Here is a 57671-nt window from a genome sequence, read left to right on the forward strand (position 1 = left end):
TTTTGTGGCTTTGATTGAAATGCGATCTAGTAATCAATCAAAATGATGGTTCTTCAGCCAGATCTATTGCCCTATTTAAATCGATCCGTCTCATTGTACTTTGATCAAAAGCATGAAGATGCTCTTTTTTAACATGTAAATCTATTACTTGATCAACATTACCTTGCCAATATCCATCAATCTTAACAGTAATTCTTGCCTCAGATTTTTCCACAAAACCATAAATAAGCGTCTCACCACCTAAATGCTCAATCATATCAACAACAATACTTAAATCGATATCATCATTTAGCTCTTTTAATACAATATGCTCCGGTCGAATACCAATAATAATTTCACGGCCTAAGTGATTATCTTCTTTTAATAACAATGGCAATATGCCACCATCATCCAACATAATGCCTTGCTCAGTGACCTTAGCATTTAGGAAATTCATCGCTGGCGCGCCAATAAAGCCTGCGACAAATGTGCTCTGTGGCTTTTGATAAATTTCTTTTGGTGTTGCAAATTGCTCAATATAACCCTTATTTAGCACAACAATGCGATCTGCCATTGTCATTGCTTCGACTTGATCATGCGTCACATACAAACTGGTAATTCCAAGTCTCTGCTGCAAACGCTTAATCTCAAGACGCATTTCTACTCTTAGCTTGGCATCAAGATTTGATAGTGGCTCATCAAATAAAAACAATTTTGGATTACGGATAATCGCGCGCCCCATTGCCACACGTTGACGTTGACCACCTGATAACTCACCTGGTTTACGATCAAGTAAATGATCAATTTTTAGAAGCATAGCGATTTCTTGAACGCGTTTGTGGATTTCTGCTTTGGCTACCTTTCTTACTTTTAAACCATAAGCAATATTATTAAAAACACTCATATGTGGATAAAGTGCATAATTTTGGAACACCATCGCAATATCACGCTCTTTTGGCTCTTTATGTGTAATGTCATTACCACATAAGCTGATTTTTCCTGAAGATGTATTTTCAAGCCCTGCGACCATTCTTAACAATGTTGACTTACCACAACCTGATTCACCAACAATAACAATAAATTCACTGGACTCAATCGCTAAGTTAATATCGTGTAAAACTTCCGTCTTACCATACGATTTGATGACATTCTCTAAAACTAAATAACTCATAAAACTCTACTTACTCTTATTTATTTTACTTGTCTGTTTCCATTAAACCTTTGACAAACCAACGCTGCATAATTATGACAATTAATACAGGAATAACCGTTGCTAACATAACCTCTGCCATAATGAAGTTCCAATTAGGGATCTGCCCTAATGTATCAGCAACTTGCATCAGTCCCATAACAATCGTATGTAAACTTTGATCACTTGATGTAATAATAAGCGGCCATAAAAATTGATTCCAACCATAAATAAACATCACAATAAACAGTGCAACAATATTGGTTTTAGATAGTGGTAATACAACATCGATAAAAAAACGAATAGGACCGGCGCCATCGATCGCTGCGGCTTCCGCATATTGCCGTGGAATTGTCATAAAGAATTGACGAAACATAAAAGTTGCCGTTGCCGAAGCAATTAATGGCAAGGTTAATCCGGCAAATGTATTAAGCATCCCTAAATTGACGATAATGTCATAGGTCGGCACGATGCGTACTTCTACAGGTAACATTAATGTTAGAAAAATCGCCCAAAAAAATAACATCTTAAATCTAAAGTTAAAATAAACCACGGCATACGCCGATATCAACGCCAATACGATCTTACCAACAGCAATAGCTAGCGCCATTAAAAAGCTATTCCATAAAAGTAATAATGCCGGGGGGATATTATATTGACTACTACCGACTAAAGCCGTTTGATAGTTTGTTACAAAATCATGCCCTGGAAGCATTGGGATCACTTGCGTTGCTGAATTTAATGTTTCGATTGATTGCGTTGACGTAACAAATGCGACATAAATAGGCAACAACATAATCACAATACCTAGTATTAATAGTGCGTGCGTCATAAATGTCAGCACAGGACGTCTCTCTACCATCATGCGTAATGCACCTTCTTTTCTATATATTTAAATTGAATCACCGACAATATGATAATAATCAGCATCAATATCACTGATTGCGCTGATGAACTGCCTATTTGCTGCCCGATAAAGCCTGTGGCATAAACGTTATACACCAAAATATTGGTTGAATCCGCAGGTCCCCCTTGCGTCATCGTTGCAATAATGCCGAAGGTATCAAAGAATGCGTACACCAAATTGATTGTCAACAAAAAGAATGTTGTTGGCGAAATCAACGGAAAAGTAATCTGCCAAAAGCGTCTTATGGGACCTGCACCATCAATCGCTGCTGCTTCAAGCATCGATTTAGGAACTGCAGCCAATGCTGCAAGAAAGAAGATAAAGTTGTAACTAACCTGCTGCCATGATGCACCAAAAATAGTGACCATGAGCGCCTGCGTACCATTGCTGTAATAGTTCCAATTGACCCCAAAATGTGCCAACACCCAGGTAATAACACCAACCGCAGGGTTAAATAAAAAACCCCATAACACACCAGTTACCGCAGTTGCTACAGCATATGGCCATAAAATAAAGGTTTTATAAATTTTAGCGCCACGAATAACGCGCATAACAAGTACGGCACACAACAGTCCAATACCCATCGCTAGAAATGTCACTGCGACTGAGAAAATCGCCGTAGTAATAAATGATTTCAAGTAATCATCATCACTTAACAAAGTCCAATAATTTTCAAATCCAACAAAATGTGACACCGTTCCCCAAAAATTACTGCTATAAAAAGACCCAATAATACTTTGAATTGCTGGGTAGATAAAAAATAATAGCGTAATCACAAGTTGCGGCAATATCAATAGATAAGGCAACCATCCTGCCTTATAAAATCCTCGATGATGCATACATTAAACCTTGTTTTGTCTGTAAAATTGATTAATTAACTTATTCCCATCATCCACGGCATCTTCAAGTGCGTCATTGACACTTTGTTGATTAGAGAAAATACGCTCAAGCATAGAGTCATTCTCCTGACGAATCAGTGGAAAATTGCCCAACCTAATTCCTAAAGTATATGGCTTTGGTGGTGCATTATTTAAAGACTCAATAGCAACCAATGCATTGGGATCTTTTTTATAGTAACCTTCTTTTTGCATTAACTCATAAGCTGATTTGGTTGCCGGAACATACCCGGTATCCATCGCCCATTGTGCTTGAATCTTAGGTTGTGACAAAAACTGGTAAAAAGATGCCACGCCTTTGTATATATTTTTAGTATTTGGTGTATTTTTGGGTAATGCAAACGTCCACATTGCACCACCACCAATGATCGTGTTTTGTGGTTTGAGTATATCTTTTGTTTTCCAAAAGGGCATTTTTGCAACACCGACTTTAAACGTTGGGAGTTTGGAATAATCCGCCAACATGGATGAAGATTGCAAAATCATTACACATTTACCACTGGTAAATAAGGTATCAGCTGATCCTAAGCGTCCACCATATTGAAATATTCCTTTTGCTTGCCATGCATTTAATTGCGTTAGAAAATCTACCATGGTTTGATTATCAAACATAAGCTTTGGCCTCATGGAATCAAAGCCATTATTAGCGCTGGCAAATTTAAGGTTATTCCATGCACTAAACTCCTCCAAAAGAATCCATGAAGGATAAGCGGTAGTCAGAGCACATATCTGCCCTGATTCAATCAATTTCGCACCTACTTTGCTTAAGTCCTGCCAAGTAATCGGCGGATGTGTAATACCCGCTTTAGCAAAAGCCTTCTTATTATAAAAAAGTACTGGTGATGAACTATTAAAGGGAAAACCAGCAAGTTTACCATCGACACTATAGTAACCGCTTACCGCTGGCCAAAAATCACTTTGGTCAATTGTAATACCCGTCATTTTTTCAAGTTGATAAAGCGGGATAATCGCACCATTTGAATAGATCATCATTGCCGTACCGATTTCATAAGATACTAACATATTCGGTTGTGTACCTGAGCGATAGGCTGTTGCTGCCGCAGTTAATGCATTTTGATAATTAGATTTATTAATCGCTTCAACATAATAGTTACGCTGACTTTGATTATATTCATTAATAATCTCATCTAAGGCATAGTTTAGCGATCCACCAAATGAATGCCATAATACTAGATGAATTCTATCATCCTGCTGTTGTTTTCCCTCAAACACCGACTTGGCTTTTTGCCAAAAATCTCCTGCAAAAGCCTGTGACAATAGCCCACAGGATAATAACAGCGCGACGCACAAATTGCGCATATAAATTTCTCTCTTGTTATTTAACTACTCAAGGTGTTGATAGGCATGTTACAAAAATATAACAATAACAACAAATGAAAACAATAAGTAAATCTGATCGTGATCATATCCACAATTTCTATTATGAATGAATCAAGAATACTCATCTAAATGGCCCTTTGACAAGTCTCTACCATCAGTTGCTTTTCCAGCCATAGCACTTTTCTTTTTTTATGCTACAATACCGACCAATTTCATGAGCAATCCTAATCCTTGCCACTTGTTATCTGCCGTTTGATAAGCAAATAACACAACAGTGTTGATAAAAATTACTCATGTAATTGGCAAGAGTAATAGTAAGTAAAGTAGGTAAGTAAATGACATTAGTTTCTTTAGCGATAGACTATAAAAAGACTTCTTTAGATGTGCGTGGCGCATTTACCCTCGATAGTGAACGCCTGGGCCAACATTTGAAAACGCTAAAAAAGCAATGTGGCGTTGAACAATGCCTTATTTTATCAACCTGTAATCGCACTGAAATCTACACCGTAATTTCTGAATTAAAACACTTGGATCATGTCATTAATTGGTGGCAACAATCGGCAAAACGCAATGATTTGGACTTAAAAAATTACCTAATCGTGCGCCAAGATACTCATGTTGCGCATCACCTAATGCGTTTAAGTTGTGGATTAGAATCTATGGTTTTAGGTGAACCACAAATTTTAGGACAAATTAAATATGCTTATGCCGAAGCACTTGCCAATAATACGCTAGGAGGTGATCTTAACCGCTTAATGCAAAAGGTTTTCTCTGTAGCAAAACGTGTGCGATTCCATACCGATATTGGGCAATGCCCAGTCTCTGTTGCCTTTTCTGCAGTGACTTTAGCAAAACAAAGCTTAAGCCACTTTGAAGATAAAACTATTCTTATGATCGGTGCGGGAAATACGGCTATGCTGTTGGTAAAACATTTAGCTAGTCTCACTCCAAAACGCCTTATCATTGTCAATCGCACATTACAAAAAGCACAACAACTTGCAATTGAATATCAAGCTGAGGCTTTCTCATTATCTGAACTACCTAAGCTTGCTAAGCAAGCTGATATTATTGTCAGTGCAGTTAATGCCCGTAAGTTGATCTTGACATCTGACATGTTAACCAATACAAATCCTAAAATACTGATTGATTTATCGGTGCCGCGCGTGATTGATCCACTATTTGATCAAATGGATAGCATAACAATCTATTGCGTTGACGATATTCAAGGACTGATTCAAAACAACAAAGCCTTGCGAGAAAAAGCTGCATTACGCGCTGAAAAATGGATCGAAAAAGGCTTAGATGATTATATCAATCAGGAAAAAGCTATTCTTTCGGATAATACAATCAAAGCAATGCGTAGCCAAACGAAAGATATGATTGATGATGAGCTCAATCGCTGCCTTAAACGCTTAGAAAATGGCGAAGACCCCAAAATGGTTTTAGCACGCTTTGCGCATAATGTTAAAAATAAATGGTTGCATACACCAAGCGTGTCATTACGAAATGCTGCCGTTGAAGGACGCAATGACATGCTTAACTTAGCCGAAGAATTTTTTGGCTTAAATACTGGACTATAAAATAATGAAAGACTCCATCAAAAGAAAATTACAAGGTCTAATCGAACGTCATGAGGAAATTGCAGCTCTTTTAGGTGAAGCTGAGATCATCAATGATCAGAATAAATTTCGCGATTTATCCAAAGAGTATGCGCAATTAGAGCCTTTAGTCACTACATTTAAAGCCTATGAACAAGCACATGAAGATATCAAAAGTGCCAATGAAATGCTCAAAGAAAGTGATCCTGATATGAAGGAAATGGCAAAAGAAGAACTCAATTATGCCGAAGAACGAATTGAAACCTTAACTAATAAGCTTGAGATTTTATTATTGCCCAAAGATCCTAATGATGGTGCTAACGTATTTCTTGAGATTCGCGCAGGCACTGGTGGCGATGAGGCGGCTATTTTCTCAGGTGATTTATTTAAAATGTATAGTCGTTATGCTGAAACACAAGGCTGGCGGATTGAGATTGTCAGTCAAAGCGATGGTGAGCATGGTGGCTTCAAAGAAATTATCAGCAAAATATCAGGCGAGAATGTCTACTCGCAACTTAAATTTGAATCCGGCGCACATCGCGTGCAACGCGTACCAGAGACAGAGTCACAAGGTCGCGTGCACACCTCAGCTTGCACAGTCGCCATTATGCCAGAAGCCGATGAAGTCGAAGGGATTGATATTAATCCCGCTGATTTAAAAATAGATACATTTCGCGCCTCAGGTGCTGGTGGTCAGCATGTTAACAAAACAGATTCTGCCATTCGTATCACACATATCCCCACTGGCGTTGTGGTTGAATGCCAAGATCAACGTTCACAACATAAAAACCGCGCGCAAGCGATGTCAATGCTTAAAGCCAGACTCTTACAAGCTGAAATTGACAAACAACAACAAGCGCAATCCAGTCAACGTAAAAGCCTTGTCGGTAGTGGCGATCGCTCTGAACGTATTCGCACCTATAACTACCCGCAAGGGCGCGTGACTGATCATCGCATTAATCTGACACTTTACAAGCTTGAAGAGATAATGCAGGGTGATCTAGGTTCAGTTATTCAGCCACTTATTCACGAATATCAAGCCGATCTGCTCGTGCAAATGTCTGAAGAAAATGCCTAATAAAACCATTCAAGATATTCTATCAATATATAGCAAACAGCTTGAATCAACTTCTAATAGCGCACGAATTGATATTGAACGCTTACTTTGCCATGTATTAAAAGTATCAACGAGTTATTTATACACTTGGTCAGAAAATTCTTTAACTGAAAATGAGTTTCAACAATTTAGTGAGCTATTTGCAAGGCGTCTCAAAGGTGAGCCGGTTGCTTATTTAACAGGTAAGCAAGGTTTTTGGGATCTTGAATTCCTTGTTGATAAACACACACTCATTCCACGCGCGGATACTGAAGTGCTTATTGAGACGATTCTTAACAAGTTCACACAGCACAATAAACTGCAAGTGCTTGATTTGGGTACAGGCAGTGGTGCAATTGCCTTAAGTCTTGCTCATGCCCAACCTGATTGGCAAGTAACTGCTATTGACTACTGTGAGAAGGCACTTAAAGTTGCTATTTACAACAAAGATCATTACCAGTTAAACAATGTAAAACTTCTGCAAGGCAACTGGTATCAGCCACTCACTGATGAACAATTTGATATTATTGTCTCCAACCCACCTTATATTGATCAATCAGATCCGGCACTATGCGCGCATGTTCATCAATATGAACCAACTACTGCACTTATTGCTAAAAATAATGGTTTAGCTGATATAGAGCATATTATTTGTCATGGCAAAGCACATTTAAAAGAAAATGGTTTTATGATTATTGAGCATGGCTTTCAACAGGCTCAAAGTGTACATGATATCTTTAGCACTTATGATTATAAAAACATCCAACATTATCATGATTTAAATGGACATATTCGTGCAACCAGTGCAAAAAATTGATTATAAGCTTAGGCATTCACTTAAAAGTACGTGCCTTGAGTGCAAGTCGCAGAGCACCCTTTGAAACAGCATACTTAATGTACCGCTTGTGAATCATTTGCAATTGCCGTTAAATAGGAGATTGCTGTAGCAACTTATTGATATCAAAATCATTCATTATTGTGCTCCTTATACCGTATAGCTAGTGCGCCACATTGGTGAGGTTTTATCTATTAAAGCAGTCACTTGAGTCTTAGGTAAAGTATTAAAAAAGGTCAAACCAGTGCGCTGCTCTACATCCTTGATCGATACACGATATTTTGTAACATCTTTCTTATCCACTCGAGCATTTGGCATAATAAAGGCAATCGCCTTATCCTGTTTTGGCGCATAGACTACTTTGAAAAAATACTCTGGCACCCAAATTTTATTTTTACCAATTGTTTTATGCGTTTTGCTATTTTTGAAAACAGGTCCTGTATAAACATAGACTTCCTTGTACATTTGTGCCCAAAAACGCACATCAGACTCAAGCTTCGCCCAACCCTGACGGTTAAGTCCACTCTTCTGCGGCGACATATTTGATAAGTAAAATGACTGCTTAGCACTTGTTTTATTAAAATCCATCGCAGCATAAGGTGCCAAGTGCCCACGATCATAACCACTACGCTTATAGTCTGATAACTCAGCACGATACTTTTCCGGCACTTCCATGTCAGGCTTAAACTCATCATGACGTTTTAGTTTGCTTGATACTGATTTAGCTGTTAAACGATAGGCAACCCAGCTTGGTTGCTTAGTCTCATAATTATAGGCAGAAACATAACCCTCACGGCAAAGATATAAATTGACTTTACCACCGGGGTTACCATATTTTAAAAAGTCATTGCAGTAATTAGCTGCTAGCGGGATGGCTTTATTTATACCTTTATCAGCTACTGGTTTAGCTGTTGTTGCAAATAAACCATTCATTGCAGAAACTGCTAGTAAAATAGCAGCTGTGTATTTAAGGATATTTTTTAGCATGTATTATGTATGTTGTACGCGGGAGTTATAGCGTAAGGCAAAACAAAGAGAGAAGCAATGGACTAACAACAGCAAATATTACAAAGTTTGATCAAGTATGCATAAATTTAGATTATATTTAGCTGCCCCGACTTTTTGACTAAATGCTTTATTTCATCAATAATAGTCAAAAAATGTTCGTCCGCACTAATACATATGTTGCTTCAGAAAATTAACTATCTCTGGCGCCTTATTGCAACAGGGTTTTGTTTTTTATTATTTGCTATTGGTGGATTGTTATTAGGCTACTTGATTATTCCTATAACATTACTTATTGCTAAAATCATTCATTCAAAACAGCAAAAAAAACATATTGCACAATTTTGTATTTATTTAACTTTTCGTTTTTTTACCGCTACAATGTCTTGCCTGGGGCTTATTCGCTATCGCTTTATTGGTTTCGATCAATTAAAACAAGATAAAGGTACATTAATCATTGCCAATCACCCAAGTTTGATTGATTATGTTTCAATTGTTTCTAAATTACCCTTTTGTGATAATATTGTCAAAGCTGAACTTTGGCATAATAAATTTGTACATCGCGTTATATCAAGCGCAGGTTATATACCTAATATCAACCCTGAGCAAACTTTTAGTGATATTAAAGCAACTTTACATGCAGGCAATAATTTACTGATCTTTCCTGAAGGAACACGCTCTATTCCAAATACACCGATACAACTAAAAAGAGGTGCAGCACAAATTGCTATTCGCGCACAAGCACCAATTCGTATTATTCATTTAAGCTGTATTCCCAGTACACTAGCAAAAAATGATAAATGGTATAAAATACCCGCGAGAAAACCCGTTTTTACGTTAACAGTTAAGAATCTTATTGATACGCAAACACTTTTGAACGAGTGCAATCAACTTCCTTCTGTTGCCGCAAGACGGTTAACAAAAATATTACAACAACAATTACAAGGTCATATTGATTAATGAGCAACGCCCTACTTGAACTAGAATTAAAAGAATTAATTATTAATGTGCTGAATTTAGAAGACATTACCATTGAAGACATTGCCAGCGATATGCAGTTATTTGGTAATGAGCTTGGATTAGACTCCATTGATGCATTAGAGCTTGGGGTTGCGCTTAAGAAAAAATACAATATCGAACTAAGCGAAGAAACAGACGATGTTAAAAAACACTTTGAATCAGTTAAAACACTGGCACAATTTATTGCCGCACAAAATAACAAGGAATAAGGAATGAGTACCTCAAAAGAGCAAATTCATCAGGAACTTCAAGGGACTTTTGCTGAACTATTTGAGCTTGATCCGCAAGATGTTACCCTTGAAGCACGTCTATATGAAGATCTTGATCTAGATAGTATTGATGCAGTGGATCTTATTGTTTATTTGCAAGGTAAAACCGATAAACAATTTAAACCTGAAGAATTTAAATCTGTTAAAACCGTCGATGATATCGTCACTATTATTGACCAAAAAATTAATCATAAATAATGTCTCTTCATAGATTAACTACTTTTGTCATTGCTATTATTCTTCTGTTATATCCATTTCTCATTTTTTTTGGCATACAGTTTCTATCAGTTAAAGGATTAAGCTTAATCGTTCTTTGTCTCTTTGGATTACGTGCAGTTTTTAGTCATACAAACAATCATGCCATTATACCTAAATATGCATTGTTTTTACTTTCAGGAGTCGGTATTGCTATTAGTACATTAGGAATGTTGTCTCATAATATTGTGTTCATTAAACTTTATCCTGTTGCTATGAATGTCATTTTTTTTAGTATTTTTTTTGTTTCTTTATTTGCACAAGAAAACATTATTTATCAGTTCGCTAAAAAAATAGCACGTCAACCATTACCCTACTTTGTAACTGCATACACACGTAAAGTCACCATTGCTTGGTGCCTTTTTTTTATTTTAAATGCTCTGGTTTCCTGCTATACAGCTTTGTTTAGTTCATTACATATTTGGACGCTTTATAATGGATTGATTTCTTATATTTTAATTGGTGTGTTTTTTGTTTGTGAATTTATTGTGCGTCTTCTTATAAAGAGAAAGAATAACAAATGACAAACTATTTAGATTTTTTATTTCAACACTCAAAAGATGATCAAACTATTTTTTGCCATGGCAAAAAAAATAATTTACCAACACAACTTGGTGAAATCAAACAACATATATTCCTACTAGCTCACTATTTAAAAGAACAAAAAGAAACTTCTATTAGTTTATATTGCGAAGATGTCTATCATTTTTATATTGGTTTTTTTGCGACATTAATTTCACATAAATCCATTATACTTCCTCCTAATAATACTCATGGTGTTTATGATGATATTGCCAATAGCCAAGATATTGCTACGCTTTATTTTGATGAACCGCAACAATGCTTTTGTTTTAATAAAAAGCCAATTGATTTTAGTAGCAATGATATATTGGTTAAGACTAAATATTCACCCACAAGTGCTCACCGTGCCCTGAGCGTAAGTCGAAGGGTAATCACACTTCATAGAGGCTTCGACTTACGCTCAGCCAACGCTTACACAATCAAAGTGGGCAGGAATATGGTCATAGCCAATATATTTAAGGATAAAATAGATGATTGTCTATTTACCCAAGATATTATTTTTTTTACCTCAGGTTCTACAGGAAAACCTAAAAAAATCACTAAGAAATTTAAACACTTAATCAATGAAGTTAGTATCTTAAATAACTTTTTTTATCTTGATAAAGAGCAGATGGTTACTAGCAGTGTTCATCATCAGCATTTATATGGTTTTGTTTTTTATTTTCTATGGCCCTCCTTAATAGGACAGCCTATCTATAGTCAGCGAATTGAATTAAGTGAGGAGTTAGCTCAATTAAGTACTACAAATCACCAATTTATTTTTATCTCAAGCCCTGCACTTTTATCGCGTTTAACCTTTCAAAAAAACCTTTCTAATATTACTTGTTTCAGTGCAGGTAGTTTATTAAAAAGTGAAATAGCACTGAGCTTAAATAAGCATTTAAAGTTAACCATTAATGAAATATTAGGTAGCAGTGAAACCGGCATTATTGCTTGGCGCCAACAACTCAATGATCCACTTTGGCAGTGCTTTGATGATGTGCGAATCACACAAAATGGTGATCATAGCTTACGTGTTTATGCTGATTCTTTTCTCGAACCTTTTATTGATACAGGCGATCTGATCGAATTAATTGAACTTAATCGATTTATTTTACAAGGACGCAAAGGACGTATTGTAAAACTTGAAGACAAACGCCTATCACTAACTGAACTTGAATCAAAACTTAAAACACACACTTGGGTTAATGATTGTTATGCCTTAAAACTTGAAAAATCGCGCGAATATATTGGTGTTTTTATTGTGTTATCACTATCAGGTAAACAGCAAAAAGAGCACCTGACTGTCTTAGCATTCAATAATACTTTGCGTCACTTTTTAAGTCACTGGTTTGAGAAAATATTATTACCTAAATCTTTTCGCTATGGTGATGAAATCCCTTTAAATTCACAAAGTAAAATCGATCATGAGGCAATTTTGCAATTATTTATACCTTAAAACTTAAGTTTACAAGTTTAGATCAACGTATTATTATTTGCTAAAAATTAGACAATATCATTTTCTAGCATGACTAACATCAACTATCAATACCACCATATGGGTATTCCAACGACTGAAAAGCATCTCGATGAACGCTATAGCTCATCATTTAAAATGTACACTACTAAAGGACATAATCCTTTTCGTATTCAATACCATCGTTTTGAAGAAGGATGTCCTCTGCATCCGCTTATTCAGACTAAAGTTCATGTCGCTTTTAAGGTCAATGATCTAGCAGAAGCCATTAAAAATCAACAAGTTATTATGGCGCCGTATGAGCCTTTTACAGGATTTAAAGTTGCCATGATCGAAGTAGAAGGTGCACCTATTGAGTTGATTGAAACAACATTAAGCGAACAAGAAATCTGGGATGATGATCATAAAAATTCGGTTATTTATCCTGAAAACAGCAATCCATAACCATGAATGGTTATAGTTTGGGGTGTTTGTTTGATATGTTACACAAAGCTAATATCAACACTTAACCCAAGTACCGCAGCAGCACGCTGCAAGGTATTAATGGTTAAGTTTCTTTTATATACCCATCATTAATCATGCTGAAAACCTTATATTTCCAAGGTTTTTATAGTCTTAAGAAAAATTTTTAATTTTTTTTATAAAAATACTAACACTTTTAAAATCCTTGACTATACTAGAGATGTGTCAGGTGAGTCGTCATCCTCCCTCCCCTCCTTAGATAACCTTTATGTCGTCAAGCACATAGAGTGACTCACCTGCACAATGATTGCTTAACTTACTCTTTTTTCTCCTGTTCTATAATCTTTCTAAGATCGCTTTTAATAGCTGATAGAATTCACTAACCGTGTCTACTTTTACTTTCTCATCGGGTGAATGTGCAGCTTCAATCGTTGGTCCTATTGAAACCATATCCATATTAGGATATTTGTGGGCAATCGCACCACACTCTAAACCAGCATGGATAGCTTTGATATTAGCTTCTTTACCATAAAGTGAAAAATAGCTCTCTTTGGCAATTTTAAGCACCTTAGAGCTCATATCTGGCTTCCAACCAGGAGATAACTGAGATTTATCAAAAATCGCATTATTTTGAATTGCTATGCGTTTTATCGATTGCATAAAACTATTTATCGCTAAACTATTATCACTGCGTGTATACACCGTAACAACAATATCACCATCTTTTAATTTGATTGATGAAAGATTATTTGAGCTTTCCACCAGATTTGGCATTGCTGGACTCATTGCTAAAACACCGGAATGGATGCTTGTTAAAGTATTTAATAAACGACATTTTAAATCATCATTGAGTGCTTTTTTCTCAGTAGCTATCTCTTTGATCGTTAATGAAAAATTAGGTTCATTTTTTTGGTGAATATCAAACCAACTAAGATAATAATGGGTTAACGTTTCCTTTATTTTCTCTACATCTTCGGTTTTACAAGAAATAATAGCCTTAGCTTCACGTGGAATGGCATTTGGTAGATTACCTGCTTTGATTTCGTTGATATTATAAAAATCATTTTGGTCAAGTTCATCAAGCATCATACTTATAAACTTTGCAGCATTAATACGCGGCTTATCAATATCTAAACCAGAATGACCACCTTTAAGACCATTAACAATAATTTCAATACTTTTAAGTAAAGAGGATTGCTCAACTGTTTCATTTTTGAATGTCATTGTTGCTGATTGTGACCCTGCACAACCGACATAAATATCTCCCCAACCTTCCGTATCTAGATTGATCATAGTATTAGCTGTTAATAAATCCTTACTTAAATTATTCGCACCAATTAACCCTCTTTCTTCTGAAGCGGTAATTAATATTTCAAGTGCTGGGCGCTTGAGACCTTTATCTGTTGCTACTGCCATTGCTGCGGCAATGCCTATGCCATTATCAGCACCCAGTGTTGTACCCTTTGCTTTAAGCCAACCATCAACAAGCTCTAGCTGCAAACTATCATTTAGAAAATCAAATGTTATCTCTTTGTTTTTTTCACAAACCATATCTTTATGCGCTTGCAAAACAAGCGGTTTATGTGATTCATACCCCTTGGTTGCAGGTACATAAATCACAATATTATCCGCCTGATCAATCTTCGTTTTAAAGTTATTTTTTTCAGCCCAATCCAATAAATAAGCTTTGATTTTTTCTTCATGGAAAGTCGGTCTTGGAATCTCGGTTATTTCAATAAAATATTGCCATATAGGTTGATTTTTTAATGTCTCAATATTTAACTCATCTGCCATTTCTACTGCTGTTGTCATCATATTACTCTGTACTTTATCTACAAAAATTTCGCTGTATTTTAGCAGATGCCTTATACTAAAAAAAGCAACACAAACAACCTTTCTTGGTAGTCTATACTGAAGATTCGCTATATAAAAAGAAAAGAAATAATAAAAAGAGGGTTCTAAACAATGAAAAATACTAACTTATTACGGCTATCAATCTCTTGGCTTTTTGCTATTAGTTTAGCTTCTTTTATAATCAGCTGCTCTAAGAATACGAAACCAGTGACAAGCAAACCTGATTTTCAAGCAATTAGTAATGTAAATGACCGCAAACAAGCATTTATAGATTATATGTTGCCATTTATTCATCAAGTACAAAAGGATGTTTTAACACATCGTCAATCACTAGAAAGTATATTAGCAGTTCTTAAACAAAATAGAAGAATCTCTAAATCACAGCAAAGACAATTATCTATATTATGCCAACAGTACAAAGTTAACTTTGAGCAAAATGCACTTATTCAAGTTGTAAAGGAGCTATTGGTTAAAGTCAATACGGTCCCAACAAGCATGGTACTTGCACAAGCAGCGATTGAAACAGGTTGGGGCACCTCACGATTTGCAGTCGATGGCAATAATTATTTCGGTCAGCATTGCTTTACCAAAGGTTGTGGTATTGTTCCTAAACAACGTACACCTGGTGCTATCAATGAAGTACAAGTTTTTCTATCACCTAAAGATAGTGTACAGTCTTATTTTAATCTGTTAAATACAGGTACTAATTTTCAAGAATTTCGTGAATTACGTGCAAAGCTCACGCGAGAAGATAAGCCAATAACCGGTAAAGATCTTATTAAAACGCTCGTTCATTATTCAGAACTTAAAGATGGTGAATACGAAAAACGTATTATTTCAACCATGGATTACAACAACCTATATCAATATAACTGATATACCGCTTGTAAAATGGTTAATGAACGGTATATTACTGGTTTAGCTTACATCTCGGCACACACATCATCTATTACCGCTGCTTCCTTCCGGACCTGACGGGGTTCATAAACTAGTGTCGCAAGAGAACCAAACCAGCGGTTGCCATTATTCATATTTTTAAAAGTCTTTTCAATCTTTATTTTGTAATAATTCACAGATTACCTCTTTGGTGTTTTTATATTTAATAAAATATTCACAATAAATGTTTGGAAGTATTATATCTGTTTATAAAAGTTTTTATTGAGTGTTTTATTTTTTTATTCTTATCCACTTTCTTTTTACTCTTTCCATATTTATTTTTTTAAAAAGAGGATTTATTTTATATTGTTTTTTCTGTTATTGGTTTGTGGATATTTGTGGATAAGTTAGTTAAAGGCCTTTTATTATAAAGCTTGCAGTTGTGTATAGTTTTGTGGACAGCTGTGTGTATTTCCTGTTTGTACTATGTGAGTCGTTTATCCTTTTTGGATGTCTATCTTTTTTCCACAAAAAAATCCAAAAGGATATGAACATCCTTGTGCACAGGATTATTCACAATGCAATTAACAAGTAATTCACACAGATATCCACAAAGTTATCCACAGACTTTCATAGCAAGCATTGCATGCTGTGAAAGCTTTGATATAATCCGAAGTTAATTTAAAAATATAAATTTTTTCTAGCATATTTAATGGTTTAAATTCTTGTTAGAAAGCCTTGATATATATAGGATGCATTGTAAATATGAATGTTTGGTCACAATGTTTGGATTATTTAAAAGACAACTTGTCTGAACAAGAGTATAGAATATGGATAACACCATTAAAAACAAATGATCAAGGTAATTTATTCACAATTTATGCACCGAATAATTATTTTCTTGGTTGGGTTAAAACCAAATACGAATATGTTCTTGTGGATACCTTGAAAAAATACAAAAAAAATCATCATTTAATTGTTGAGTTTTCAGTAAAAAAGAGTAGTGACTGTCAAATTGTGGATATACAAAGCACAGCGACGCAAGCACAAGTGGTAAAAAGTAGTGTAGGCCCACAAACTGATCTTTTTACTAAGAATGTTCCAGCTACGCCTTTAGTTGTGGATGCCTTAGTTGAGAATGATGACTTTGCAAATGATCAAAATGAATTTGAAGTGGATGAAAATACAGGTATTTCTAGAGAGCTTTATGGTTTTGATGAAGCATTATCTGTTCCAAAAGATCAAAAGCGTGTTGATTTTGGTTCACCGTTAAAAAAAGAATATAATTTTGATAATTTTGTTGTCGGTAAAGCAAATGAAGTAGCACGTGCTGCAGCTATGCAGGTTTCTATTAATCCAGGGTTGGCCTATAATCCATTATTTATCTATGGTGGCAGTGGTTTAGGTAAAACACATTTAATGCATGCCATAGGTAACTATGTACTATACAATAATCCAACAGCAAAAGTATTATATGTGACATCTGAGCGTTTTGTTAAAGACTATGTTGATGCTGTACGTTTACATTCTGGAGATGAGTTTCAGAATTTTTATCGATCAGTCGATGTGTTATTAGTCGATGATATCCAATTTATTGCCGGTAAAGCGGGTTCTCAAGAGGAGTTTTTTCACACATTCAATACTTTGCTTGAGAATGGTAAACAGGTTGTTTTATCTTGTGATAAATACCCCAAGGAAATCCCTAAATTAGAAGAGCGCTTGGTCTCACGCTTTGGTTATGGTTTGACCGTAACCATTGATATTCCTGATCTTGAGACGCGAAGTGCTATTTTGTTACATAAGTCAAGTCAATTTGGGAGACCTATTGATCAAAATGTGGCGCTTTTTATGGCAAAGCATATTCGTTCAAATGTAAGAGAATTAGAAGGGGCATTAAGAAGAGTACTTAACTATGCCCAATTTAACAAAAAAGCTATCGATGAAAAACTTGCTTATGAATGCTTGAAAGATGTTATTTCTATCCAGGATAAAATTGTCAAAGTAGACAATATTCAGCGTGTTGTTGCAGATTATTATAATATTAAAATTACGGATTTATTATCAAAACAAAAAAGTCGTGATGTCGCGCGGCCAAGACAAATGGCAATGGCGTTAGCCAAAGAATTTACCAATCATAGTTTGCCTGAAATTGGCGGCTTTTTCGGTGGTAGAGATCACACTACGGTTTTACATGCTGTCAGAACTATAAAAAAACTGATCGTCAATAATGTTGATATACAGGATGATTATCAAAACTTATCGCGCAAATTAGCGCATTAATTTCCAGGGGATATATGATGTTACAATTTACACTTTCTCGCGATGCATTGTTAAAGCCATTACAAGGTCTAGTATTGATTGCTGAAAAAAAACATACAATACCAGTGCTTAGCTCAGTATTATTTATTATAAAGGAGGGTAAGCTACGTCTAAAAGCTTCTGACTTAGAGACGGAAATTGTTGGTTATGTTGAACTTGAACAAGCATCTCACGATGGTAGTATCGCAATTCCTGCTAAAAAGCTTCATGATATTATACGTAATTTACCAGAAGGCGCATCGGTTAAAATTACAGAAGAAGAAAATGGGCGTGTATTAATTGCTTGTAATCGTAGTAAATTTACCATGTCAGTCTTGAAGGCATCCTCCTTTCCAGTGATGAATGAAGATACTGGTAGAGCAATGTTTAAGTTATCATATGCTCAGCTTAATTCAGCGATTAAGCGTGTAAAATTTGCCATGGCAAATAATGATGTGCGCTATTTTTTAAATGGTATGCTATGGGAAGTTAACAACGATCGATTTCGCACAGTTGCCACGGATGGACATCGCATGGCAAGCTCTGAAATCTTGATAGAAGATACTTTCTTAGATAGTCTACAAATTATTGTACCAAGTAAGGCTATTAAAGAGCTAGAGCGTACTTTATCAGCATCTGAAGATGCCGAAATTGAAGTGCAAATTGGCAAAAACTATTTCAGAATCATCTTGCCCGATTTTCAGTTTACATCAAAACTTATTGAAGGGCGTTTTCCTGATTACACAAGAGTGGTTCCACCGAATAATACTAAGTTGTTAGTAGCTAATCGAATTGAATTAAAGCAAGCATTATTGCGCACAGCTATCCTCTCAAATGAAACTTATCGTGGTGTGCGCTTAGAACTTAAGGATAATACTTTGTTATTATCAGCAAATAATCCCGAGCATGAAGAAGCACAAGATCAAATGGAAGTGAAATATAGTGATCAACCAATGGAGATTGGGTTTAATGTTAATTATCTTCTAAATATTGTTGATGTCTTAGATTCTGAAGATATTGATTTTTATTTTGATAATCCACAAATGAGCCTGCTTATTAAAGATAGTGATAGTCGTAGTACCTATGTAGTGAGTCCAATTAAGTTATAAATTTTTGATTACCTATTTTCACCTACCGTTTCATATTTTTCGTTCAATTTCTAATGCCGCTTTATGTTATATTCTCAATTGCTGGGATAAACAAAAAAGGAGTTAATATATGGAAAAGAAAGTTGTAGAAATACCATTAGAAGAAAGAATAGCTGAACAAAATGTCTATTGGTAATTATGTAAGCATTGTTTCACTAAAAATATTAACAAGGAGTTAATTATGGAAAAGAAAGTTGTGGAAATACCATTGGAAGAAAGAATAGCTGAACAAAATGTCTATTGGTAATTTATGTAAGTATTGTTTCACTAAAAATATCAACAAGGAGTTAATTATGGAAAAGGAAGTTGTAGAAATACCATTGGAAGAAAGAATAGCTGAACAAAATGTCTATTGGTAATTATGTAAGTATTTTTTCACTAAAAAAATATCAATAATGTAATTTATTTCTATGCGGTCGTAGACAGAGTACCACGGGGTGAGCCCGTGGGTATCTATTCATTTTTTATATTAAGGGTTTATATGGATTACCATGTTTATTTTGATAAGCTTTCAAAACGTCAATTAATTACTTTATGTGATGGAAAAAACTCTAGAAAAATTTTAGAGGAATTTGGATTTAAAGATATAAGGTCTTTTGATAAGTATAATCACCAGAAAGATGGTGTTTGTTTTGCTCTTCTAGAACATTATGAATCACTTGATAAAATGAAAGAGTGGTGGGGAGTATCAAAATCATTGATTTCTCATATTGCTCTCGCTAAATTTAATACTGATCTAAAAACAATAAAGTACAGTTTAAATAATCTTTTTAATGGCCGTGCATTAGAATCATTAGAAAGAAGAAAAAAATTTTATGCGTTTATTGAAAATTCAAATAAGATAACCATTAACTCACAGAAAAGTCAGCTTAATATTTTTGTATCTGATGAAATTGAAGTAGCTAATAAAGATGAAATTTTAAACCAAGGGTGGGTTTACTCTATTGCTGAATGGTTTGAATCTTCTATTGTTAATATTAAAAGCTCAAAATCTTCATTTTCTCTTTCTGGTTCCATGCCATTTTCAGGATTTATATACCTATGTAACAATCAAGCTTTAAAATCACAAAAACATGTAATAGATAAGCTTAATGAATTATTAAAAGAAGCATCCTTAAGTAAGAATAACTACTTAGTAATTGAAGATGGGGAAATATCAAATATTATTATAAATGGTAATTCACATATTAATTTTTTCAAAGAAACATACAATAAGGAACGTTTCCTATACCCAACTGAATTTGCATTTGGTTGCTTAACTCAAGAAGGAAAAAACTCCGTTGATTGGAGTCAAAACTCATTAATTAATGAAAGCACATATGGTTTTCATGTTGGAATAGGAATGGGCAAAGAAACTCCTCATCTTGACTTTATTTGCCCATTTTCGAAAGAAATTTTAGTTAAGAGCAATAATTCGGAGCTTTACGAACTAAATTTCAGGTAAGAGGATATCCTTGATATTAAGTAAACTCAATGTTTTTGGGCTATGCTAAAATTGGGAATAGTCATGTAAAATCTGCAAAAATAGACTAAATTATAGGCGACCAAGCATTATGGTTACTAATCAATTCGGTTATATAACTAGTGGTGCATTTTCACCAATCTATAAAACGGATGTTGTTTATGCCTGTTTGTTTACTGAATATAGCGCGCTATCTGAATTTTATGCTTTTTCAGAGGAGCGAAGTATAGTCTTTAAAAAAAGATGCATGATCGAAGTCTCCGTGTGATAATCTGGCTAAACTTATTTGCTATTTTTGATTATTAAACTTATATTAGCTCTTGTCGCAAATATACAGAAAAAGCACATCGATTTGTCTATGGCAGATGGCGTGTTTTGGCATAATATTTTAAAAAAATATGCACTATACATTTAGTTTACATTGGTATAATACTGCAAAATGTTTTATGGGCGGTATACAACAATGTGGGACAGGAGGAATAAAATGATTAAAATAATTTCAGTTGAAAAATTGGCTGAGCTTATACATAAACATGGGTTAAGACAATATTTAGTTGACTTAATGACAACCTTAAAAGGCGACTTCTTGCGCTGGCAGGAGTTTGATAAAATCCCTCGACCAGCATTTCATGTGCCAGATGGTGTTATTGAGTTAATGCCGACAGCGGATAAAGAGTTATTTGCCTATAAGTATGTTAATGGACACCCAAAAAATCCATTACAGAATAAGCAAACGATTGTGGCAACGGGACAGTTATCTAAGGTCGCTGATGGTCATCCATTATTGATATCCGAAATGACCGTTTTAACAGGGTTGCGTACAGCAGCAACTTCAGCGTTAGCGACAGACTATTTAGCACGTAAAGACGCAAAAACCTTAGCCTTAATTGGAACGGGTGCACAAAGTGACTTTCAAGCATTAGCAACAGCCATTGTGCGTGATATTAAGACCATTCGTTATCATGATATCGACCCACAGGCGATGCGTCGTTTTGAGAAAAATATGCAAGCTTATGATTTTGAATTAATCCCTTGTTCAAGCAATGAAGAAGCTGTTAAGAATGCTGATATTATTACGGTTTGTACCGCTTGCAAAGCGCATGCTGTTGTTATTGAGAATGCTTGGGTCAAAGAAGGTGTGCATATCAATGGTTTAGGTGGTGATTGCCCTGGTAAAACAGAGTTGGATCAAGCGATACTACCACGCGCTAAAGTAGTGGTTGAGTTCTTTGAACAATCTTTTATTGAAGGTGAGATTCAACACTTTACGGAAGATGAAGCAAAGAAAATTGTTTATGCCGAATTATGGCAGCTTATCTCAGGTGAAAAACAAGGGCGTATCAATCAGAATGAGATTACTGTATTTGACTCAGTCGGTTTTGCTTTGGAAGATTTTTCGGCATTGAAGCTTACACATCAATTGGCTGAGAAATACAATATCGGTGTGCCGATGAATATGATTCCTGCACTAAAAGACCCCAAGGATTTGTTCTCTGTATTAAATAACAACACAGATAATAGTGCACTACAAATCAAAGAGGTGCATGCTAATGTCTAGCTATCGTTTTATAGGCGCAAGTGTTGGCAACTGTGCCGGTATCGTTGGTTGTGAGCAGGCACCAGATCGTGTGAAAACTAAGTTGCAATTAGAGCAGCTGTGGCAAAAGACGGTTTATTTTGAAGGGTCACAAAGACGTCTTTTAGCGCTTAATGCATTAAATACATTTTCAACTGAGCTTGCCCAGGTAACAAAAAATGTTATTGAGCAAGGGGATAAGTTTATTACCATTGGTGGTGATCACAGTTGTGCGGTAGGTACTTGGTCAGGTGTTCATGCTGCCACTGGAGAGTTTGGACTTATTTGGATAGATGCACATATGGATGCACATACCACTGAAAGCTCGCATAGTGGTAATTTGCATGGTATGCCAGTAGCTGCATTAATGGGCTATGGCGATGATAAAATGACAAAAATATTATCAGATAATCCTAAACTTAAACCTGAAAATGTTGTCTTAATCGGTATTCGTTCATTTGAAGAGCCTGAGCAAGCAATTTTGAAAAGTTTGGGTGTTCAAGTCTTTATGATGGAAGATGTGCATGCACTTGGTTTTAAACATTGTTTTGACTCCGCGATGAAGCATTTTAAATCAAAAGAAATTCCTTTTGGTATTAGCTTTGACTTAGATGGCTTGGATCCACAGTATCTTGATGCATTAGGCACACCGGTTGAAGATGGGGTTTCGCTTCCTGATGTTTTAGCAAGTTTTAAAGACATGCCAAAAGAGCAGCTGATTGGTCTTGAAATTACTGAATATAATCCAACCTTAGATCATAACGATAAAGGTGTTGAAGTAATGGCAAATATCATTGCTGCAATCACGGAGAATGACAGTTTTTTGTCAGAAAATAACGGTGAGTTTGCATCGTTATTTATATAAGAAATTGTGACTGATAAAACACTGTTCAGTTATCTATGAAAATGCTTCAATAGTCTCCTAATATCTAAAATAACAAAGGATAGCGTAGATGCTAGCAGAGCAAAAAATAGATCGATATTACGTGATAGGTAATCCCGTTAAACATAGTTTATCACCAAAGATTCACACAGATTTTGCTTCTCAAACAGGACAAATTATGCGTTATGAGGCATTAGAGATTTGTCCTGATAATTTAGAGCAAACCTTGAATGTGCTGCGCCTTGATCCTATGGTGAAAGGCTTGAGCGTTACCTTGCCGTTTAAAGAAGCATTATACCACTATTGCGATAAATTGGATGATTTAGCACAAGAAGCCGAAGCAGTTAGCAATGTCGTTATCAATAGCAATCGTGCGTTTATTGGTTTAAATCTTGATGGCTTGGGCTTGGTAAATGATATTAAAAATAATTTAAATATTAGCTTACAAAACAAGCGAATTCTAATCCTGGGCGCTGGAGGTGCGGCTAAAGGTATTCTAGGAGCTATTGTGCGTGAAAACCCTAAAAGTATTACAATTACTAATCGTACCAAAGAAAAAGCATACAGCCTAGTAGCACGCTCTACAAATAGTGCTATCAAACTTCACGCCTGTGCATTGGATGAGATTGAAGGTGAGTTTGATATCATCATCAATGCAACTTCTGCTAGCGTTGCTAAGGAAAATTTACCGTTACAACTTAATAATTTCGCTAGTAATGCTTTGGCATACGATTTAATGTATGCGCCAAATGGCACGGTTTTTACCACATGGTGTCAGTCAAACAATATTAAGGCAATAGATGGTAAGGGCATGTTGTTGGAGCTAAGTAAAATAGCCTTTCAACATTGGCGTGGAGTGGAGGTTCAGTAATTCAACTTGATGCGTAAAATCATTTGTTGCATGTAACGTATGATTAAACCACAATTGTTACATTACTAGGGAAGATTTGGCTTGTAAATTTGATTAGGTGGTTAATAAATCGTTTGATGTTGAGGCGTCAGTCGTTGCCTTGGCTAATCTAATGCTTTGACATCACTAAATTCAATCAGCATTTGATTGCCTTGCGATTCATTGACAAATATGCGTGAAGCATATTGTGTGCCGGTCATTTCAATACTTTGAATGGCTTTATTAAGAGGTGCACCTAGTGGTTTAAGGGCAATATGCCAAGTGTCACCTTTTTGCATAAAGTAGATTTTAAAATACTGTTTTAAAGCATCTGCATTACCTTTGAATATCGATAAGAACACGGTGGTAAAGGAGAAAACGATGGGTTGTTCTTTTTTGGTGATAACAACAGCTATCTTACCTTCTATAGATTGCTTAATACTATTTTCAGTAACGATCAGAGTTGACTGAAAGGGCTTCTTTTGCAGCCATTTTAGGCCATTTGCTTTTGATAACTCAAAGCGACCACTGGATTTAAGTGGTTTAGATAGCAGCTTCATAAAGCGAGTTTGTGTGAAGTTCCCTGTTACATAACTGATCTGTGCTTGCTGTTTTTGAACTTTAGCAAATGCTTGTTCATTCTGTGCTGAGAGCGGATGATCAAAGATATTACCTATTGTGGCATAAGCAAAACTAAATAACATAGGTAACACGACAAAAGTTGTACATACGCGTTTTAAAAAACAGTTAATCATGATAAAACCCTTCAATTTTTTGAATCAGAATCTTAAAGCGCACAACGTGTGATCTTCAAGTATTTGAAAATGGCCGTATCAATGAATTTTTAAGCTATCAATATCGAAAAGTGATATCACTATATCGGTGATATGCATGATGGATTTATTCATCATTATGCAGCCAAAAATCAAAAAAATTAAACCACTGTGTTGAGTATTTTAAGCAATACTCGCCAAGGAAGTCACTATATTGTTGCACATAATCCGTTAATCTCTCATCGCGTATGTTGCGTGGTAATTTAATAAGCTTGGCAAAAGGCTTAAAAATAACGTCAAATTGTTTGCCGTTTTTAAGGCACAACATCGTATAAACGGGTACCTTAAGCAGATGTGCTAATAAAAATCCACCTTGTGGAAAGTAGGCGTCTTTTCCTAAAAATTTGGCTTTTATCGTACGCCGATTATTGGTGATATGCGTGGCAGGTGTGCGATCACAAGCGATAATAAGAATTTCACCTTGATCCATTTTTTGTTGCAACTGCATTGCTAGCGTCATATCAAAATGACTAATGGAAATTAAGCTTAATTGTGAACTTGGATTAATTTGCGATAATGCGTCATTAAACTTTTGCGCATGTTGGTTAAACACAAGGGCATTGATCCTACTATTGGGATATGAGTTGGAAATCGCACGCATCACCTCAATTGTACCTAGGTGGGCGGTAAATATAATTGTTCCTTTTTTTTGATCAATGCGCTCGATTAGCTCATGACGGTTAGCAAAGTTTAAATTTTTACGTGTAATCTGCCCATTCCAAACAGCTATTTTATCAACCAAACTCTTACCAAAGTTGATAAAAATAGGCAGTGGCTTGACAGATATATCCATATGCTGTGCCTTTGCATAAGCTTGCACGTTTTGACAATACCTATTGATTGCTTGTCGCGACTTACGGCTAGACAGATAGAAATACCATACTACAGGGTAGGTCAAAATATATGCGAAGCGTCGACCAAAAAACTTCACTGTCCATAATGTCAGCTTAAGCCCGATAATGCTGCCTTTCTCATGACGCTTTGACCAGTGAGTATTTTGAGGTTCTACTTTTTCTGAACTATGCATGGTTTTTTGTTTTGCATTTGAAATAACGTCGTGGCATATGGTAAAACATACCAAAAAAAAGTCGAGTATGCAGCCAGGAAATATGTAGATTATCGCGCCATAAACGAAAGTGTGAACATCCATCAACGGGGTAAACGACTTTGGTAGGAACATAGTTTACATTAATGCCTTGCCAATACGCTTTAATCAGAATCTCAATGTCAAAATCCATGCGCATACCACGAATTTTGGGCAGTACAGGCGTTAGTGCTTTTAAGGGATAAACTCTAAAGCCACACATGCTTTCAGTGAGTTTTTTATTCCAGGTTTCGATTACAACCCAAAAATTGGTGATCTTGCGGCCGTATAAGCGTGATTTAGGGATGCTTTGATCATAAATTGGCGCGCCTGAAATCAGAGAATCAGGGATATCATAAGCCATTTGCAGAAACTTGGGGATATCTTCCAAGTCGTGCTGGTTATCTGCATCAACTTGTAAAGCATGTGTATAGTTATTTTTTGATAACCAGGAAAACCCAGCTAAGATTGCAGCCCCCTTACCACTATTTTGTGGCAATGAGATGCTCTGTGCCCCATCAAATTTTGTAACAATAGCGTCAATAGAAGACTTTGTCTTATCATCACTACCATCATCTACAATAAGGCAAGTTAAATCATAAGGCTGCAATGCTGAAACAATCTGCTCTAAGGTATCACCATGGTTATAAACTGGAATTAGGACAGCAAGTTTCATAGTTTGATCTTACCACTTGAGTAAGTTAAATTATCTTTATCAATGTAGCGAAATAACAAAAGATTCGATTTTTTACTAATGCATAATTTTAATTTGGTGTTTGGTAAAATTACTCGACTAAACTTAAGTTGTGGAATGTTAGTGATGGCTTTTTTATCTATACCTAAAAAATAATCAGAGAATGCGATGACAAAGTCAGTCTGAGCAATCCCAGGCAATATGGGGGCATTCTCAAAATGCCCTTTAAAAAAAACCAAATCATGGTGAAATAAGATATCCAGTTCAACTTGTGTTTCATCTTTAATTTGTGTAATGCGCTGATGAATGACTTGTGGCAGACGGGAGTGATCATTAATCATTGATATCACTTGTTATATTTATACTACGAACAGCATTACAAAATGCTTTGACTTTTTGGCGGCATTTTATCCCCTTTTGTGATTCGACGCCACCACTGACATCAACCGCATAGGGTTTAATCATTTCAATTGCTAAGTGCACGTTATCAGCAGTAAGTCCACCGGCAAGAATGATTTTCTGGCGCATGTCATTTGGAATGGTCGACCAGTCGAAGGTTTTACCTGAGCCGCCATAAAGCGTAGGACTATAACTATCAATCAATAAGCCACGTGCATTAGGGTATGCATTTTGCACATGAATTAGTGTGTCTGAATCCTTAGCTCGAATGGCGCGAATATAAGGGAAGTCAAACTGATCACATTCTGTAGCAGTTTCATCTCCATGAAATTGAATAAGGCTAATATTGGCATCAATGCCTGCTTGAATATCCTGCTGCTTTGCATTAACAAAAAGCCCGCAACAGCTGACAAAAGGGGGGAGTTGGCTAATAATTTGTTTGGCTTTAGGGATATCAATAAACCGAGGAGATTTACTATAAAATACAAACCCCAGTGCATCAACACCACAATCAATAGCATACAAAGCATCATCAAGATTGGTAATACCACAAACTTTAATTCGGGCTGTGTGCATATTGTGTTATGCCATAAAGTTAATTAATGCTGCGGCAACCATTGATGCTGTTGCAACAGTAACACCTGTTGTTGCAAGAAGTCCATCCACTTTAGTTAGATGGAACCTCTTACGATTCTCAACTTGGGGATCTTCTTCACTTTGTGCCTCTTCGGTAAGTATTGAAATGTATTGCGGGAATAAAGGCTCTTCCCCAAACTCGCCAGCTTCAAAGCCTTCAGCCCAGTAGTTGTGCTCAACGGTTTTTTCCGGGAAGGGATTTAGTTCATCCGATTGATTTTGTTTGCCATGGGCGTATCCTGACATCCATACTTTTTCCAATTCATCGAGTTTATCAACTTGAGCGGAAAGAATAAGTTTTAATCTAGAATCAATTTCATTGGTTTGCATAACAGCTCCATGTTGCTTGTCATTTACCATAAGCGTGCCTAAAAGTTTAGATATAATCAAGTGTAAAGTATTTTAAATTCTAATTGTAACATTTCCGTGCGTAAATACTGCTGTTGAATGTTTATTCTACTATCATATAGATTGACATTCAGTTATAGTGTTTAGCGTTTTTTAATTAGTAGTTATTGATGATAGAATTAAAGATGTATAAAGATGATCTTGAAAAGATGGTTTTGTTATTAAAAGCGCACAAAGTTTTGGCTTTGCCAACCGAATCTGTGTATGGCTTAAGTACGATACTCGAAGCGGATGCAGTGGCAAAAATTGTGACACTTAAAAAACGTAGTGCCAATAAAGGGTTTATTGTACTTTCGAGTAATATCGAACATTTGCTGCGTGTTATTGATGTGACAGACTTAACAGATGAGCATCTTGCTAAACTGCAAAAAACATATGACAGAGCAACTACTTGGGTGGTGCCTGTTAAGCCAGAGTTTCGCTGGTTGACAGGGCCTTTTGAGAGCATTGCTGTGCGCTTAAGTATGCATCCTTTATTAAGTGAATTAACAAACATGCTTGATCAAGCAATTGTTTCAACCAGTGCCAATGTATCTAATATGCCTGCGGCAACGTCAGCAGGTGAAGTATACAACTATTTTGATGATAAAGTTGATTATATCTATCCACAAGATGATTTTGTTGCGACTAAACCATCGAAACTGATTGATTTAATAACGGGAGAAATATTGCGAGAATAATCAAATATCATACAGTGACCATGAGCTATTGCCTCTCCTTTTGAAGGAGGGAGAGGTCGTGCAGCTTAGGCTTTGTGGGATGATTGAAACTCCACTTATTTTTCATTCATTACGTATAGAACTCCCGATTTATATGATCAATAAAAAATCCTTAATATCAAGTGGGATTATCTTCTGCTAGATTAGATGTATTAACAACGCATCTGGGTTGGTTAGAATGAAAAAGCATATCAAAAAACATAAAGCTTTTTATGTTGCAGCAACCATTGTCATTGCATATTTTGTTATTCATTACTTGATTGTATTTATATTGATGGAACACACCATTGCACATAATGTTAATGTGAAAGCTAAATGGCTACAAAAATATGCTGAAATTAAACTTCAGCAATAAAAGCTTTGTCGCCATCAAGGGCATAGGATAAACTAATTATCATGCATGATGAGTAGTTTTTTATTCAAAGAAAAGTAATATATGCCAGTGAAACTAACATGGAGGCAACGCTTAAGTTGCTTAATAAAAGGTAAGCTTGAAAATCTTGAAGTTAAGCCAAAGCTTGCAAATCAGCAGGAGATAGAAAAGCCTGATGAAGTTGGAGATAGTGCTGATTCTGCTAAGCAGTTATTATCTATTTTGCAAAAAAAAGGACGGCTATTAGATTTCCTCGCGCAAAACCTTGATCACTATGATAATGAACAGGTGGCAAATGTTGCGCGCGTTGTTCATGACCAGTGCAAAAAAGCGCTTGAATCATATTGCACACTAACACCAATTTATCATGATCAGGAAAACCATGAGATTACACTTGAGGGGAATTATGACAAATATAGTGTTGAGCTAACAGGGAATGTTGCACATAGTACTCGTTTTAAGGGCAAGTTAATTCATCAAGGCTGGAAAGTGGAAAAAATGCACTTGCCAAAAGTAGCTAAAGAAGCAAATCTAGATATATTACAGCCAGCCGAAGTGGAGGTGTTATAAATGTCTCATCATGCAAAATATTTGATTGGAATCGATTTAGGTACAACAAATTGTGCGGTCACTTACAAGAAAATAGCTGATGACAGTGTGATTAGCTCGTTAGCTATCCCACAGTTTATGGCAAAGAATCAGTATGAGTCAAAAACCTTAATGCCATCGTTTTTGTATCTGCCTAGTGCATTGGAGCTGAGTCTAGATGATATCGCTTTACCATGGCAAAGTGAAACCACTATCTTGGTGGGTGAATATGCTAAAACAAAAGCACAAACGACACCAAATAGAGTGATTGCAAGCGTTAAGAGTTGGTTGTGTCAGGCAACCATCGATAAGCGTAAAGCATTGTTACCCTATCAAGCAGCTGAAGGTGTCGAGCGCATATCGCCACTAGAAGCATATACCCATTATTTTGAGCATATTAAAAAAACTTGGAATAGTACCTTTCCAGAGGCTCCACTGTTCCAACAAAAAATCATTATTACCATTCCTGCATCGTTTGAGCCTGCAGCCCGTGATCTTACTGCTGAAGCAGCGCGGCTTTGTGATTTTGAAGAGGTAACTTTACTAGAAGAGCCGCAAGCTTCATTATATGGCTGGATTCATGATCATGAAAAATGGCGTGATCAACTAAATGCTGACGATGTGATTCTCGTGATTGATGTCGGTGGTGGCACGACAGATTTTTCTTTAATTCGAGTCGAAGATGAAGAAGGTAATTTAGCTTTACGACGCATTGCAGTGGGTGACCATATCTTGATTGGTGGAGACAATATTGATCTGATGTTAGCGCATACCGTGCAGCAGCAATTACTAGATAGTGGTCAGCGTTTAGAACCATGGCAAATGCAGGCTTTAGTGCATAGTTGTAGAAATGCCAAAGAGAAATTATTAAGTGACCATAATTTAAATGAAATTGCTGTGTCCATTCCTGGACGTTCATCGAATATTTTTGCCAATGCCGTATCCGAAACATTGATGAAAAAAGATGTTGAAAAAATCATGTTGCAAGGCTTTTTCCCTGAAGTCACTATTGAGGATCATCCACATAATGCACCACGTACCGGTTTAAGTCGTTTTGCTTTAAGTTATACTCAGGAGGCGGCAATTACCAAGCATCTGGCCTTATTTTTAAGCAAACAAGCAAAGGCAGATGAAAAATTTATTGCACCCACTGCAGTATTATTTAATGGTGGTGTATTTAAGCCACATGTTTTACGTCGTCAATTAATGCAAATTATTAATAAATGGCTTGCTAAAGAAGGACATCCTTCGGCATATGAACTTGAGCATACCGCGTATGACACTTCAGTTGCTATTGGTGCTAGTGTGTTTGCTGATGCTTTACAAGGCAATGGTATTCGCATCAAAGGGGGTGCATCGCATTCATTCTATATTGGTATTGAGTCACCAATGCCTGCAATACCAGGGTTTCAACCGCAGATTGAGGCGCTTTGTATCGCAGTACAGGGTATGGAGGCGGAAGAGGAGCTGGTGTACGAGGCAGAAACTTTCTCACTGATTGTTGGCGAACCTGTTGAGTTTAGGTTCTTTGCTGCTAACCACCGTGCGGATGATCGTTTAGGCGATATCTTTACCGATTGGGAGCAGGCTGGGTTGATAGAGTTATCTCCGCTGCGTTTGACCTTGTCTGCAGATAACTATGCCAATGGCACTTCAGTTCCCGTCCATATCAGTGCGATGCACACTGAAATTGGTACATTGGAGCTAACTGCCAAAGCCTTAGAGAATAATGATCAATGGAAGATCGCATTTGAAACGATTCGATAATTCTACAGTTATTAAAAGTTTAGGCTGATATCACGCCTGCACTTACTATTTTTGCAAAGGATTTACTACCTTTGGCTTTGTTTCTTTTGTCTTTGTAAATGCAGTTGTTAATTTGGGGTTAACATTGATTCAGATGTGTTTACAAATGCTAAGAAATACTGCCATATGTTAAGGTGCTTAGATATAATAGTTATCGTAAATATCATAAGGATAGATTTATGCAAATATATGATGTCGTTATTGTGGGTGCGGGTGTTGCAGGGCTTGCTGCTGCTAATAATCTTATGCTAAACGGTTTTGATGTATTGGTGCTTGAGGCACGTGATCGTGTGGGTGGGCGAGTGCATAGTCAGTGCTTTGCTGACGCGGTGGTTGATCTTGGTGCATCATGGATCCATGGTGTGCAGGAAAACCCAATTACACGCTTAGCCAAAAAGCATAATATTAGCACATGGCGTTCGCAAATGTGTGGTCCATCTCCTGATAATATTGTGCATCGTGAGATGTATGATCAGGAATTTAAGTTATTAAGTCACGAACAAAAACTTAAAATCGCCAACTGGATGGCTGACTTTCTTGATTATCTTGAAGCAGTACAAATCGATGAGGAAAGTCACCTAAGATCTATCGCTGATATTAAACAAAAATTTATTATTGACAATCAGATTGCTAAAGAAGATGTGCTGTATATTGACTATATTGCCGATACATTGTTTTTATACGAATATGCGATTGAAGCCAAAGAACTCTCTGCTGAAAGCCATCATGCAGATATTGATTTTGCAGGAAGTGATCGATTATTTCCAGAAGGTTATGCGCAAATTGCTGATCTATTGGCAAAAAATTTGGAAATTCATTTAAATGAACCAGTGCAAAATATTGATTATAGTGGCGATCTGGTACAGATATCAACGGAGACAAAACAGTATCAGGCAACGTATGTTTTGGTCAGTGTGTCTTTGGGGGTGCTAAAGCATGCCGATATTGGCTTTAATCCCTATTTACCACAAGCCAAGCGCAAATCTATTCAGCAGCTTGAAATGGGTGTGTTAAATAAAATTTATCTGGAGTTTGATGAGGTGTTTTGGGATAAAGAAGCACAAAGTATTGCTTGTTTATCGCCTGAGCATCGTATTGCGCGCGAGATGATGAACTTCTACCCATTGACCAAAAAGCCAATCCTGATGGCATTTACCGCAGGTGTTGTTGGTAAGCAACTTGAGCAATTAAGTGATCGCGAGTTGTTGGCGCTTATTATAGATTCACTAAAACATATGTATGGTGAAAACTTACCAAAGCTCAAAAGTCATTGCATTACCCGCTGGGCAAGTGATGAATATAGTTATGGCTCTTATTCTTATTTACCGGTTGGTGTTAAGGCAAAACGCCGGCAAAGACTAGGTAAACCGGTTGATAATAAGCTGTTTTTTGCTGGTGAGGCAACGTCATTTTATTTTCCATCGACCGTGCATGGTGCATTTTTAAGCGGTGTACGCTCGGCATATCATATTCTACAAATTGATCTATTGACTGAGGATGTGCGCAAACGCACAGCCATTGTTGAGGATCCATATTTATAGTAATGATGCGCATTTCGCTGAAGTTTGTCAAAATGCAATAATGGCTTCGACTTATGCTCAGCCAACGTCCATTTTAAGTTACTGGAGTTGCGCATTTTAGAAAAAATCTGTAAGTCCAGTAAGTTATATTTACAACACATATAGTGAGTAAAAAATGAGAGAGATTAGAACATTAGCAAATGACTTAGTGCGCTTGGAGCGGTTATCTCTTTCACATTTAGAAGGTTTAGAACAGGCGACTCAAGATGGCAATTTATGGGAGCTGTGGTTTACGATCGTGCCTATGCCTGAAGATATGAAGAAAGATATTGAGCGCAGACTAAAGCTGTATCAACAAGGCAGTATGCTGCCCTATACGGTCATTTGTCAGAAAAGTGGCAAAATTTTGGGCATGACGAGTTATATGAACATCGATCATGAGCAAAATCGTCTGGAAATTGGTAGCACATGGTATGCCAAATCCGTGCAGGGTACGGCTGTTAATGTCGCATGTAAGCTGCTTCTTTTGGAGCATGCGTTTGAGGTTTTTAAGTGTGTTGCTGTTGAATTTAGAACGCATCATCTAAATTTTGCATCACAACGTGCTATAGAGTCCATCGGTGCTAAATTAGATGGCATTTTGCGCAATCATCGCAAGATGAACAACGGTACATTACGTGATACTTGTGTTTATAGCATTATCAATTCTGAATGGAAAACCATTAAAGCGCATTTGAGCTATAAGTTAATGACAAAACAGCAAAAACAATGATTATTGAGTTTTATTATGACTAAAAGTGTATTATTTTTAGATAAATATTATAAAAATTAAAAAAATACTTGACCTGTATTGCAGTGCTTGGGCTAATGTATTATGCGTTGATTGGTATGCATCAAAGCTTTATAAATGAATCATCCGTTGCTGCAATATCGCTAGATCCAAGCCATCTGCCTTATTACAATTGCGTACCGTTATGCGCTTACTCATTGGGATGGTATGGTCGTTTGCTTTTGCCTTGATCGTTGGTTATGTATGTGCTAAGAACAAGCATATTGCACGTATTTTGTTGCCGAATTTCACCAAAACGCACCAAAATGTTGCAACCTATCATTCAGGTTATGGCAGCAATTCCACAACCGATCTTCTTCCCAATTGTGGTAATTTTACTCATGTTTGGTGGTGGTAGTTTAAGCATTTGGGCGATTCCATTGATTATGACGGGCACCTCCTAGTATGTATTGTTTAATGTGATTGCTGGCGCGTCAACTTTAAATTACATAAACATGAAATTGTTGCCATCTTAGGTAAATCAGGTGCTGGTAAATCAAGCTTCTTACGCATTGCTGCAGGACTTTTACATCCAAACTATGGTTCTGTGCTTTACAAAGATAAGCCTGTGATTAAGCCACTTGATACTATGAGTATGGTGTTTCAAAACTTTGCATTACTGCCATGGTTGAACGTGGTTGACAATATTCTATTTGGCAGTGATGCATTGGGTATATCGCGTAAAATAAGTGAGCCAAAAGCGCATGAGCTTATTCAAAAAATCTCACTACAAGGTTTTGAAAAAGCTTACGTAAACGAGCTCTCTGGAGGCATGAAACAACGTGTTGGCTTTGCGCGAGCGTTAATGGTCGAGCCTGAGATTTTATTTTTAGATGAGCCGTTTTCGTCGCTTGATATTAGCACGGCAAATACCTTGCGTAGCAATATATTAAACCTATGGCTTAATAAGCAAATTCCAACGAAGTCAATGGTACTGGTAACCCATAGTGTCGAAGAAGCTGTGATGATGGCTGATCGCGTTATTATCTTTGATAATCATCCGGGTAAAATCGCCTATGAGCATGCGTTAAATATCCCGCGCTTACGAGGTAAGCGCGTGCCAGAGGTGTTAAAGCATATCAATTTTTTAGAGCAAAAGCTGCATAGTGTAAATGTGGGCAAAAAAGAAGATACGGTTTTAACGATTCAGGTGTAAGATAGTGATAGTTTGTAGTGAATATATATCTTATACCTGTAAACAAACAACGCCATTGCGCCCTGCAGCTTTCACCTGATAAAGTGCTTCATCTGCTTTATTTAAGGTGGTTTCAAAGTTATTTGATTCCAGAGAGTAGTATAAGTTACTAGCAATGCCAATGCTAATTGTAACTTGAATTGAACCAACTTGAGGGATGTCTTGGCGTACTTTAGCATTAAGTCTTTGGCCGATTTCTTGTGCTTGTGGTAGTGTGGTGTTTGGCAAAAGAATCACGTATTCGTCACCACCAAAGCGCGATACGATATCACCCTTTCGTGTATGCTGCTTTAAAATATTTGCTACATCCTGGATGACTTTGTCACCCATTGCATGTCCATGTTTATCGTTGATTTTTTTGAACTTATCAATATCGATAAACATCACACTATAAGGTGCTCCATCATGCGTAAATTGTTTGAAATCTTTGATGCTATCATGGAAAGCACTGCGATTGAGTAAATTGGTTAACTTGTCGGTAGTCGCCAGGATTTCTAGTTGTTTCTCGCTATACTCTAGGTCGGATAAAATAACTGATATGGTTGTGGCGATGACAATTGTGATGGTCATTAGAATAAATACATTTGTTGTTTTTTGATCTCTCAGTGGCAGCTCAATCAAATAGTTATAGTTTGGATATGTCACGCAAAAAATCATTAAAGCGACGGAGGTTAGGGATAAAAACCATTTGGTTTTGTGTTGATTGACCTCAAAAATCATGTTGCTAAAGGGAGGTACTGCCATAAAAAAAAGATAATTTAATAGCTCTGGTTGATACAAAAAATAAGTAAAAATAAAGGTATTGATAATAAATAAAACACCAAGCGTGAATTTTGCCAGATAGTAATGGCGGTACTTCAATAAAATAAGCGGTATGCAATATGATAAGACTGCACAATAACTATAAACTCCACCATAAATTTCTTTTTCGGTAACAAAATGCAAAACACCAAACACTGAGTTGCCAATAATAACTAATGCCAGACTAATGAGTGTGACATGGATACGATGCCAGTAGGATGATCTGGAGTTTTTGATGTTAAATTTATTGTTTAACCATATTTTTGCTTGTCTCATCACCAACATCCATTTGATAATTGTTTATAGTTTTATACCCATCGCAAACTGTGTAACAACTCAAACATCATAAAATGATTTGCAATCGGTATGCTGTGGCTTAAAGTAGCTCTAATTATAGATGAAATTTGATAAAAGAGTATGAAGTCAGTATCTAATAATCGATGTTTGAATACTATAAAATAGTTTGTGATTGGTGAAGTTACTCAAGAACCTGTTGTTGCTGACGATTATTATTGGATCTTTTGTCATGAGTGTTGCATCAGCAAATGATACAAAATAACGTATTGATGGCTATGATATGACTGTTTAGAATTAATAACTTAAGCTAAACTAAAGTCCTTATGTCCGACTAGGAACCTGACAATGAAAACACTTAATCAATGGCTTGATGAATATGCTCAAAGCCATCAAAACAAAATCAATAAAACGATTCACTATATTTTTGTGCCACTGATTATGTTTAGCCTTATCGGTATTTTGTTGAGCATTTCTGTTTGGCTTATGTGGGTTGTTGTGATTATTAGCTTGATTTTTTATGCGAAATTATCATTAAAACTTAGTCTGTATATGCTTGTTATTACACTTATCATGATTGTTATTCTTTATCAACTGCCACACCTTTTCTGGGTGAGTTTTGCCATATTTATTATTGGCTGGATTTTTCAATTTATTGGACACAAACTTGAGGGTAAAAAACCATCTTTTTTCAAAGATTTGCAGTTTTTGCTTATTTCACCTTTATGGGTTTTGAATCACATTCTTAGCAAATGTAATCATAATAAATAGTGAAGTACTCTCTATGGCGTTTACGGCGGTATGAGGTGGTTGTCTGGTGGTTGCTATTTGTTTGTTTTTGACACTCTTTTGAAAGCTAGAGCCAAATATGTTAGGGTAAAAAAGGATTAATATAGAGGAGATTGAAAATTAATATAGGAGGAGTTTATGAATAGGCAAAAAGGCGCCTATGCACCGGTATTTTATCCATCGATTATTTTGATTGTACTATTTGCATTAATTGGCGTCTTGTGGCCAGAGCATGCTAAGTTATTTTTTGCAAGTATCCAAAGTTGGTTAACATTAGAAACTGGATGGCTCTATATTCTAGGTATGGCTATCTTTGTCTGTTTATGTATTTTCCTGATGGTCAGCCGATTGGGGGATATCAAGTTAGGTCCAGATCATAGTCTACCTGAGCATACTAGTATTTCTTGGTTTGCGATGCTTTTTGCTGCTGGCATGGGGATTGGTTTGATGTTTTTTAGCGTTGCCGAACCACTACAGCATTTTTTGTCACCGCCAGATGTTAGTGCAAGTAATAGTATTCTTGCTGCAAAAGATGCGATGAATGTGACCTTCTTTCATTGGGGCTTACAGGCATGGTCAGTTTATGCAATAGTAGGTTTGGCTTTGGCATATTTTTCATATCGCCATAAATTGCCATTACTACCACGATCGGTGCTTTATCCACTTATTGGCAAGAGAATTCACGGTGTTATAGGGCATATCGTTGATGTATTTGCAATCCTAGGTACGATGTTTGGTATTGCGACTTCTCTGGGGCTGGGGGCGACACAGGTCAATGCAGGTTTACATTTTTTATTTAATGTCCCAGTCAATGTACCTGCGCAAACTATATTGATTATTATCATTACGTTAATTGCAACAACGTCAGTCGCGTTAGGACTAGAAAAGGGTATTAAGCTATTAAGTAACTTTAATATTATCATTGCCGTGCTGTTATTATTGTTTGTATTGTTTTTGGGTGGTTTTACCTCTTTATTGCAAGCCTTTGTGCAAAACACAGGAAGTTACTTAAGTAGCATTGTCAATAAAACCTTCAATCTCTATGCCTATGAGAATAAGCAAGGGTGGTTAAGTGGCTATACCTTATTCTACTGGGGGTGGTGGATTGCATGGTCACCGTTTGTTGGGATGTTTATTGCTAAGGTGTCAAAAGGGCGCACCATTCGTGAGTTTTTGGTTGGTGTATTATTTATTCCGACAGGTTTTACCTTTCTTTGGTTAAGTGTCTTTGGCAACTCAGCGATTAATCTGGTGTTACATGACCAGTCAATAGCATTGGTGCAAGCTGTGCAGCATAATATTCCGGTAGCATTATTTGAGTTTTTGCAGCATTTCCCATTGTCTTCAATTACTTCAATACTCGCCTTGATTTTACTGGTAACATTTTTTGTAACTTCAGCAGATTCAGGCTCATTGGTAATTGATATTATTGCTACGGCAAATGCCAAAAAGTCCATTGTATGGCAACGCATCTTTTGGTCATTACTGGAAGGTTTTTTGGCAATATCTTTGCTTTACTCAGGTGGTTTGGTAGCATTACAAACAGCAACAATTGCCAGTGCTTTTCCATTTTTAATTGTACTGTTTCTCATGTGTATCGCTTTGGTTAAAGCATTACGTGAGGATTACTTGCGATTATCAAGTATTCAAACCCACTCAACTGCAGTGCAGTACACATCAGCAAACTCAAGTTGGCAGCAACGCTTAGATGGTCTTTTGATGTTACCCAATCGTGTGCAAGCACTAGACTTTTTGAAACAGGTGGTAAAGCCTGCGATTGAAAAAGTGGGGACACGTATTAAAAAAGAATTAGAAGTTCAAATTACAATGAATGAGGACAAAGTGCGCCTACTCATTCCAAAGTCAGATGATATTGATTTTGTCTATAGCGTGCATATTCGCGCTTTTGCTTTGCCAAGCTATGCTAATGACGATGGCAAAGAAAACACAGATGAGCAAGAGAAGCACTATTATCGTGCTGAAGTATTTTTAGAGCATGGTGGACAACAATATGACATTATGGGCTATACCGAAGAGCAGGTGATTGCCGACATTTTAACACAATATGAAAAGCACCTTTATTATATTCATGTGTCAAATGCTGATAAGGCGCTTATATAACTGGGTTAGTCACACTTTGAATTTAAACGTTTTTTGAAGCGTTGCTGTAGTTTGTTTAGAATACTGCTTGCAGTCTTCTCAAATAAGAAAGGTAAGATAGCATGTATCGTGCAGAAAACACCGGCAGCAATCATTAAAATACCACAATAAAGAGCCTCTTTAGCGTGCTGAAAATATCCTTCATTGATATCGTTTAAATGTTTCGTCAAGTAATTCATTTTAATCTCCTTTTAAATCTCCCGATAGGTATGCTAAACAAGGAGCGCTATGATTGTCAAAATGTTACGGTGCTAATTCAACAAAGTGATATTTTTTGACAGGATTCAAACCAATAGTTGGTGTAAGCCGTGGGTTACCAAATCAGCCATCTTATCAGTGTGCTTAATAAGCATAAACATCAAATCGACTACTTTTACCAATTACTTGACTTGTTGGCTTATTATTGTCGATAAAATTTCCTAAACGTGGGCGCTTAACGATAATTTTCTTAGGCTTTAATGCTTTGGCTTGTTTCAAGAGTAGTTGATTGTTGTTATCATCAATACCTACAAGCTCGTGTAACAGCTGCATGTTTTTTTTGACCTTGGCACTTTTGGTGCGTTCAGGGAACATCGGATCGAGATAGATAACATCATATTTTTGTGTGTGTTGCTTATGATTGAAGGTAATTGAGTTGGCAAAATACAGCCTAATACTATTGGCAATTGTTGTTAAATTTGGATCTTCTTTGGCACGTTGTAAGCCATCTTGAAGTAGCAAAAAAACATAAATGTTTTGCTCGATTGCGTCGATAATATGCCCGCGCGCAGCTAATGAAAAACTGTCTTGCCCCAAACCGGCGGTCATATCTAGAACACTTAGTATGGCTTTGTTTTTGCCTTCAACTGCTTTAATTAAGTCAAGTTTTGCTGTATTTGGTTTGATGCGATTCTGAATTTCATGGCTATTAAAGTCGACACAAAGAGTTAATATTGAACTACTATGTTTTAGGACTAATAGATTCTCTTCATGCTTGAGATAAAAACAGTGCTCAGGTAAGGTATTTAGTATCTTAAGATTTATAGATTCGGGGATGCTTAAATCAAGTAGTTGATTGCTGTTATTGGATTTCAAATAGTATACAGTTTGCATAAATGATATGTCTTATTTCTTTCGTTTGGCGCGTGGATGGGTTTGATCGTAAACATTTGCCAGTTGTTGGAAATCAATGTGTGTGTAGATTTGTGTTGTTGAAATATCACTATGTCCTAATAGATTTTGCACTGCAACGAGATCTCTTGAGGACTCAAGCAAATGACTAGCAAAAGCATGTCTTAGCATATGCGGATGAATATGCTTAGGTGCGTGTTCAAGCGCAAATTTCTCAAAGCGTTTTTGAATGCTGCGTGCTTGAATGGGGTCTCCCTTTAAACTCGTAAAAAGATAGTCATGGGAACAATTTAGGTGTTGGCGAATGCTCAACCATTTATTGATTGCTGTGATAGCTTTGTCGCCAATAGGTACCATGCGTTCTTTACTTCCTTTTCCCAACACACGAATCGTCTTTTGTGAGAAGTTGATTTGCTCAAAACGCAATTGAGCTAACTCACTAAGACGCAGTCCACTGGCATAGATAGTCTCAAGCATGGCAAGATCACGAATTTCTAAAGCATTATTGCTTTGGTAGTCGAGCACCTGTTGTATTTGATCAACGTCGAGTGTTTTAGGGAGTTTTTTCGCTGCTTTTGGTGCTTTAATTGCATAAGAGGGATCCTCAGTCATGATTTCATTGTTTAACAAATAGCGAAAAAAAGATTTAATGGCACTTAATTTGCGTTGGATAGACTTAGGGCTGATGCCTTGGCTATGCAATGTTTTAAGCCAGAGCTTGATATCTTGTGGGGTGCTTGTTACAAGTTTTTTATCTTTGTTGTGTAAAAAGGCGTAAAATCGATTTAAATCACGCTGATAGGCATCAATGGTAAGATCTGAGTAATTACGCTCAAATTTCAGGTGATGTAAAAAGTCACTTAATTCTTGTGTCATAGTATTGTTCTTACAACTAAGGTAAGCAAGCTTCGTCAAAGTTACACATTGCTTTTGTGCTAATAATATTTAGATCATGCATGCTTTTAGCTGAATGATATAAGACTTTGATTAATGTTTTGTTGTTCATAGTGTCCCTCTATTAAAGTTTGCTCTTGAAGCAATCTTTTTATGTTATCATTCGACAGTTTTATCAGTATCTATTTTGAGTATAGCTTTAAAGTGTTTTGCTCTTTTGGTGTAAGATTGCTTTTTGCGTTTTTAGCATAACCATAAATATATATTAAAATATCAAAATGGTAAAAACTTTATAACAAACACACTACAGCATGTACTACAATGCGTTCTAATAGCACTTGATTTTGTTAAGAGGAAACGTTGGCAAAAAAGGCAATTTTATTAATTAATGGTGAGATAGATATTGAGTTTTGTAAGACATATATATGTGAGCATCTAGATAATTTACCGATTTATTGTGCCGATGGGGCATTTAATCAAATTCAAAATGCTAAAAATCTTGTTAACAAAGTGCAGATGATTATTGGTGATGGTGATTCAATCGATCATGCCAAACGGTTAAAGATCTCATATCAGCTAGATGAAGATCAATACTCTACCGATTTTGAGAAGGCTTTAAGTTGGCTTCAACAAAATGGTTACTATAAGTTGTTCTTATTTGGCTTTGGTGGCAAGGAGATGGATCATTATCTAGGAAATATATCAACGCTGCTTAAACATCAACATCAACTACAATGTAAAGCAATCGATCGCTATGGCATTTCGCAGCTAATGCATAAAGAGATGGATATAATCAAGGCAAAGGGAAAAATGGTGTCAATTGTGCCACTGTTTGAACTTGTGGACTTAACGTTGCGAGGTTTTGCCTTTGATTTGGATAAATACACCTTGCGCTTTGGTCAGGAGCTTGGCATTCGCAATTATGCACTTAAGGATAAACTCTTTATTGATTATGTACATGGCAATGGCTTGCTATTTTTATCACACAATTCTTATCATCGATTTTTGGTAGAGAGAAAATAGTTAGCATTGTGCAGAAAATGATTTGTTTTTTACATAGTCTTGCTATACTGGGTGCGACTTTTTGGTATTTGAGTGATTTTTGTTCTTATATGTAAGTGACTTTGTCATGCTACATATATCCACTAAGCGCATAAGAGTACATGGAGTCAGTAAAGTTTAATTTAAAATATAGTAAGAGAGTATAGGATATGTCGCAACAAACAGGTGCCGTAAAATTTTTTAATGAGACAAAAGGCTTTGGCTTTATCAAACCAGATAATGGTGGTTCAGATCTTTTCGTTCATGTCACTGCATTAAATGGTTTACAAACATTAGCAAATGATCAACGCGTTTCATTTGATATCGAAGACGGACGCCGTGGTCCACAAGCAGTTAACGTTCAAGTTGCTGGATAATTTATTTCATCATTAGCACTTTAAACTTTAAGTAGTGCATTCACTATCTAGAATGATTTTCATCATATGAGCAAGCTCGGGGCGTAGCGCAGCCTGGTAGCGCGTTAGCATGGGGTGCTAAAGGTCGTGGGTTCAAATCCCGCCGTCCCGACCATTTATATCGTTCCTAAACCATAAGCAGAACTTTCATGCCATTTTTTAGGTACTTGCCAGTGGTATGGTAAAACCTAGGAATGATTTTGTTAGCGACATCGCTTCACATATTGATACGGATTTTTGCAATTGATTGATGGGTGTTTTCGTCAAATTTGATTAGTTCACCGTAGTGGTGTGCTGGTGCCTTTTCTAAATTTCTAATATTCGCATAGTACATTTTTGCTTTATTCAATAATATCAATTTGTTCTTTGTCATTAGCGATCAGTAAGATATCCGCGGGATTGACGGCAAATAAGCCATTGCATACTACGCCGGTTATTTGGTTGATTTGCTGCTCAAGCTTTAGTGGGTTATCAATCATCAAGTTATGAATATCAATAATAATATTGCCATTATCAGTAATAACGCCTTCGCGATAGATGGGTTGACCGCCTAGTTTCATTAACTCTTTGGCAACATAACTACGTGCCATAGGAATGACCTCAACAGGCAAAGGAAAGCGTCCTAATTGTGGTACCATCTTGGTTTGATCAATAATACAGATGAATTGCTCACTAGCAACACGGCAAATTTTCTCACGTGTTAGTGCAGCACCTCCCCCTTTGATCAGCTCGCGATGCTTATTTGCTTCATCAGCCCCGTCGATGTAAATATCCACTTTATTTGGATAGTTTAAATCAACGACTTCAAAGCCATGTTCTTTAAGGCGTTTTGTGCTTTCTTCTGAGCTGGAAACTGTCAGTTCAACTTTGGATTTAATTTTTACAAGTTCATCAATAAAAAAGTTAATCGTTGAGCCTGTACCAACACCAACGGTCATTCCTGGTTTGATATATTCAATTGCCGCACTTGCAGCAAGTTTTTTTAAGTCATTTTGATCCGTTTTTTTATTGAAAAACATGCGTTATGATATCCAAATAATAATAGATGGCTCATTTTGGCATATTTATGGGAGATTACAAAGGCAGTTAGCAGTGAAAAATAAGGCAGGATTATAGATTGGGCTGATATGTGTTAGATTAGGAGTAGGAGAGATAGTAAAAAACTCTACAAATCCATATAATCATGTGAGTGGAAACAAGTCTTTATAAATTATATTGATCAAAATATAAGCTAAATTTATATAAATGGCAAATGTCGCACAAAGATTTAGTTAAAATCCTACATATTTTGATAATTATTTTGTCCATAATGTCACACATGCAATGGATGGCGACCTTAATGGATGAAGGTAGAAATGGATAGCCCCCCCAGCATGGATGAGTTTTAATAGGATATGGATATCCTGAAACCCACCTAAAATTTTGCCATCTGTTGCTCAATTCCCCAATTAATATGATCTAAGAGTAAGACATTGTTTGTATGCGTTTGTTTAGCTGTTTCAAGGAGCGCGATGATTTCCGTTGAAAAGGGCGCATTACCAAGGGCAACGTAGATATTTCTAAGCCAAGCATGATAGCCAATGCGACGAATAGCAGAGCCTTCGGTTTTTTTAAGAAACTCTTGTTCTGACCATTGTGCTAAGTTAATAAGACTTTGATTACTTAAGTGCGAGCGAGCAAGAAAATCCGGCTCAGTTGTTATAGGTGCTTCTTTATTAATTGGGCATACGAGTTGGCAGTCATCACAGCCGTAGATGCGATTGCCAATGGCCTGGCGATATTGCAGTGGAATCATTCCTTTGTTTTCAATGGTCAGATAAGAGATACACTTATTGGCATCAATCACTTTATTATTAACAATGGCATTGGTAGGGCATGCTTTAATACACGCTTGGCATTTGCCACATTGATCAGCTATTAGAGGCTGTGCAAATGCACTAAAATCAAGATTAGAGTAAATGCAACCAATAAAGAAAAAAGAGCCATCGATTGGATGTAGTAGATTACTGTTTTTGCCTATCCAGCCAAGGCCTGCTTTTTCAGCTAATGGCTTTTCTAGCACTGGTGCGCTATCAGTAAAAACACGTGCACTATGTTCTGGGAAAATACTTTGAATAAAATTGCTTAGCTTACTTAACTTTTGACGCAATACCTTATGGTAATCGCGACCGTGTGCATAAACAGAAATCGCGGCATCAACGCTTGGAGTTGCTAGTTTTTGGCGAATGCCTTTAAAACAATAAGCCTGAGGTAAATAGTTTAAACGTATAACAATAATACTTTTCGTGCCAGTAACAAGCTCATGAGGTGTGTATCGTTTGCTGCCATGTTTGACCATATACTCAAGATCAGCATGATAGCCTTGTTCAATCCAGCTTTGATACTTAGGTATATACTGATTAAGTTGGCAGTCAGTGACTGAAATATCAGAAATGCTTAGCGTGTTAAGTGCAAATTGTTTAATACTACTCCACTGTTCTAAGTTTACGCTGTTTGAGTTCAATGTTTTTAGGCTATCAGAGACAGATTTGGTAGCTTTAATTGTACTGCAATATGATGATAAATAATACAGCTATATACTACAAGTCTCTGTATGCGAAGAAAAATTTGTAACTTTTACAATAAATATTTGTTTTACTTTTCTTTTTATCTTATTGTGAAAATTCAAAAAATATAAAAGGATTTGTTCCATGGTAAAAGAAATTCATATTACTGATTATGTTACAGGTATGCCTAAAACTGAAAGCTTTAAAACTGTTGAAATAACAGTACCTGAATTAAAGGAGGGTGAAGTCCTAGTTAAAAACAACTGGATGTCTGTTGATCCATATATGCGTGGTAGAATGATCAATCGAAAATCATACATCCCACCGTTTAAATTGAATGAAGCACTTGAAGGTTCGGCAGTAGGAACTGTCCAAGCATCTAAGCATAAAGATTTTATGCCAGGTGATATTGTTATCAGTATGAAAGGATGGCGTGAGCAATTTATTGCTAAAGATCGTGAATTAGTTAAATTGCCAGATACATCATCACCTGAGCATTATCTTGGTTTACTTGGTATGCCAGGGTTAACGGCATATTCAGGCCTTTTAAAAATCGGTCAACCAAAATGGGGAGAAACTGTTTTTGTATCTGCTGCTTCTGGTGCTGTTGGCTCTCTTGTATGCCAGATAGCAAAAATAAAAGGTTGCAAAGTAATTGCCAGTGCGGGTAGTGATGAAAAGGTTAAGTGGCTAAAAGAAGAAATAAAGGTAGATGCAGCATTTAATTATAAAAAGTACAATGATTTGAATGTTGCTTTGAAAGAAGTTACACCTAATGGTATTGATATTTATTTTGATAATGTTGGTGGCGATCATCTTGAGGCAGCGATTAATCAGATGAATACACATGGTCGGATTGTTGTGTGTGGTATGATTTCTCAGTATAACCTAGATAAACCAGTGCCTGGGCCAGATAACCTTATCCAAATTATCAGTAAAAGGTTGCTCATGCAGGGTTTTATTGTTTCTGATTATGACAAAGTAAAACCTGAGTTCTATAAAGACATGCAGCAATGGATTAACAATGGTGATATTAAATATGAAACACATATTTATTATGGAATTGAAAATGCATCAAAAGCATTTATTAATCTTTTTAGGGGTGAGAATCTTGGCAAGATGCTTGTGAAGCTTTAAGCCAAAAGAGAAGCCTAATGGTAGATAAAATAGAAGTTGAATATAAAGTGCCAGAAATCTAGAAACATATAGTGCTAAAAAATTTATGCATGTTGGCAGTTCTTCATATCTTCTAAGATGGTTAAATGAAGAATATTAGCGTGAATCTATTCATAAAGGATACCAGGCTGTGGTAAAGAAACTGGTTAACCTAGTTTGATTATTAACCTTGCAATTAAAACTATAATTCTCTGGCATGTTGCTTATTCAAATAATCCTTTTTGGTGCTTTGCATCAAATAGTAGATCATCTACTTTGACACCAAGGTAGTTTGCAATTGGTCCTAATATTAGAATGCTGGGATTGCATTTTCCATTACAAATCTTGCTTATGGTCCCAGTTGACATGCATAAGGCACGAGATATTTCCACACTGTTGATACCTTTCTTATGCATAAGGCACCTTATGTTCTTTCCAATGATATACAGTTTGCGTATTTCATCATCATCGCGACCTATAGATAATTCCATTATTTTGCGAGTGCTCAAGTGATTATGCTTTAGGGAATGCTATAAAAAACACAAAATTTATTCAACAAAAATATTGTAACACATAAAAAATGTTGATATCATTAATGCCGAGTTGTTGACGACGTAGTCCGCCCCGACACGTTCGTAGCTGTTACCTCCACCTTCCCCAGAAAATGGATTTTGCTCTCAGCAAGGACAACAACTCAAAAAGTTGTTGATCTTCCAATCGGAAGTACCTTGAATGATAAAACCTTATTTTGAATTTATCAAGCTTTTATTTTAAAAAAATCATTTTTTTTACTTTCTCAGATGAGATCACAATTCGCCAAAAATAATCTTAACAATCAACCCTGTAGAGTTGTCGTTGTTGTTGATGAAAAGAGTTGCTTTGTTATGTGTAACAATTTCTTTGACGATAGCTAAACCCAAACCTGAGCCTGAGAGGTCGTGACCCCTGGCACAATCTACACGGTAAAATGGATCGCAAAGTTTGGCAAGATGCTCTTTAGGAACGCCTGGCCCTCTATCAATAAACAGTAAGCAAAGCTTATTGTTTTCTTGTTGGACTTTAACCATCACGTCACCTGCATACTTTAGCGCATTGTCGATCAAGTTTTGCATGACACGTTTGAGTGCTTTATGCTGTGTTTGGATAATGGCAGATTTTAATTCTGTCGAAAAAAATACATTAAAGCCATTGGATTGATATTCGTGACATACAGATTCGCTGAAATCAACTAAATCAATTTTTTGTTGTTTTTCATCTAGGTAATACTTTTTCGTGTAAGTACTAATTTGACCAAGCAGATACTCCATATCGTCATAATATTTAGTAAGTTCTTTATGATGTTCTTCGGGGATTTGATTATACATATAGAGCTTGGCTTTTGTTAGTGGCGTTTTTAGATCATGTGCAATCGCTTTAATAGTATATATTTTCTCGTCCATAAGTGCTTTAAGCTTCTGACAGGTCTGCTCCATTAACTGTGCTAGATTTTTTAGGTTAAATGGTTTTATGGCAGATGCAGCATGGTTAATATTAAGCTTATCGGCAACTTTTTGCATTTGCAAAAATGGTTGAATTAACTTTTGCTTATAGAGGAAATGCAAAGGAGTAACGAGAATCATAAATATGGCAAAGAGTAGGAGCAGAAAATATAAATAATAACGATTTGGTAACTCAATAGTGAAATTTGCACATTGCTTAAGATCTGCATAACAAATAGAAACTTGTTTTGAGGAAAAAAATGGCAGTGCACCAAGCTCATTTTTGATCTGTTTTCTTATGTCAGTATACAATAGGTGACTATTTTTTCTATGTTGTGTTGGCATATCCAATTCAATTACTGGCAAAAAAATAGGTGCTTTAGTAAATGAGTAATTAATATAGTTTGGTGTAGTATATGTTGTTGATTGGTGAGATTTTTGCAAGGTATCATGCTGGTGTGAATACACTTGAAATATTGTATTTGTTAATGAATAGAGTGTCTTATGATATTGATGATCCCGGTAATGCTGGTATGAAAGGACAATAAAAAACAAATTTAAAATGACAAAAATAATAAACAAAACTGGGAAAAACCAAAATCTAAGATACTGCTTAACATTGTCGTAAAAGTTTGTCATAAGCTTCAGTTGGTAGTTTATTGTATAAAATCATCCATGATTATTGAGGCATAAGCTGTACCGATTATATACCCATCAAAAACTTCTTCAAGATTAAACATCGCAAAATGATTTACGACGATGAGTATATCCCATTGTAACAAGTCAGCAATTTTTTTATTTTATGCGATATGCTTGTTTAGCTGTATTGCCGTTTGATTTAAAATTGCCCAATAAGCCTGTTCAGGTTGTATGGCAAAATGCTGAGCAAGGGCTTGAGCAAATGAGACCATCATTTTTGCAAACACATTGCTATCACTTGCTTTAACAATCGCATTATAATCAGATATTATTGATATATCAGTCTTCATCATAAACATCAACGCTTGATAGCTATCAGTGAGTCCTGCTTGCTTTTCTGATTTATGCGCATAGTCAATAACACTTTGCGGTAGTTTTAAAGTAAAGATTGTGACACCAAAAACTTTAACTGGTGTATTGATATGTAACGCCGATTCTAAAGCATTATTAACATCAATAATTGCTTGAGTGACACCTGAAATTGTTGCATTTTGGCGCAATAATTGAATGTTTGACTTAAGTGTTTCAGGGGTTATATTGTAAAGATTGTCAATCGTTTCTTGTTTGGTTTTTGCGTAGACGTCTTGGGCATCAATTTGCAATTGATAGGCCATTGCATTAATTAAGACGTAAGTGTCTTTAGCACGATCTAGACCTTGTTTTTGAATATTTGATAAACCATAGATTGTCATGTAGTTGATAAAATGATTAAAGTCTTGTGCTTTCTCATTGCTATCGTTATTTTGCCAGAAATCAACACGTGCTTCCCATGCTTTGTCAAAAGCGCTCTTGTAGTTAAGTAAATGTTGATCCATCACAGGAATATTGCTAACATTTTGCAGTGCATTATATATTTCAGTGGCGGCAATTTTGGTTTGTTTGCTTGCTAAAGAAACATTGTGGTCACTCTTATAAATTGGGTATTCCTTGATTAATAGATCTGCAAATGAAACGCCAGTTGTTATGGTTTTGATATAGGAGTGACTTTTAGCTGCATTATAAAATGCCTTTAACTGTTGGATACTCTCAGGGTTACCAGATAGGCTGTCTGTTGAGAAGTTTTGTAGCGATTGACTGATAATATCTTTATTAATTTTGTCATCATTTTGATCAGTATGATTTGCAAACGATAGATTTGCTCCTGTTATTGCTAATGATATTGTCGTCAAGGCAGTTGGTAATTTCTTAAAGTCCATTATATCTCCTTTGTCTTTAAATGGGTTGATTTTGCAGAGATATACCGCCTGCAAAATTATTTACAAGCGGTATAAAATGAATCATTTTGTGCTCTGCAACACTATTTTTGATGCGAAATAAGAAAAATACTGCATGAGTCAAAGTAAAACGGACAGATTGTCTTAAGTTTTAAAGTTGAGCTACTTTATATTGAAGGTGAAGAGCTGGGATTAGCATAATTTAATGGGGGATTAAATAGTGTATGTGAATAGTTATCACTAATCTTTGTGTAATTTGTATGTTCATTATTATCTGTGTTTAAAAGCTTATTTTTTTGATATAGGTTATAGACACTGCTAAAGATAACGATCGCCGAGCAGAACAAAGCAGCAGCAAATCCAAAGGTTGCGATATTAGCACCTATAGCCAATAAAACAATGCTAAGGATTGCTAAAGCAACCGTAGTTAGGGCGAAAAACTTAAGCGGTTTTTCTAAGCGATAAAGAAACTCACGTTTTTTAATTTGATTTGTACATAAGGCTAATGCCAACAAGGCTTCATGGGTATTTTTGGTATTGTCTTCGTTGGCTTTAAGGTTCTTTTCAAGTTGCTGTAGAGATTTGATAAAGGCTTTGTAGCTTTCTTCACTATTATTAGCATTTTGAATATCATGTTGCCATTTTTGGTAAGATGCTTGAGGTTGATGTACATTTTCTAAATCAACGAATGTGGATAATGCCTCAATCGACAATGACTCACACATTAGATAATCAATACGTGCATCACATAGTTTGGCTGCTCGTTCACTCAAAACCCAAGAAATAACTAAAGCGCTTGCGCCACCTATAGAGCTCGCTAGCGTGCTGATTATACTTAATAAGCTACAAGCAGAGGCGATTAATGCACTTAATGCAATTCCACTACAAAGAGCAAGTTGTGCTGTACTACATAGGTAATGATTTCTTTCCCATTTGTCCTTTTTTTGATCGGAATTTATTGCCATTACACCAAGCATCACCGTATCAAATAATTGCCAGGCTAAACCGATAAAAGGCAGTTGCAAAGCTAATGGTTTAATGCTTAATGCTAGAATTTCATATACGTTACGAAACAAACTAAGCCAATCGACATAAAAACTATAAGTATGGACAATTTTTCTGGTTGTGCTCAACGAAGCTTGCTTGAATAACGCTTCCAATTTTGTGAGTGTTTTGAGATCAGTCTGTGTGTTGTTGCTAAGTTTTGCGCGCAAAAATGCCTTAAGTTCAGGAGATAGCGTATGCAGATTTTCCATTTCTAATAAAGCGCGTTCCCAATGCAGATTGATCGAACCTTTATATGAAAAAGGCCAGAAATCAAGCGTAGGCTTACGACGATATTTTTCCAATTGATCGCTAAAGATTGGCATTGGCATCATCCTTTTATCCTTTTAAAAGTAAAAATAAAAATTATTTAAAAAATATCTGGGTGGTACACATAAAGCAATTACAGATGCTGGATATGGACAAAGTGATTATGTTTTTATCTGTACCACTGCCAATGGTGCTTAATCACAACCTGCTTATGGTTAAAAGCCAACTCAAGTGCCAGAATGCGTCTCATGTGTGGTTGTGCTTTCAATTCGGCAATATAGTTTTTTAACGCACTTGATTTAACGCTTTACTGGCTAATTTGCTGATGTTTTGACTGTTGTCCTCTTTGGCATGTTTAAACTCCATCACAATGCCATGATCGTTGCCATTATTTTGTATGGTGATCAAAGAGGTAGGGACAATTCATGAATTTCCCCTACTAATCAATCTGTCCGATAATTGCGTCAAATATTGTCACTTAAAATTTAGTTATGTAACTTTGTCGCAAGGCATCAGTATGGTGCTTTGTAAAACAATTAAAACGTAAAGATTAAAAATTAATTTAAGGAGAAATGTATGGCGATTACAATTTTATCAAAAAATAGTAATGACAAGTTTTTTACTATTGAAGACAGTTCAATATTTTCTAGTAAAAGTAGTAAAGCGGTGAATCAGAACGCGATGTTTGCTAATGCAAAAAGAAACCATATGGAAGGGTTTGCTGCAAAACACGTACAAGCAGCACTGCAAAATATTGCTCGTGACAGTAATGACTTGGTATCAGGGAATAAAAAAGATGAATTTGTCTTAAATGAGACAATCTATGCTAAACTTCGGGAGTTTTATAGTTTGGATAATCAATCTTCGGACTTTAAATCGTCAATGGAAGAGTTACAAAAATTAGAAGTTCTTGTCAATTCAGCTAAAGATCATGCTACAAATAGCACAAAGACGTTGGATATATTTAGATCAAGTGCTATGCAAGCATTATTAACAAGTGAAGACGTAAAAAGAGATCTTCATATTGCATCTGAAACGCTAAAAAAAGATTTGGAATACAATCATCCTAACTTATGGTATCGAGCTGCAAGCTTGTTTGTTGAAATTGTCCAAAACTTTTGTAAATTCTTTTATAATATAGCGGTAGATATTGGCAATGCATTAAGAATTGTCATAACCACAGATTTAGAAAAAAGACAAGCCGCGTTGGAAATTGATTATTGTGCATCTAATAACGTGAAAACAATCGATGAGCTTGGTTCAGAGCAATCAACTCAGTTAAGGTTACTTCAGGGGGTGATTGCAGAATTTGATGCCAATAGAGTTAATCAAGATACTCTTGTAAGCAAAAAAGAGGTTGATGACTATATAACAAATTTAATCAAAGGAAACGAGGATCTGGAAAAAGCGCTTGGTAATAAGGATAATGCAGTAAATTTAATTGTAGATGCTTATACGGCGAGAGACCTTAATCAAGAGAGTGCAAGAAATGATTTGGCGCGGAAGAATCATAAACCTGGGTATATGAAGTATACTGACTATACACAAGAACGCTATGATGAACATAAAAAGTTATTTGAAGAGGATTACAATAAAATTTATCCAACGAAAAATGAAGCACTAAGTACAACTGAAATGGATCCTAAGGTAGAGGCTAGACCTAGACGTTTAACATCGTTATTAAAAGAGTATCAAGAAGCTGTTGGACTCAAAAACAATACGCAAGAGCTAGCAATCAGTACAAAAGGATCCATGACTTGTGATGAGCTTAATATCAAAAAGTCTAACTCTGTAACTGGTGGTAAGTCGCCAGAGTTTGAAGAAAGTGTTGTATCTTTTGAAGGAAAAGCTAAGTCTGTAATAAATGGTCATACCTCACAAAATATTAATACGGATATTGATAAATTAGCTAATAAATTAAAAGGGCAAGCCACAACACATGGCACCAAAAATGAAGACAAAAACAATAAAACTCCAAATACACTAGTTATTAGCACAGGAGACAATCTTGGGTTTCAAGTCCAACCATTATCGACTGATAAAAAATTATCTAATTTGCTGAAGTTTATAACTGATAATACAAACCAAGTAGAGGAATATAAGTATGGATACATATACCATAAAGAGGCCGATCTAAATGGTCACGGTCTTGTTAGATTACCAAGATGCATTTTGGATGCTTACAAGAGCCATGGGGGCAACTGGGATGTTGTCCAGACAGTTACTCAGCTTGAAAATGACATAGCAAAACCTGAGAATATTGTTAGTAAGTTATCTGCTTTGATGACAGATGCTAACAAGGAGTATAACGGTGCTAAATCATTCTTTAGTTATGGTGGATATAATACGCAGAGTTTGCAATCTGATTTAAAGAGTGCTCTATCGGATGTTAATAAACTTAATAACGTCCTTAATTATGGCAGCATAGAAACTCAAGTGCAGAAACATGATACTTCAAACTTAGCTTTTAAGCTAGCCAGTGAAAATCAGGTGACAATCGAAAGCGATAAAAGCGCATAAGTAAGCTGATTTGTGGAGTAATTACATAACCTTTCTAAAACAAAGAGTAGCAAATAATCAGGATTAGGGCTAACCGTGTGAACTATGAATGTTGAATTATAAATTTTTAATTCAACATTCAGCATTCAGCATTTAACATTTAACAGGTGTATCATGATTAAATATCAACTAAAAGACAATCGTGGCAATAATAACAATGATTGCTTATTGATTGCTATGGGTCGGCTGGATAATCCAGCCTTAAATGAACAACAGGCTGTTGACGCCGGTTGGCAGGCTGTTTTTAACGGTGTCAACACGATGGCATTTGATGATTTACAGATGCTGCATACCGAACTAAAAGATGCTTATTCAGAAGATATTAAGAATATTGGCAACTATTTTTCCTTGGATTTTAATGATGATAATACAATAGCGTTATTCAAGTCTAGGTTGAAAGAAACCTTTGGAGTTGACAGTTTATCACAAGATATTATTGAGACTCAGTTGCAGGACAAAGTAAAGCAAGAAGTTAATGAATTTTTGAGCCATTTAAAGCAACAAACAAATCTTCAAAAATATATTGAACTGCTTAAAACCATTCCTGAGGATAAAAAACAACATTTGATGCTGGTGTCTGGCAATGATTTAGAGTCTCGTCCAGGCCAGGTTTATGCGCAATTTAGAGATCTAATATTAGCAGGTAAAGTCCCGCAATTTGTTGCCCACAATGGTGGGCATTACAGTAATATTGTGCCTATTAAAGTTGACTATGAGGCGTATGACCAATCCACTAATCCAGAGCCATTAATCAAACAAGCATTTGTTAACCTTATGAATGGCACGTTGCTCGATGCTACTGGGTTTACTCATCCTGAAATGCTTAAGCAAATAGAGAATAATTTGAGTGTGCAATACACGCTAGAAATGCTAGATAATGATCTTAATATGCGACAAGCTAAGAGTGAGTCAGGAAAGTTGTATCAAGAAAAAAGATTAAATAATTCCGGTGAAGAGGGCATATCAAGTAGTATGCTTCAATCTGGAAGTGTTGATTACCCCACGCTAGAAGAGCTAGAAGCATACTCTCATGAACAAAAGGTTGCGACAAAATTAGAATCGCTTCTAGCGTTTGTTGATAAGAATATTGACAAGGATTATATCAATAATTCGCGTTATACCTATCAATTAACGTATGAGGGTCAGAAATACAACGTACCATGGAGTTTGATGCAGGCCTATGATTCAAGAACATTTGGCAGTTATGATAGTGCTAAGATTATATCAGGGTTAAAAGCAGATTTGGCACAGGAGAGTTCAGCGGATATTATTGCTCAAAAATTAAAAGCACCAATGTACGGTAGGCTATATAACAATACATATGGTGTCAGCAAGGAATATCTAGAGTGCCTTAAGAATTCTAAGCAGTTTAATGATGAAGTAATAATGACAGCGGACGAGAAAAAGGATGCTTGGTCTGTAGAAAAAAATAATAATAATGAATTCAGCTTATTTAATCCTGAAAATCAAATTGGTTTAAAAGATTTCAGTAGTTCCCGCTGAAAAACTCTCTGAAAGCCTATGGTTGAGAGGTTTATTAGAAAAAAGATTACGAAAATAATTTTCTGGAAGCCTTGATTTATCTAGCCTGGCGAGGTTAATGGAAATTGCTGAACAATACTTATTAACGAAAGAATCTGGTTTCGTGCAAACATTAGTCGATAAAGGTGTTCAAAAGGATGATGCATTTGTCGCGTGGTTTGGACTATCGCCAATGGCAGCGCAGAAAGATACATTTAAGGGCTTTAAACAACTGATAGATACTTTAGAGTCTAACCCAAGGGAGTTTTCAACAACAATGCAGCAACTAAGGGATAATTATTTGGTTGAAAGTGGCTCAGGTAATCTTAAGGTTTTTTTGGCTGAAAATCGCTATAAAAATGAAGCGTTTAATACAGCTTTTGAAAATGCGTTGGCAGAAACAAAGAGTGATAAGGCGGATAATGGAAATCATATGCTTTTTAAGCAAAATAAAGAGATGTTTGAACAAAGAGCCGTAGCAGGAAAGTCTGTATAGTTTTCACTTAAGATAGGGATTGGAGAAAAATAAAGTAAAAGGCTTTTAAAGCAAATATTTAGTTTGTTTTGTAACAATTCATTACATTGGGGGAGTGTGTTATGGAAATAGCATTTGCACATGCGACTGAAAGGGTCACAGCGAATAAAGTAGACCCAGCACAAAAAATAGATGGCAAAAATGCAAGGGATGGTAATCCTTATAATGGTTTTTATAGATTAAGTAAAAAAGATCAATCACTTGAACACAGTGATGAATACTTTATAAAAGTACCAAAAAAAACAACAGAGTTTTTTTTTGAGGCGTTGGCTGCAAGAGTTATTGCTAAGCTTAAGGAAAAAAACGTGATTCCTTTAGAGTATCAGCATTTGTTTGTTACTGCGGAGCCGGTGACAATTTATGATGGAGATAAAGAAACAAAAGCCTTGGCATCCAAAAAAGCGAAAGTTACAGAGCTTTTTAAACTTTTCTTCCCATGGGAGGAGTCTAAACTTAGAAATAACAAATTAGAGAAATTTGATAATAAATATTTATACCAACTGATTACTAGTTTTAAATCTGCAAATAGTGGATTATCGATGGTGATATTTATGTCGCTTTTGCTAGGTGACTATAGTGTTCACTCAGGTAATGTTTTTGGTATAAGTGGGGATGATGGTAAGTTGAGTTTTGGAAAATTAGACTTTGGTGCTGCTTTCCGCGACTTTACAAAAAATAAGAGCTTGATTAAGCCGCATGAGTATGAAGCGAGCTTGTATAAGAAGCTGTATAAAAATTATCTTGAGTATTATTTGCGGATTCCAGGATTTAAAACATCTCTTGAAGATATAAGAACAAAGTTTTCACGTGATGATATAGATGGCATCAAGCAGTGTTTTAATGAAGGATTTTCTGAATGTTATACATTTTTCGAGCTTAATAATAATCAAGCAGCACGAGAGACTTTATCCAAATACAGTGGTATTGATTTTACAAATCAACAAGAGCGAGAGAAGCAGTTTCAACACGTTATTTCTAAGCGAATAACAGAACCTCTTATCTGTACTGAGGTGGGTAATAATGCAAAAGTATATAAAAAATACAATACGACTACCAATCAAGTGCATGAGCTTGATTCTTTTCATGAAGAGAGTAAAAAAAATTTATGGGAGATACTAAGTAGCAATTATTTACAGAAAAGCAAAGATACTGAGACTGAAATGAAAGCAGTATTTACTAGTTTAATGAAGCTTTATGCACATATGCTTGGTAAAAATGCTGCAAAAGAAATCGTGCATGACAAGGATTTAAGGGCTGAGAAATATCGTATTTTAAGTCAATTGATTAATAGTATTAGCGATATTTTGATAACTGATGACAGCAAGGAGATAAAAGACTCAAAGTACAAACGTGTGATCCAACAGTTTGATGAAATTGAGAAAAATGGTGGTTTAAGTGTTTTAGATATGCATTCTTCCAAAGGAATGGCACTTTTACGTAACATTGTTATTGTTTTATGTCTGATGTTTCCTTTTATTCCACTTATATTTCCAAGCTTTATAGGATTACCAGCACCAAAAAGTGCTGCACTTTTTAATCAAGCAAAAAGCACGCTCACACAAACATCCGAAACTCAGTTTAATGCCCAGTTTCAAGATCAGTTGGCAATAGGGCAGCAAATAGAGTCACATCCAACAAAATGACTGATATCTACCCTAAAGATAGCTTTTATAATCTACCTTAGGCAATAATAAATCACTTAAGTTAGCTATAGCAATATTATCGCACACTTTTACTGCGCAAGCGCTGGCTGAGTGTTAATCGAAGCCCTGAATTCATTTTATCATTAAATATATAAATTAGGAGAAGTATATGCCCAATCAATCAGCAGTTCAATCAATGAAAAATATTACACAGAATCATAGAAATTACCTTGAGAAAGTAATGAAGACAAATATAACCAGAGAGTTTAGCAATGATAAGGTAACTGATGAGAAAACCAAGTTATTGATGACGCGGTTTGAACAATCTTCATCAAAGTTCTCAGCATCAATAGATACCTTGCTTGAGGGCGTGTCAATGTCAAATCAGATTAAAGCCGGGGTTTTATCGGGAGCAGCAGGCGTGGTAAGTGGCCTTATTGCTCGGTCTGCACTTCATGATGTGCTTCCTATTCCTGATTTTACACCAGGTAAAAATCTTGTGATTAATACCATTAGTGTGGCACTTGGTGGTGTTGTTGCTA

The 57671-nt window shown here is 36.0% G+C and carries 57 protein-coding genes, 1 tRNA gene and 1 other RNA gene (1 of these 59 running past the window's edge); 35 read left to right on the top strand and 24 right to left on the bottom strand.

Features of this window, described 5'->3' with window-relative positions; genetic code table 11:
- Positions 1–37 precede the first annotated feature (37 nt).
- From DNK85_RS04705 to DNK85_RS04720, 4 genes are read right to left on the bottom strand one after another with little or no spacing between them, the layout of a single operon-like run.
- The gene (locus DNK85_RS04705) at positions 38–1150 is read right to left on the bottom strand and encodes an ABC transporter ATP-binding protein (RefSeq protein ID WP_119328420.1); all 1113 of its coding nucleotides are present in this window, start codon (positions 1148–1150) and stop codon (positions 38–40) included.
- A 25-nt stretch (positions 1151–1175) separates the two neighbouring features.
- Complete coding sequence (ugpE, locus tag DNK85_RS04710) at positions 1176–2033, bottom strand: sn-glycerol-3-phosphate ABC transporter permease UgpE (RefSeq protein WP_119328421.1); 858 nt, start codon at positions 2031–2033, stop codon at positions 1176–1178.
- A complete protein-coding gene (gene ugpA, locus DNK85_RS04715; protein ID WP_119328422.1) occupies positions 2030–2914 on the bottom strand; it encodes a sn-glycerol-3-phosphate ABC transporter permease UgpA in 885 nt (294 codons plus the stop codon). Before ugpA ends, ugpE begins: the two co-directional genes overlap by 4 nt.
- Positions 2915–2917: 3 nt before the next feature.
- On the bottom strand, positions 2918–4291 hold the full coding sequence (locus DNK85_RS04720) for an extracellular solute-binding protein (RefSeq protein WP_119328423.1): 1374 nt from the start codon (positions 4289–4291) through the stop codon (positions 2918–2920).
- 356 nt (positions 4292–4647) lie between these two features.
- Between DNK85_RS04720 and hemA the strand changes: the two genes are divergently transcribed.
- Genes hemA through prmC form a run of 3 tightly spaced genes read left to right on the top strand, consistent with a single transcriptional unit; the run spans position 4648 to position 7823 of the window.
- Positions 4648–5892: a glutamyl-tRNA reductase gene (gene hemA / locus DNK85_RS04725; protein WP_119328424.1), complete on the top strand. Its 1245-nt coding sequence runs from the start codon at positions 4648–4650 to the stop codon at positions 5890–5892.
- A 4-nt stretch (positions 5893–5896) separates the two neighbouring features.
- Entirely contained in the window at positions 5897–6988 is a 1092-nt protein-coding gene (gene prfA / locus DNK85_RS04730) for a peptide chain release factor 1 (protein ID WP_119328425.1), read from the top strand.
- Entirely contained in the window at positions 6981–7823 is an 843-nt protein-coding gene (prmC, locus tag DNK85_RS04735; protein WP_119328426.1) for a peptide chain release factor N(5)-glutamine methyltransferase, read from the top strand. Before prfA ends, prmC begins: the two co-directional genes overlap by 8 nt.
- Before the next feature lie 168 nt (positions 7824–7991).
- Here the strand turns inward: prmC and DNK85_RS04740 are convergent, their stop codons facing one another.
- On the bottom strand, positions 7992–8774 hold the full coding sequence (locus DNK85_RS04740; protein WP_407919661.1) for a DNA/RNA non-specific endonuclease: 783 nt from the start codon (positions 8772–8774) through the stop codon (positions 7992–7994).
- A gap of 249 nt (positions 8775–9023) precedes the next feature.
- Between DNK85_RS04740 and DNK85_RS04745 the strand changes: the two genes are divergently transcribed.
- From DNK85_RS04745 to DNK85_RS04770, 6 genes are all read left to right on the top strand, one after another.
- Positions 9024–9806 carry a lysophospholipid acyltransferase family protein gene (locus DNK85_RS04745; RefSeq protein ID WP_235842373.1) on the top strand — a complete coding sequence of 261 codons (783 nt, stop codon included), beginning with the start codon at positions 9024–9026 and terminating at the stop codon, positions 9804–9806.
- Positions 9806–10075, top strand: coding sequence for a phosphopantetheine-binding protein (locus tag DNK85_RS04750; RefSeq protein WP_119328428.1), 270 nt, complete (start codon positions 9806–9808; stop codon positions 10073–10075). Before DNK85_RS04745 ends, DNK85_RS04750 begins: the two co-directional genes overlap by 1 nt.
- Positions 10076–10078: 3 nt before the next feature.
- Positions 10079–10333, top strand: coding sequence for an acyl carrier protein (locus DNK85_RS04755; protein ID WP_119328429.1), 255 nt, complete (start codon positions 10079–10081; stop codon positions 10331–10333).
- Entirely contained in the window at positions 10333–10914 is a 582-nt protein-coding gene (locus DNK85_RS04760; protein ID WP_119328430.1) for a COG4648 family protein, read from the top strand. The genes DNK85_RS04755 and DNK85_RS04760 overlap by 1 nt, the downstream gene beginning before the upstream one ends.
- On the top strand, positions 10911–12410 hold the full coding sequence (locus DNK85_RS04765; protein ID WP_119328431.1) for an AMP-binding protein: 1500 nt from the start codon (positions 10911–10913) through the stop codon (positions 12408–12410). The genes DNK85_RS04760 and DNK85_RS04765 overlap by 4 nt, the downstream gene beginning before the upstream one ends.
- A 69-nt stretch (positions 12411–12479) precedes the next feature.
- A complete protein-coding gene (locus DNK85_RS04770) occupies positions 12480–12872 on the top strand; it encodes a hypothetical protein (protein WP_235842374.1) in 393 nt (130 codons plus the stop codon).
- Between the two features lie 354 nt (positions 12873–13226).
- Here the strand turns inward: DNK85_RS04770 and pepD are convergent, their stop codons facing one another.
- Positions 13227–14705 (bottom strand): beta-Ala-His dipeptidase, encoded by a 1479-nt coding sequence (gene pepD, locus DNK85_RS04775; protein WP_119328432.1) that lies wholly within the window; start codon positions 14703–14705, stop codon positions 13227–13229.
- Between the two features lie 150 nt (positions 14706–14855).
- Here pepD and DNK85_RS04780 point away from each other — a divergent pair, with 150 nt between their 5' ends.
- The gene (locus DNK85_RS04780) at positions 14856–15620 is read left to right on the top strand and encodes a glucosaminidase domain-containing protein (protein WP_119328433.1); all 765 of its coding nucleotides are present in this window, start codon (positions 14856–14858) and stop codon (positions 15618–15620) included.
- 37 nt (positions 15621–15657) lie between these two features.
- Here DNK85_RS04780 and ffs read toward each other — a convergent pair.
- Positions 15658–15755: signal recognition particle sRNA small type (ffs, locus tag DNK85_RS04785), an RNA gene on the bottom strand.
- A 630-nt stretch (positions 15756–16385) separates the two neighbouring features.
- Between ffs and dnaA the strand changes: the two genes are divergently transcribed.
- From dnaA to aroE, 6 genes are all read left to right on the top strand, one after another.
- Positions 16386–17900, top strand: coding sequence for a chromosomal replication initiator protein DnaA (gene dnaA / locus DNK85_RS04790; RefSeq protein WP_119328434.1), 1515 nt, complete (start codon positions 16386–16388; stop codon positions 17898–17900).
- Between the two features lie 14 nt (positions 17901–17914).
- Positions 17915–19027, top strand: a complete 1113-nt coding sequence (gene dnaN / locus DNK85_RS04795; protein ID WP_119328435.1) for a DNA polymerase III subunit beta — start codon at positions 17915–17917, stop codon at positions 19025–19027.
- A gap of 520 nt (positions 19028–19547) precedes the next feature.
- Positions 19548–20510 carry a hypothetical protein gene (locus DNK85_RS04800; protein ID WP_119328436.1) on the top strand — a complete coding sequence of 321 codons (963 nt, stop codon included), beginning with the start codon at positions 19548–19550 and terminating at the stop codon, positions 20508–20510.
- A gap of 502 nt (positions 20511–21012) precedes the next feature.
- On the top strand, positions 21013–22086 hold the full coding sequence (locus DNK85_RS04805; protein ID WP_119328437.1) for an ornithine cyclodeaminase: 1074 nt from the start codon (positions 21013–21015) through the stop codon (positions 22084–22086).
- Positions 22079–22969 (top strand): arginase, encoded by an 891-nt coding sequence (locus DNK85_RS04810; RefSeq protein ID WP_162896528.1) that lies wholly within the window; start codon positions 22079–22081, stop codon positions 22967–22969. The genes DNK85_RS04805 and DNK85_RS04810 overlap by 8 nt, the downstream gene beginning before the upstream one ends.
- A gap of 88 nt (positions 22970–23057) precedes the next feature.
- Positions 23058–23858 carry a shikimate dehydrogenase gene (gene aroE / locus DNK85_RS04815; protein WP_119328439.1) on the top strand — a complete coding sequence of 267 codons (801 nt, stop codon included), beginning with the start codon at positions 23058–23060 and terminating at the stop codon, positions 23856–23858.
- Between the two features lie 143 nt (positions 23859–24001).
- Here aroE and DNK85_RS04820 read toward each other — a convergent pair whose 3' ends face one another.
- The 6 genes from DNK85_RS04820 to DNK85_RS04845 form a co-directional block, all read right to left on the bottom strand.
- On the bottom strand, positions 24002–24631 hold the full coding sequence (locus DNK85_RS04820) for an outer membrane lipoprotein carrier protein LolA (protein ID WP_119328440.1): 630 nt from the start codon (positions 24629–24631) through the stop codon (positions 24002–24004).
- A 145-nt stretch (positions 24632–24776) separates the two neighbouring features.
- On the bottom strand, positions 24777–25736 hold the full coding sequence (locus DNK85_RS04825) for an LpxL/LpxP family acyltransferase (RefSeq protein ID WP_162896529.1): 960 nt from the start codon (positions 25734–25736) through the stop codon (positions 24777–24779).
- A complete protein-coding gene (locus tag DNK85_RS04830; protein WP_119328442.1) occupies positions 25729–26469 on the bottom strand; it encodes a glycosyltransferase family 2 protein in 741 nt (246 codons plus the stop codon). Before DNK85_RS04830 ends, DNK85_RS04825 begins: the two co-directional genes overlap by 8 nt.
- Positions 26466–26828: an ApeI family dehydratase gene (locus DNK85_RS04835; protein WP_119328443.1), complete on the bottom strand. Its 363-nt coding sequence runs from the start codon at positions 26826–26828 to the stop codon at positions 26466–26468. Before DNK85_RS04835 ends, DNK85_RS04830 begins: the two co-directional genes overlap by 4 nt.
- Positions 26821–27462, bottom strand: coding sequence for a phosphoribosylanthranilate isomerase (locus DNK85_RS04840; protein WP_119328444.1), 642 nt, complete (start codon positions 27460–27462; stop codon positions 26821–26823). Before DNK85_RS04840 ends, DNK85_RS04835 begins: the two co-directional genes overlap by 8 nt.
- 6 nt (positions 27463–27468) lie before the next feature.
- Positions 27469–27852, bottom strand: coding sequence for a hypothetical protein (locus DNK85_RS04845; RefSeq protein WP_162896530.1), 384 nt, complete (start codon positions 27850–27852; stop codon positions 27469–27471).
- A 188-nt stretch (positions 27853–28040) separates the two neighbouring features.
- Between DNK85_RS04845 and DNK85_RS04850 the strand changes: the two genes are divergently transcribed.
- The 8 genes from DNK85_RS04850 to DNK85_RS04880 all read left to right on the top strand — a co-directional run bounded on the left by DNK85_RS04850 (position 28041) and on the right by DNK85_RS04880 (position 34921).
- The gene (locus DNK85_RS04850; RefSeq protein ID WP_119328446.1) at positions 28041–28610 is read left to right on the top strand and encodes an L-threonylcarbamoyladenylate synthase; all 570 of its coding nucleotides are present in this window, start codon (positions 28041–28043) and stop codon (positions 28608–28610) included.
- Positions 28611–28827: 217 nt separating this feature from the next.
- On the top strand, positions 28828–29004 hold the full coding sequence (locus DNK85_RS11515) for a hypothetical protein (protein WP_162896531.1): 177 nt from the start codon (positions 28828–28830) through the stop codon (positions 29002–29004).
- Positions 29005–29085: 81 nt separating this feature from the next.
- Positions 29086–29592, top strand: a complete 507-nt coding sequence (locus tag DNK85_RS04855) for a DUF2760 domain-containing protein (protein WP_119328447.1) — start codon at positions 29086–29088, stop codon at positions 29590–29592.
- Positions 29593–31377, top strand: a complete 1785-nt coding sequence (locus tag DNK85_RS04860) for an Hsp70 family protein (RefSeq protein ID WP_119328448.1) — start codon at positions 29593–29595, stop codon at positions 31375–31377.
- 218 nt (positions 31378–31595) lie between these two features.
- Positions 31596–32957: a flavin monoamine oxidase family protein gene (locus DNK85_RS04865; RefSeq protein WP_119328449.1), complete on the top strand. Its 1362-nt coding sequence runs from the start codon at positions 31596–31598 to the stop codon at positions 32955–32957.
- Between the two features lie 154 nt (positions 32958–33111).
- Positions 33112–33708 carry a GNAT family N-acetyltransferase gene (locus DNK85_RS04870; protein ID WP_119328450.1) on the top strand — a complete coding sequence of 199 codons (597 nt, stop codon included), beginning with the start codon at positions 33112–33114 and terminating at the stop codon, positions 33706–33708.
- Between the two features lie 323 nt (positions 33709–34031).
- A complete protein-coding gene (locus tag DNK85_RS04875; RefSeq protein WP_208123135.1) occupies positions 34032–34169 on the top strand; it encodes a hypothetical protein in 138 nt (45 codons plus the stop codon).
- A 65-nt stretch (positions 34170–34234) separates the two neighbouring features.
- Positions 34235–34921, top strand: a complete 687-nt coding sequence (locus DNK85_RS04880; protein ID WP_235842376.1) for an ABC transporter ATP-binding protein — start codon at positions 34235–34237, stop codon at positions 34919–34921.
- 30 nt (positions 34922–34951) lie between these two features.
- On the opposite strand, the gene DNK85_RS04885 is transcribed toward DNK85_RS04880, so the two are convergent.
- Positions 34952–36037, bottom strand: a complete 1086-nt coding sequence (locus DNK85_RS04885) for a GGDEF domain-containing protein (protein WP_162896532.1) — start codon at positions 36035–36037, stop codon at positions 34952–34954.
- Positions 36038–36403: 366 nt separating this feature from the next.
- Between DNK85_RS04885 and DNK85_RS04890 the strand changes: the two genes are divergently transcribed.
- Entirely contained in the window at positions 36404–36826 is a 423-nt protein-coding gene (locus DNK85_RS04890) for an Mpo1 family 2-hydroxy fatty acid dioxygenase (protein WP_119328453.1), read from the top strand.
- A gap of 156 nt (positions 36827–36982) precedes the next feature.
- Positions 36983–38965 carry a BCCT family transporter gene (locus tag DNK85_RS04895; RefSeq protein ID WP_119328454.1) on the top strand — a complete coding sequence of 661 codons (1983 nt, stop codon included), beginning with the start codon at positions 36983–36985 and terminating at the stop codon, positions 38963–38965.
- 5 nt (positions 38966–38970) lie between these two features.
- On the opposite strand, the gene DNK85_RS04900 is transcribed toward DNK85_RS04895, so the two are convergent.
- From DNK85_RS04900 to xerC, 3 genes are all read right to left on the bottom strand, one after another.
- Positions 38971–39183 carry a DUF6356 family protein gene (locus tag DNK85_RS04900; protein ID WP_119328455.1) on the bottom strand — a complete coding sequence of 71 codons (213 nt, stop codon included), beginning with the start codon at positions 39181–39183 and terminating at the stop codon, positions 38971–38973.
- A 163-nt stretch (positions 39184–39346) separates the two neighbouring features.
- On the bottom strand, positions 39347–40096 hold the full coding sequence (locus tag DNK85_RS04905) for a class I SAM-dependent methyltransferase (protein WP_119328456.1): 750 nt from the start codon (positions 40094–40096) through the stop codon (positions 39347–39349).
- Positions 40097–40108: 12 nt separating this feature from the next.
- The gene (gene xerC / locus DNK85_RS04910; RefSeq protein WP_119328457.1) at positions 40109–40990 is read right to left on the bottom strand and encodes a tyrosine recombinase XerC; all 882 of its coding nucleotides are present in this window, start codon (positions 40988–40990) and stop codon (positions 40109–40111) included.
- Between the two features lie 378 nt (positions 40991–41368).
- Here xerC and DNK85_RS04920 point away from each other — a divergent pair, with 378 nt between their 5' ends.
- The 3 genes from DNK85_RS04920 to DNK85_RS04930 all read left to right on the top strand — a co-directional run bounded on the left by DNK85_RS04920 (position 41369) and on the right by DNK85_RS04930 (position 42580).
- Positions 41369–42031 carry a thiamine diphosphokinase gene (locus DNK85_RS04920; protein ID WP_119328458.1) on the top strand — a complete coding sequence of 221 codons (663 nt, stop codon included), beginning with the start codon at positions 41369–41371 and terminating at the stop codon, positions 42029–42031.
- Between the two features lie 188 nt (positions 42032–42219).
- Positions 42220–42426, top strand: a complete 207-nt coding sequence (locus DNK85_RS04925) for a cold-shock protein (protein ID WP_119328459.1) — start codon at positions 42220–42222, stop codon at positions 42424–42426.
- 77 nt (positions 42427–42503) lie between these two features.
- Positions 42504–42580, top strand: a tRNA-Pro gene (locus DNK85_RS04930).
- A gap of 226 nt (positions 42581–42806) precedes the next feature.
- Here the strand turns inward: DNK85_RS04930 and rpiA are convergent.
- Positions 42807–43484 carry a ribose-5-phosphate isomerase RpiA gene (rpiA, locus tag DNK85_RS04935; protein ID WP_119328460.1) on the bottom strand — a complete coding sequence of 226 codons (678 nt, stop codon included), beginning with the start codon at positions 43482–43484 and terminating at the stop codon, positions 42807–42809.
- Positions 43485–43879: 395 nt separating this feature from the next.
- Positions 43880–44968 carry a tRNA epoxyqueuosine(34) reductase QueG gene (gene queG / locus DNK85_RS04940; RefSeq protein ID WP_119328461.1) on the bottom strand — a complete coding sequence of 363 codons (1089 nt, stop codon included), beginning with the start codon at positions 44966–44968 and terminating at the stop codon, positions 43880–43882.
- A 187-nt stretch (positions 44969–45155) separates the two neighbouring features.
- On the opposite strand from queG, the gene DNK85_RS04945 reads away from it, so the two are divergent.
- Positions 45156–46148, top strand: a complete 993-nt coding sequence (locus DNK85_RS04945; RefSeq protein WP_119328462.1) for an NADP-dependent oxidoreductase — start codon at positions 45156–45158, stop codon at positions 46146–46148.
- A gap of 242 nt (positions 46149–46390) precedes the next feature.
- Here the strand turns inward: DNK85_RS04945 and DNK85_RS12395 are convergent, their stop codons facing one another.
- From DNK85_RS12395 to DNK85_RS11905, 5 genes are all read right to left on the bottom strand, one after another.
- On the bottom strand, positions 46391–46657 hold the full coding sequence (locus tag DNK85_RS12395) for a helix-turn-helix domain-containing protein (RefSeq protein WP_119328463.1): 267 nt from the start codon (positions 46655–46657) through the stop codon (positions 46391–46393).
- Between the two features lie 315 nt (positions 46658–46972).
- Positions 46973–48283, bottom strand: a complete 1311-nt coding sequence (locus DNK85_RS04955; protein WP_119328464.1) for a sensor histidine kinase — start codon at positions 48281–48283, stop codon at positions 46973–46975.
- A 161-nt stretch (positions 48284–48444) separates the two neighbouring features.
- Entirely contained in the window at positions 48445–49539 is a 1095-nt protein-coding gene (locus DNK85_RS04960; protein ID WP_119328465.1) for a hypothetical protein, read from the bottom strand.
- Between the two features lie 185 nt (positions 49540–49724).
- Complete coding sequence (locus DNK85_RS04965; RefSeq protein WP_162896535.1) at positions 49725–50927, bottom strand: hypothetical protein; 1203 nt, start codon at positions 50925–50927, stop codon at positions 49725–49727.
- Between the two features lie 229 nt (positions 50928–51156).
- A complete protein-coding gene (locus DNK85_RS11905) occupies positions 51157–51279 on the bottom strand; it encodes a hypothetical protein (RefSeq protein WP_268876831.1) in 123 nt (40 codons plus the stop codon).
- Between the two features lie 168 nt (positions 51280–51447).
- Here DNK85_RS11905 and DNK85_RS04970 point away from each other — a divergent pair, with 168 nt between their 5' ends.
- From DNK85_RS04970 to DNK85_RS04990, 5 genes are all read left to right on the top strand, one after another.
- The gene (locus DNK85_RS04970) at positions 51448–53391 is read left to right on the top strand and encodes a hypothetical protein (RefSeq protein ID WP_119328467.1); all 1944 of its coding nucleotides are present in this window, start codon (positions 51448–51450) and stop codon (positions 53389–53391) included.
- A gap of 153 nt (positions 53392–53544) precedes the next feature.
- Positions 53545–54933 (top strand): hypothetical protein, encoded by a 1389-nt coding sequence (locus tag DNK85_RS04975; protein WP_119328468.1) that lies wholly within the window; start codon positions 53545–53547, stop codon positions 54931–54933.
- A 97-nt stretch (positions 54934–55030) separates the two neighbouring features.
- On the top strand, positions 55031–55447 hold the full coding sequence (locus DNK85_RS04980) for a hypothetical protein (protein ID WP_119328469.1): 417 nt from the start codon (positions 55031–55033) through the stop codon (positions 55445–55447).
- Between the two features lie 101 nt (positions 55448–55548).
- Positions 55549–57129, top strand: a complete 1581-nt coding sequence (locus tag DNK85_RS04985) for a hypothetical protein (protein WP_119328470.1) — start codon at positions 55549–55551, stop codon at positions 57127–57129.
- Positions 57130–57298: 169 nt separating this feature from the next.
- Positions 57299–57671, top strand: the 5' portion of a protein-coding gene (locus DNK85_RS04990; RefSeq protein WP_119328471.1) for a hypothetical protein. The gene runs 2642 nt beyond the window's last position; the window shows 373 of its 3015 coding nt (coding positions 1–373); its start codon is at positions 57299–57301; the stop codon falls past the right edge of the window.

Origin of the sequence: Cysteiniphilum halobium (assembly GCF_003574425.1) — a bacterium.
Classification (GTDB): Bacteria; Pseudomonadota; Gammaproteobacteria; order Francisellales; family Francisellaceae; genus Caedibacter; species Caedibacter halobius.

Bases quoted from the DNA above. Each gene is read 5' to 3' on its own strand.
- DNK85_RS04960 (WP_119328465.1), bottom strand. From the start codon at position 49,539: ATGGACTTTAAGAAATTACCAACTGCCTTGACGACAATATCATTAGCA.
- DNK85_RS04810 (WP_162896528.1), top strand. From the start codon at position 22,079: ATGTCTAGCTATCGTTTTATAGGCGCAAGTGTTGGCAACTGTGCCGGT.
- DNK85_RS04800 (WP_119328436.1), top strand. From the start codon at position 19,548: ATGGATTACCATGTTTATTTTGATAAGCTTTCAAAACGTCAATTAATT.
- dnaA (WP_119328434.1), top strand. From the start codon at position 16,386: ATGAATGTTTGGTCACAATGTTTGGATTATTTAAAAGACAACTTGTCT.
- DNK85_RS04985 (WP_119328470.1), top strand. From the start codon at position 55,549: ATGGAAATAGCATTTGCACATGCGACTGAAAGGGTCACAGCGAATAAA.
- DNK85_RS04840 (WP_119328444.1), bottom strand. From the start codon at position 27,462: ATGCACACAGCCCGAATTAAAGTTTGTGGTATTACCAATCTTGATGAT.
- DNK85_RS04850 (WP_119328446.1), top strand. From the start codon at position 28,041: ATGATAGAATTAAAGATGTATAAAGATGATCTTGAAAAGATGGTTTTG.
- DNK85_RS04820 (WP_119328440.1), bottom strand. From the start codon at position 24,631: ATGATTAACTGTTTTTTAAAACGCGTATGTACAACTTTTGTCGTGTTA.
- DNK85_RS04865 (WP_119328449.1), top strand. From the start codon at position 31,596: ATGCAAATATATGATGTCGTTATTGTGGGTGCGGGTGTTGCAGGGCTT.
- DNK85_RS04765 (WP_119328431.1), top strand. From the start codon at position 10,911: ATGACAAACTATTTAGATTTTTTATTTCAACACTCAAAAGATGATCAA.
- DNK85_RS04925 (WP_119328459.1), top strand. From the start codon at position 42,220: ATGTCGCAACAAACAGGTGCCGTAAAATTTTTTAATGAGACAAAAGGC.
- DNK85_RS04705 (WP_119328420.1), bottom strand. From the start codon at position 1,150: ATGAGTTATTTAGTTTTAGAGAATGTCATCAAATCGTATGGTAAGACG.
- prfA (WP_119328425.1), top strand. From the start codon at position 5,897: ATGAAAGACTCCATCAAAAGAAAATTACAAGGTCTAATCGAACGTCAT.
- DNK85_RS04900 (WP_119328455.1), bottom strand. From the start codon at position 39,183: ATGAATTACTTGACGAAACATTTAAACGATATCAATGAAGGATATTTT.
- DNK85_RS04780 (WP_119328433.1), top strand. From the start codon at position 14,856: ATGAAAAATACTAACTTATTACGGCTATCAATCTCTTGGCTTTTTGCT.
- DNK85_RS04745 (WP_235842373.1), top strand. From the start codon at position 9,024: ATGTTGCTTCAGAAAATTAACTATCTCTGGCGCCTTATTGCAACAGGG.
- prmC (WP_119328426.1), top strand. From the start codon at position 6,981: ATGCCTAATAAAACCATTCAAGATATTCTATCAATATATAGCAAACAG.
- ugpA (WP_119328422.1), bottom strand. From the start codon at position 2,914: ATGCATCATCGAGGATTTTATAAGGCAGGATGGTTGCCTTATCTATTG.
- DNK85_RS04945 (WP_119328462.1), top strand. From the start codon at position 45,156: ATGGTAAAAGAAATTCATATTACTGATTATGTTACAGGTATGCCTAAA.
- DNK85_RS04975 (WP_119328468.1), top strand. From the start codon at position 53,545: ATGATTAAATATCAACTAAAAGACAATCGTGGCAATAATAACAATGAT.
- DNK85_RS04895 (WP_119328454.1), top strand. From the start codon at position 36,983: ATGAATAGGCAAAAAGGCGCCTATGCACCGGTATTTTATCCATCGATT.
- DNK85_RS04855 (WP_119328447.1), top strand. From the start codon at position 29,086: ATGCCAGTGAAACTAACATGGAGGCAACGCTTAAGTTGCTTAATAAAA.
- dnaN (WP_119328435.1), top strand. From the start codon at position 17,915: ATGATGTTACAATTTACACTTTCTCGCGATGCATTGTTAAAGCCATTA.
- DNK85_RS04885 (WP_162896532.1), bottom strand. From the start codon at position 36,037: ATGAGACAAGCAAAAATATGGTTAAACAATAAATTTAACATCAAAAAC.
- DNK85_RS04965 (WP_162896535.1), bottom strand. From the start codon at position 50,927: ATGCCAATCTTTAGCGATCAATTGGAAAAATATCGTCGTAAGCCTACG.
- rpiA (WP_119328460.1), bottom strand. From the start codon at position 43,484: ATGTTTTTCAATAAAAAAACGGATCAAAATGACTTAAAAAAACTTGCT.
- hemA (WP_119328424.1), top strand. From the start codon at position 4,648: ATGACATTAGTTTCTTTAGCGATAGACTATAAAAAGACTTCTTTAGAT.
- DNK85_RS04890 (WP_119328453.1), top strand. From the start codon at position 36,404: ATGAAAACACTTAATCAATGGCTTGATGAATATGCTCAAAGCCATCAA.
- DNK85_RS04755 (WP_119328429.1), top strand. From the start codon at position 10,079: ATGAGTACCTCAAAAGAGCAAATTCATCAGGAACTTCAAGGGACTTTT.
- DNK85_RS04740 (WP_407919661.1), bottom strand. From the start codon at position 8,774: ATGAATGGTTTATTTGCAACAACAGCTAAACCAGTAGCTGATAAAGGT.
- DNK85_RS04905 (WP_119328456.1), bottom strand. From the start codon at position 40,096: ATGCAAACTGTATACTATTTGAAATCCAATAACAGCAATCAACTACTT.
- DNK85_RS11515 (WP_162896531.1), top strand. From the start codon at position 28,828: ATGAAAAAGCATATCAAAAAACATAAAGCTTTTTATGTTGCAGCAACC.
- DNK85_RS04760 (WP_119328430.1), top strand. From the start codon at position 10,333: ATGTCTCTTCATAGATTAACTACTTTTGTCATTGCTATTATTCTTCTG.
- pepD (WP_119328432.1), bottom strand. From the start codon at position 14,705: ATGATGACAACAGCAGTAGAAATGGCAGATGAGTTAAATATTGAGACA.
- DNK85_RS12395 (WP_119328463.1), bottom strand. From the start codon at position 46,657: ATGGAATTATCTATAGGTCGCGATGATGATGAAATACGCAAACTGTAT.
- DNK85_RS04720 (WP_119328423.1), bottom strand. From the start codon at position 4,291: ATGCGCAATTTGTGCGTCGCGCTGTTATTATCCTGTGGGCTATTGTCA.
- DNK85_RS04955 (WP_119328464.1), bottom strand. From the start codon at position 48,283: ATGACAAACTTTTACGACAATGTTAAGCAGTATCTTAGATTTTGGTTT.
- DNK85_RS04875 (WP_208123135.1), top strand. From the start codon at position 34,032: ATGTTGCAACCTATCATTCAGGTTATGGCAGCAATTCCACAACCGATC.
- DNK85_RS04825 (WP_162896529.1), bottom strand. From the start codon at position 25,736: ATGCATAGTTCAGAAAAAGTAGAACCTCAAAATACTCACTGGTCAAAG.
- DNK85_RS04805 (WP_119328437.1), top strand. From the start codon at position 21,013: ATGATTAAAATAATTTCAGTTGAAAAATTGGCTGAGCTTATACATAAA.
- DNK85_RS04845 (WP_162896530.1), bottom strand. From the start codon at position 27,852: ATGCAAACCAATGAAATTGATTCTAGATTAAAACTTATTCTTTCCGCT.
- DNK85_RS04870 (WP_119328450.1), top strand. From the start codon at position 33,112: ATGAGAGAGATTAGAACATTAGCAAATGACTTAGTGCGCTTGGAGCGG.
- ugpE (WP_119328421.1), bottom strand. From the start codon at position 2,033: ATGATGGTAGAGAGACGTCCTGTGCTGACATTTATGACGCACGCACTA.
- DNK85_RS04830 (WP_119328442.1), bottom strand. From the start codon at position 26,469: ATGAAACTTGCTGTCCTAATTCCAGTTTATAACCATGGTGATACCTTA.
- DNK85_RS04770 (WP_235842374.1), top strand. From the start codon at position 12,480: ATGACTAACATCAACTATCAATACCACCATATGGGTATTCCAACGACT.
- DNK85_RS04980 (WP_119328469.1), top strand. From the start codon at position 55,031: ATGGAAATTGCTGAACAATACTTATTAACGAAAGAATCTGGTTTCGTG.
- DNK85_RS04835 (WP_119328443.1), bottom strand. From the start codon at position 26,828: ATGATTAATGATCACTCCCGTCTGCCACAAGTCATTCATCAGCGCATT.
- DNK85_RS04750 (WP_119328428.1), top strand. From the start codon at position 9,806: ATGAGCAACGCCCTACTTGAACTAGAATTAAAAGAATTAATTATTAAT.
- DNK85_RS04970 (WP_119328467.1), top strand. From the start codon at position 51,448: ATGGCGATTACAATTTTATCAAAAAATAGTAATGACAAGTTTTTTACT.
- xerC (WP_119328457.1), bottom strand. From the start codon at position 40,990: ATGACACAAGAATTAAGTGACTTTTTACATCACCTGAAATTTGAGCGT.
- aroE (WP_119328439.1), top strand. From the start codon at position 23,058: ATGCTAGCAGAGCAAAAAATAGATCGATATTACGTGATAGGTAATCCC.
- DNK85_RS04860 (WP_119328448.1), top strand. From the start codon at position 29,593: ATGTCTCATCATGCAAAATATTTGATTGGAATCGATTTAGGTACAACA.